This is a genomic window from Chelatococcus sp. KU-N122 (assembly GCF_055391085.1).
This window is the reverse complement of sequence record NZ_AP043981.1, coordinates 3,250,306-3,307,109: the sequence shown is the minus strand read 5'-3', so window position 1 is coordinate 3,307,109 and position 56,804 is coordinate 3,250,306. Positions and strand designations below refer to the sequence as shown.

Genomic DNA, 56,804 nt, shown 5'->3' with positions numbered 1-56,804 from the left:
CCACGCCCGCGTCTCGCCGGGGCGGATCACCGCGTGCGCGGCGAAGATGCCGGCGAGCTCGTAGGGCGAGTTGCTGACCACCATCTCGTCCATCAGCTCGCCGTAGCTGGTGTCGCCGGGCTCGGGGCGGCGGTTGTGCACCACGCTCACCGCCACGGCCGGATCGACGAAGCCGACCTCGCCCGTGGTCATCACCGCGACCGCGTCGGCGACGCCGCCGCCCAGGTTGAGATAGGCCTGGCCGTAGCTCTTGCGCACCACGACGGCGAGCTTGGGCACGCTGGCCAGTGCCAGCGCCCGCAGGTTGTTCATGATCGCGCCGGCGACACCGTCGAGCTCGGGCTTGAGGCCGACGAGGAAGCCGGGCGTGTCGGCGAGCAGCACCAGCGGGATGTTGAAGCTGTCGCAGAGCACGATGAACTCGGTCATCTTGTTGCAGGACGGCCCGTCGATGGCGCCGCCCTTGCGCATCGGGTTGCTGGCGATGATGCCGATCGGACGGCCGTCAAGCCGTGCCAGCGACGTCTCGAGCGTGCGGCCGTAGCGCTGCCGGAACGGCATCACCGAGCCCGCGTCGGCCAGCAGCTCGACCAGCTTGCGGCCGTCGTAGATCTTGTGGCGCGCGGTCGGGATGAGCGCGTCGACCTCCTCCGGCGCGTGGGCGCGGGCCGGGCCTTCGGCACGCGGCGGCGTCTCGGCGCTGTTCGACGGCAGATAGGACAGGAAGCGGCGCAACGCCGCGATCGCCTCTGCGTCGGTGTCGGTCACCAGATCGGTCTGGCCCGTCACCTCGGCGTGCACGTCGGAGCCGCCGAGCTCCTCGGGCGTCACCTCCTGGCTCAGCGCCACCGAGACGACCTTAGGGCTGGAGACCGAGAACGTGGCGTCGCGGCGCATGACGGAGAAGTCGGACTGAACCGCGTACCAGGTGCCCATGCCGTAGCACGGCCCGAGCACGGCGCTGACCCAGGGCACGTCGCGCTCGCGGTTGTTGGCCGGCAGCAGCCCGATGCGGCCCATGCCGACGGCGCCCTGGATGTCGGGCATGCGCGCGCCGGCCGACTCGATCAGGAAGGCGCAGGGGATGCCGGCGCGCGAGGCGCTGGACTTGAGGAAGGCGAGCTTGCGGATGTTGGTCACCGACGACGACGCGCCGAGCGTCGTCAGGTCGAAGGAGGCGACCGCCACCTCGCGGCCGTCGACCCGGCCGAAGCCGGTGACGATGCCCTCGGCCGGCGTGCGCTCCTTGTCCTCGTCGCGGGCCGAATGGGCGAACTCGCCGATCTCGCTGAAGCTCTCGGGATCGACCAAAGCGTCGATGCGCTCGCGCGCGTTCATGATGCCGCGCTCGCGCCGGGCGGCGAGCTTGGCTTCGCCGCCCATCGCCCGCACCTTGCGTCGCTTGGCGTCGAGCTCGGCCGCCAGATCGGCTGTCGTCTTACCAGTCATTGCTTTCTGTCGTCCCGATCATGCGGCTTGTCGTGTGGCGGAGGGTCTTGTTCTGAAAGCGTCGCGGTTCACCCCCCACCCTTAATCCCTCCCCACAAGGGGGAGGGAGGAGCCTCGCTTTGCATGCGTGGGGCGGCCAGCCGAACGGCCTCCCCCTTGTGGGGAGGCTGTCCCGACCGAAGGGGAGGGACTGGTGGGGGTGAACCACCGCCACGACACCAGCTGACGAGGCCCTCACGCGGCGGTGCCCTGGGTCAGGCGCTCGCGCTTGAGCACGATGCCGGCCTTCTCGCGGTCCCAGGTGTCGGGCGTGACGCCGTCCGACCGCAGGATGTGCTTCTGCACCTTCTCGGTCGGGGTGCGCGGCAGGTCGTCGATGATGCGGAAGTAGCGCGGCACCATGAAATGGGCGAGCCGGGGCCTCAGGAACTCGACCAGCGCCGGCAGGTCGATGCTGTCGCGGCCAGGCGCCAGGCTGACGATCGCCATCACCTCGTCCTCGCCGAACTCGCTCGGCACCGCCACCACGGCGGCGTCGCGGACGTCCTCGTGGGCGACGATCTCCTTCTCCACCTCGAACGACGAGATGTTCTCGCCGCGCCGGCGGATGGCGTCCTTCATGCGGTCGACGAAGTAGAAGTTGCCCCCCTCGTCGCGGCGGAAGGCATCGCCGGTGTGGAACCAGCCGTTGCGCCAGGCCTTGGCCGTCGCCTCCGGGTTCTTGTGGTAGCCGTGGTTGAGGGCAAACGGCATGTCGGCCCGCAGGATCAGCTCGCCCACCACGCCCGGGGCGACCTCGCAATCGTTCCCGTCGACGACCCGGGCCTCGATGCCCTCGCGGGGCTGGCCGCAGGTGCCCGCCGCCGGCGGATTGGGCCCGCAATGCAGCGGCGACGACGTCTCCGTCATGTTGAAGCCGGTGTAGACCTCGACGCCGAAGCGGGCGGTGAACTCCCGGTGCTGATCAGTGAGCGGGATCATCGACACCTTGGTGAGCGGATGCGTGCGGTCGTCGGGAGATGGCGGCTCCTTCAGCAGGAACGGCGTCATGGCGCCGAGGAGGATGGTGTGGCTGATGCCGAACCGGCGGATCGTGGCCCAGAACTCGCCGGTGCGGAACGCCTCGGTCAGGGCGAAGGAGCCGCCGCGCATCAGGGTCGACCAGATCGGCCCGGCGCCGCCCACGTGGAACATGGGCAGCGTCACCAGCGTGCGGTCCTCCGGCTCCAGGACGCCGCGAGGGATGAATGTCGCCCACATCTGCAGCGCCGAAATGAGCACGCCCTTGGACGGGCCGGTGGTGCCGGACGTGTAGATGATCGACAGCGTGTGCCAGGGCTCGATCTCGCGATGCGGCGGCTCGAGCGCGTCGCCGTTGCCGGCCAGCGCCTCCTGCCCCAGCAGCGTGAGGCCGGGCACCTCGCGGGCTCGGCCGCCGACCACCACGACCGTGCGCAGCTCAGCATGGCTCACATCGGCCAGCCGCTCGACGAGCTGCGCGTCGGCGATCATCAGCCTGGCGCCGGCATTGTCGATGACGTGCGCCAGCAGGCCGCCGCGGTAGCCCGTGTTGATCGGCACGTAGACCGCGCCCAGGTAGTTCAGCGCGAACATGACCTCGAGGCAGGCCGGGCCGTTGGGCAGCCAGACCAGCACGAAGTCGCCCTGCTTGGCCCCGAGCCGCTGCAGTGCCTCGGCGCAGTTGCGCACCCGCGTGCGCAAGTCTCCGTAAGTCCATTGGGCGCCGTCGGGAAACACCGCGAAGACGTGGTCGGGAATCTCCCGCGCCCGCCGGTCGATGAGGTCGCGGATGACGACGTCGTCCCGCGGCGGCATGCGCTTGTCGAGCATGAGCGCCCTCCCCTCAGCTCGCGGCGACGCCGACGGTCTCGTACCGTGGCCGTCCGAACAGGTTGGGCTGGAAGCCGTCGAACTTCTTGCTGACGGCGGTGATGCTGACGTCGAACACCAGCGGCACGAACACCGCCTGCTCGAGCGCGATGCGCTGCACCTTGGACAGCCCGACCTTGCGCTGCTCCTGGGTGGCGCCCATGCGCGATTCCGCCAGCGCCGCCTCCATGCCGGGGATCTCCTGGCGGCCGCCGTTGTAGGGCGAAACTTTGCCGAACAGCGTATAGAGCCCCATCGACGGATCCGGCCGCGAGGTGATGGCGGCGACGAACATGTCGACCTGCCGCTGGAAGAAGAAGGCCGCCGAGGCCTCGGGCACGGAGGCCGTCCGCATCTGCGCCTTGATGCCGACCTTGCGCCACATCTCGCTCAGGAGCTCGCCGCGCTTCACCGCCGCCTGGTCGGAATAGGTGATGCCGGTGAAGGTCACTTCCGGGCTGCCGGCTTCCTTGAGCAGCGCCTTCGCCCGCTCGGGATCGTAGGCGAGGATGTCGCCGAGCGAGCCGTCGTGGGCCCAGAATTCCTTAGGGAACAGCGTCGTCGCCGGCTGGCCGAGGCCGGCCATGGTGAGCTTGTTGAAGATGCTGCGGTCGACGGCGAGGTTGAGCGCCTTGCGCACCCGCAGGTCGTTGAACGGCGGCTTGGAGAAATCCAGGTAGATCATGTGCAGGTAGAGCGACGGTGTCGCGTACACCGCGACCTTGTCGGAGCGGTCGAGGATCACCTTCTGCATCGGCGGCACGCCGACGACGATGTCGTTCTCGCCGGCCACCACCGAGCGCACGCCGGTCGCCACCTCGGGGATCACCTTCATCTCGAGCCGGTCGACCTTGGGAAGGCCCTTGTCCCAGTAGGCGAGGTTGCGCTCGTAGACGACAATGGCGTTGTCGTCCCACTTCACGAACTTCCAGGGGCCGGCGCCCACCGGCGCCCGGTCGATGCTGCCGCCGCCTGCCTTGACGGCCGTGGGCGAAGCTATCATCCCGGCCCGGTCGGACAGGATGAGGGGCAGCGACCGATCCTGGGCCTTGAGCTTGATCGTGACCGTCATCGACCCGCTGGCCTCCACCGCCTCCACCGACGAGAGGTCGACCTTGATGTTGGACTTGGCGTCGCCCAGGGCGCGATCGAGGTTGAACTTGACCGCTTCGGCGTCGAGCGGCGTGCCGTCATGGAAGGTGACGCCGGGCCTGAGCTCCAGCACCAGCGTGGTGTCGTCCTTGTAGGTCCAGGACTGGGCGAGCCCCGGCCGGGCCTCCAGCGTCTTGGGATCCCACTGCACCAGCGTGTCGTAGAGCGGATAGAGGAACTGGTGGTCGCCGCCGCTGCGGCCGGTCACCGGGTCGAGCGTGGACGGGTTGACGTTGGCCGAGACCCGCAGCGCGCTGCCCTGCTGGGCCTGGGCGCGGCCGAAGCCCGGCAGGTCGAAGACGAGCAGGCCGGCCCCGGCGAGGCCGGCGCCGATCAGGCGGCGTCGGTCGATGGCGGGGCCGCGGACGCGCGGATCGGTCATGTTTCCCTCCCTGGTCTGGCCGGATGGCCCGGCCATCTTGTCCTGGTGAGCCGGCGCCTCGGCCGCCCGGATGGACGGCGGCCTCGGTTCCGGCTTGGCGTTTCCCATTCCTTGGCCCGCTTATGGATGCGCGGGCTTACGTTGCTGATTGTTATCTTACGCTGGCGTAAGTCGACGGACGGGACTGTAACATCGGCGGCCGACCTGTAAAGAGATTGATACGGCGGCTGCCGGTGTCCCTCAGGCTCCCCCGGACCGCAGCAGCGCCAGGGTCTTGTCGTCGCCGACGCCGCCGCTGAAGCCGTCGAGGGCGCGCGCGAAGCACGTCTGGCCAGCATCGGCCGCCCGGGCGAACAGGGTCATCGACGAGCGGAACTTCATGTCGTCGGGAGAGCCGAAGATCGCGCGGAGGCAGGCGCCCTCGTGGGCCAGCACCGCGTCCGTGCAGCGGACCAGCCGCGGGCCGAGCACGGGATGGGCAAGATAGGCGCGCGCCTCGGCGAGCGAGCCGATGGCGTAGTGCTGCGCCATCGCCGAATAGCCCAGGCCCTCCAGCTGTGGGAAGATGAACCACATCCAGTGGCTGCGCTTGCGGCCGGCCGTCAGCTCGGCCAGCGCCCTGTCGAACACCGGCGCCTGCGCGGCGACGAACCGCTCGAGATCGAAAGGGTCGGCATCCGCCATGCCACTCTCCGTACGGGCGCACGGCACGAAGGGCGAAAATTTGGATCGGGCCGCTGTCGAAATCCGCCCCGTCCGTGCGCCTTGGAATTGTCGGTGCCGCAATCCGCGGCTCCGCCGAAACGAGAAGAGCCCCACACCATGCAATATATGCTGATGCTGTACGAGAACGAGGCGGTCTACGGCGGCCCGGAGAAGAGCGGGCCGGCGCTCAAGGAGGTCGCCGCCCGCCACTGGGATTTCGTCAAGGAGCTGGGCGCAGCGCGCGTCGCCGGCGCCGGGCTGAAGGGGACGGCCTTCGCCACCACCGTGCGCACCGCGGACGGGCGCCAGGCCCTTCACGATGGGCCGTTTGCCGAGACCAAGGAGCAGCTCGGCGGCTTCTACATCATCGAGGCAGCGGATCTCGATGCGGCCATCGCCATCGCGCGGCGCGTGCCGCTGAGCGCCAACGGCGCCGTCGAGGTCCGGCCGCTGATCCCGCCGCCGGCCGATGCGAGCCGATCGAGCTCGATCTAGGGCGATGGGCGGCGAGGGACCCGAGCGCCCGGCGCTGGAGCGCCGGGAGTTGGAGGCTGTTTTCCGCGAGGCGGGCGGCCGCGTCGTCGCCGCCCTCGCCGCCCGCTTCCGCGATCTCGACCTGGCCGAGGAGGCCTTCGCCGAAGCGTGCGTGCGCGCCTTGGAGGCCTGGCCACGGGACGGCACGCCGCGCGATCCCGCCGCCTGGCTCTACCGCGCCGCCGAGCGCCGGGCGCTCGACGCCTTGCGGCGCCAGCGCACGCGTCAACGCCTGGCACCAGAGCCGCCGCCGCCGGAGCCCACCGCGGAGGACGTCATGAGCGACGACGCCCACATGATCCCCGACGAGCGGCTGCGGCTGATCTTCGTCTGCTGCCATCCGGCCGTCGCCGTCGAGGCCCGGGCCGCGCTGACGCTGCGGCTGGTGTGCGGCCTCGCCACGGGCGAGATCGCCCGGGCCTTCCTGCTGCCGGAGCCGACGCTGGCGCAGCGCCTGGTGCGGGCCAAGCGCAAGATCGCGGAGGCCGGCGTGCCCTTCGAGATCCCCGGGCCGGCGGCCTGGCCGGAGCGACTGCACGCCGTGCTGTCCACCCTCGACGTGGCGTACGCCAAGGCGCACGAGGACGCGGCCGGCGCCGGGCCGCACGCCGGCTACGGGGCGGAGATGCTGCACCTGACGCGCCTGCTCGCCGAGATGCTGCCGGGCGAGCCGGAGGCCTTGGCGCTGGCCGCGACCGTCCGCTATGCCGAAGCGCGCCGTCCGGCCCGGCTCGACGACGGCGGCCTCATGGTTCCCCTGGCGGAGCAGGACCCGCGCCAATGGAACCGCGCGCTGATCGCCGAGGCCGATGCCTATCTGGCGCGCGCCGTCGTCCCCAAGCCGGCAGCATCGCGCGTCGTCCAGGCCACCATCCACGGCCTGTGGTGCGGCCGGCGCAGCCTGGCCGAGCCGCCGCCCTGGGCCGGGGTGCTGGCGCTCTACGACCTCCTGCTCAGCCGCCGCGACGATCCGATCGTGCGCTTGAACCGGGCCGTCGCGCTGGCCGAGATCGGCGGGCCGGCCGCGGCGCTCGGCGAGCTCGAGGCGCTGCCGGCGCAGGGCCTCGACCAGTTCCTGCCCTACCACGCCGTGCGCGCCGACCTCCTGCGCCGCCTCGGCCGTCCGGCGGAGGCGCGGGCGGCCTACGCGGCCGCGCTCGCCCTGGAGCCGGGGCCGGCCGAGCGGCTCTGGCTCACCCGGCGGCGGGACGGCTTGAGCAAAGGCTGAGACCGCTGGCGGCGCAGCCGCGCACCTTGCCCCGCTTGCGGGGAGAAGGAGACCACGCCGCTCGACAGCAGCCGGCGGAGCGATCAAAGTCCGCGGCGTAGCCGGGCCCAGCGGAGACAACCATGAGCGATGCCGGTCACGACCATGACCACCACGACGAGGGCGGCGAGCCTGCGCCGATAGCCCTGCGGGTCAAGGCGCTGGAATCGCTCCTCGTCGAGAAGGGCTATGTCGATCCGGCGGCGCTCGACGCCATCATCGAGCTCTATGAGCAGCGGGTCGGGCCGCGCAACGGTGCCCGCGTCGTCGCCAAGGCCTGGAGCGATCCGGCCTACCGCGACTGGCTGCTCGCCGACGGGACCGCCGCCATCCATTCGCTCGGCTACACCGGGCGCCAGGGCGAGCACCTGGTGGCGGTGGCCAACACCCCCGAGGTGCACAACATGGTCGTCTGCACCTTGTGCTCCTGCTACCCCTGGCCGGTGCTCGGCCTGCCGCCGGTCTGGTACAAGTCGGCGCCCTACCGCTCCCGCGCGGTGATCGAGCCGCGCGCGGTGCTCGCCGACTTCGGCGTGGTGCTGTCGCAGGATACGTCGATCCGCGTCTGGGACTCGACCGCGGAGCTGCGCTACCTCGTCGTCCCGCAGCGGCCGGCCGGCACCGACGGCTGGTCGGAGGAGGCCCTGGCCGAGCTGGTGACGCGCGACTCGATGATCGGCACCGGCCTCGCCCGGGATCCCCAGGGAGCCACGCCATGAACGGCGCGCAGGACATGGGCGGCATGATGGGCTTCGGCCCGGTGACGCCCGAGGACGAGGCGGTGCGCTTCCATGCCGCCTGGGAACGGCGGGCCATGGCGCTGACCGTCGCCGCCGGCGGCTCGGGTCTCTGGAACATCGACACGTCGCGCCACATGCGCGAGAGCCTGCATCCGGCCGACTATCTCGCCTCCAGCTATTACGAGATCTGGACCAAGGGGCTGGAGCGGCTGCTCCTCGCGCATGGACTGGTCACCCCGGAGGAGCTGGCGCAAGGCCACGCGCTCGAGGCGCCCCGCCCGATCCCGCGGGTCCTGTCGGCGGAGGCCGCGCTCGCCGCCATGGCCAAGGGCTCGCCCTACGATCGGCCGGTCGGGGCGCCCGCCCGTTTCGGCGTCGGCGACCATGTCCGCTGCCGCGAGATGAACCCCAAGGGCCACACGCGGCTGCCGCGCTACGCCCGCGGCAAGCGCGGCACCGTCGAGATCGTCCACGGCGGCTACGTGCTGCCGGATGCCCACGCCCACGGCCAGGGGGAGAGTCCGCAGTGGCTCTATTGCGTGCGCTTCGCAGCGCGCGAGCTGTGGGGCGGCGACGCCGACCCGACGCTGACGGTGTCCATCGACGCGTGGGAGAGCTACCTGGAGCCGGCGGCGTCCTGAGGCGCCGTCCTCCGGCCCCGCCGGTGGCATAGCGATTGCCTGCATGACTGCGATCATGGTGCAGTGAGCAGCGGCGCTCCGCTGCGGAACGGCCCGGGATGGGATGGCGGAGCAGACGCGCAAAGACGGCGAGGATGTCATCTGGCCGGTGCCGCTCGCGGCACGGCGCGGTTTGGCCCATCCGGCCTTCGCCTGGTCCGGGTTCACCTCCGCCTTTGCCTCCATTTTGATCGGCACCCGCCTGCAAGCCGAGCTCGGCACGCCGGATGCCCTGCTGGCGTCGGTCCTCGGCAGCTGGCTGCTGTTCATCTACTCGGCGGCGATCGGCTTTGCCGCCGGCCGTTGGGGCCTCAATTCGCAGCTGATGCTGACGGCCGTCTTCGGACGTGCCGGCGCGATCCTGCCGGGCGTGCTGCTCGCGGTCTTGGTGGCGGGCTGGTTCGGCTTCCACGTCATGCTGACGACGGCCGTCCTGGCCGATGCCTCCGGCCTCGTCTCCGCGCCGACGGGCTGGCTGCTGCTGTTCGGGCTGCTGTTCGCCGCGCCGGTGGTCTCCGGCCTCAGCCGCGGCTTCAACGTCACGGCCATCGCCTTCCCGGCCATGATCTTCTTCGCCGTGGCCATTGCGGTTCGCGACATCGGCCCGAGCCTCGGCACCGTCTTCGACGGCCCACTGAGCGGTCCGCTCTCGTTCGGCACCGGCGTCTGCGTCGTCTTCGGCATGTTCGTCGTCAGCGGCACCATGACGGGCGACATCGTCCGCTATTGCCGCACGGGCAACGAAGCCATCCACGCCATGGCGATCGGCTTCATCGTCTCCAATGTGCTCTTCCTGATCCTCGGCGTGCTGATCGGCGCCGCCCACGTGCGGCTGGACGAGCTCTTTGCGCGCCGCGATCCGCTCTCGTTGTTCCTGCTGGGCTTGATCGTGCTGTCGCACTGGACCACCTGCGACGCCTGCCTCGCCAATGCGAGCGTGACCTTGAAGAGCGCCTTTCCGCGCCTGTCCTGGGCGCTCGTCTCCGGCGGCGCGGCCGTCCTCGGCCTCATCCTGGCGCTCACCGGCACCATGAACGACGTCTTCGACTGGACGATTGTCCTGAGCGCCGTCGTCCCGCCGATCGGAGGAATCATCGTCGCCGACTATTACGTGGTGCGCGGCCATATCGGCTTTTCCCGCGCCCGCGACGTCCGCTGCAACGCCGCGGCGCTGGTGGCATTGGCGGCGACGGTGGCGATCGCCCTGGCGATCCGCGCCGATTTCATGGGCGACATGACGCCCCTGGTCGGCGCGCCGATCGCCGGCCTGCTCTATCTGGCCCTGGCGACGCTCGCGCCTCATTCGCTCGGCGCCGGCCTCGGACGCGGCTCGCTCGGCGCGGAAGCCCTCGACTGACGATCGGATGGCCGGCGAACGGACAAAATCCCTCTTCTCCCGGGCGTCCGGCGAGGCACGGACGGGGCTGGTCGCCATCATCCTCGTCTCGTCGCTGGCCTTCCTGCTACTGCAGGCGCGCAAGGACATCCTGAGCAATCTCTCGATCCACGAGGCCCGGCTGGCGCTTCAGTTCGCCACCGTCGCGGCCGACCCGCGCATCGCCGAGATGAAGGCCGTGCTCGACGATCCTGGTCGGGCGCGGACCGAGACCTCGTCGGGCCTGGCGCCTCTGACCGGCCAGGCGACGGTCGCGCTCCGGCTCACCGCCGAGCCGCGCGACCCTACGCTCGCGCTGCTCGGCGTCGACCTCGCCCGGCCGGAGGACACGGGCGGCAAGTTCGTCATCCGCAACGGCAAGCTGTTCGCCGGCATGCGCGACAGCTCGGTGGCGGTGATGACCTCGGCGCCGGTCACGGCGCTCACCGTCGGCTTGTGGAGCAGGCTCACCATCGACATCGGCTGCGTCGTCTTCCTGGGCTCGTTGCTACTGCTCGTGCGCGAGAGCCGGTTGAGCGACTATTCGGTCCGCCGCCTGCTCGAGGCGTCACCGGTGCCGCTGCTGCTGATCGACACCGACGGCCGCTCGCAGTTCGCCAACGCGCCCGCCCGCGAGCTGTTTGCGGGCGACGTGGCCGGCTCCCTCGATGGCCTCCGGGCGCAGTTGCGGCGCCACGACGACCTCTTCCACTGGCTCGTCGACATGCAGGGAGCCGACGAGCAGGCCGAGACGCGCGAGTTCGCGACTGCCGATCCCTCGCGCCCGGTCCGCCACATGCTCGTCTCGCGCCAGTCGGTGCGGATCCGCGCGCGCCGCATGATCATCGCCAGCATCGTCGACATCACCGTCCGCCATGAGGCGGAGACCGCGCTCAGGCGGGCGAAGAACGAGGCCGAGGCCCTCGGGCAGATGAAATCCGAGTCGCTGGCGATGATCAGCCACGAGTTGCGCACGCCGGTGAACGGCGTGCTCGGCCTGGCGCAGCTTCTGGCCAAGCAGCCGCTGCCGGATCCGGCCATGCACGTCGTGCGGCGCATGGTGCAGGCCAGCCGCACGCTCGGCGTGATCATCAACGACATCGTCGATCTGGCGCTCATCGAGATCGGCCATCTGCGCCTGGAGCGCGAGCCGTTCGACCCGCGCGAGACGATCACGGCGGCCGTCTCCCTGGCGAGCGCAGCGGCGCCGGAGAAGGGGCTGGCTGCCCGCGTGTCGATGCTGACGCCGCTGCCGCCGCTGGTCTTCGGCGACCCCGCCCGGCTCCAGCAGATCATCGTCAACCTCGTCGGCAACGGCATCAAGTTCACCGAGGCGGGCAGCATCGAGGTGCGCATCGACGCGGCCCCCGCCGGCGACGAGCGCCTCGAGCTCGCCATCGATGTCATCGACAGCGGCATCGGCATCGCGCCCGAGGTCATCCCGCAGCTCTTCCAGCCGTTCTCGCAGGCGGAGACGGGGCGGGACCGCCGCTACGGCGGCACCGGGCTCGGCCTCGCCATCAGCAAGGGACTGGCCGAGGCCATGGGCGGCACCATCTCGGTCGACAGCGAGGTCGGGCGCGGCTCGGCCTTCCGCGTCCGCCTGCCCTTCGGCCTGTCGGCGGACAGCGACGAGGACGACGCGCCGCCCGTGGCGTCGCGGGTGCTCGTCGTCGATGACGTGGCGCTCAACCGCGACGTGGTCGCCGACCTTCTGCGGGCCGACGGCTGCGAGGTGCGCGCCGTCGCCTCGGCCGCCGAAGCGCTCCAGGCGCTGGAGGACGCGCGTTTCGACCTGGTGCTGATGGATATCCGCATGCCCGGCGTCGACGGGCTGGCGGCGACGCGCATGATCCGGGCCGACCGTGGACCGCGCCGGCACCAGGGCCCGATCCTCGGCCTCACCGCCTCCCCATCCCTCTCCGACCGGCCGCTCTACCTGCTGCGGGGCATCGACGGCATCATCGAGAAGCCGGTCGAGGCCGGCAAGCTGCGGGCGGCGCTGCGGCGGCGTCCGGACCCCGACATTGGGATGCCCGAGCCGCGGCGCTTCGCCCATCTGCGCGAAAAGCTCGGCCAGGTTCGCGCCCGCCGCATCATGACGTCGTTCGTCGACGTGGCCGATGACGCCGTCGAGGCTATCGCCGAGGCCTGCTCGCGCCTGGATACCTCCGACATCGCTGACCATGCGCACCGCCTCGCCGGCGCAGCCTCCAACGCGGGCTTCGACGCCCTGGCGGCGGCGGCGGAGGAGCTGGAGACCGTCACCCCCTCCGCGAGCCTAGCCGCCATCTCCGATGCCGCGCTGCGCGTCGTCGAGGCGCATCGACAGGCGCTACGCTTCGCCCGCGCATTCCTCGATCAGGCGGAAGCGCCCGACCAAGTCGTCGAGCCCGCGCCGATCGAATGATCGTAAGTCGAGAGACTATTGTCCAAATAGGTGGATCGCCGGGTCGAACCCATCACCTTCGACAAGTCGATCTTCGTCGTGGGACGCCGCGAGACGGCGACTCAGGCCGAGAACAGATAGCCGACGCCGTGCACCGTCGTGATCAGGCTCGGCTGCTCGGGATTGGCTTCGAGCTTGCGACGCAGCCGGCGCACCAGCGTATCGATGGTGCGATCGAACGGATCCCAACGCCGATGGCTCGCCGCGGCGATCAGGCGCTCGCGCGACATCACCTGGCCGGCATTGCGGACGAAGACGCTGAGCAGGTCGAACTCCGCGGTGGTCAGGCTCACCGGCTGGCCGCCGTCGTCCGTCACCGCTCGGCGGCCCATGTCGATCGTGTAGCGAGCGAAGTGCAGCGTCTGCGTCGGACTGGCGAGGCGGCTGTGACCGACGCGGCGCAGGAGATTGCGCACACGCGGCAGCAATTCGCGCTCGTCGATCGGCTTGGCGATGTAGTCGTCGGCGCCATATTCGAGGCCGAGGATGCGGTCGACCTTGTCGTTGCGCCCGGTGATCAGGATGATGCCGAGCTCGGACTTCTCGCGGAGCGACCGCGTCAGGGTCAGTCCGTCGATGCCGGGCAGGCGGATGTCGAGGAGCACGAGGTCGAGCGGCTCCGCCCGCATCATGCGCTCGAGCCCCATGGCATCCGCGGCGCAGCGCACGTGATAACCTTCCTCTTCCAGGAAACCTGCGAGCGTCTCCCGGATCGAGGCATCGTCGTCGACGATGCCGAGCCGGCAATCTGTCCAGCGCTGCTGCACCCGGCCCGCCTCCTGTTCACAAAATTCTACAAGATTATCCCGCCGGTTCAAGGGCCGGCGCGGACTCGTTCACATGCGGGCGGCAAGCTCAGGGGCAAGCAATGCCGCCCTCGGCCTACGGCGCCGAGGGGGAAGCCGGGGCTAACGCGATGCATGTTGTCTTGTCTGCGGCCAGCGCCGGTCGGGCGCCGGCCCGCCGGGGTCGATGAGCGACGATGGCTTATCGTGCAGTCCTGCAGCGTATCGCCGGCGCGATCCCCAGCCTGATCGGCGTCGTCATCGTCACCTTCCTGCTGTCGCGCGCGCTGCCCGGTGATCCTGCCGCCTATTTCGCCGGGCCTGCCGCCAACGCGGCGTCGGTCCAGCAGGTGCGCGAAAGCCTCGGTCTCGACAAGAGCTGGCCCGAGCAGTTCTGGCGCTACCTGAGCGATCTGGCCCATGGCAGCCTCGGCCACTCGCTGACGACGGGCCAGTCGGTGGTCGCCGACCTCGTCCAGCGCCTGCCCGCCTCCATGGAACTGACGTTCTGCGCCCTCATCTTCGCGATCGTCGTCGCCGTGCCGCTCGGCGTGCTGGCCGCGGCGCGACCGGACTCCCTCGTCGACCACCTGTGCCGCGCGCTGGTGACGATGGGCGCGGCCTTCCCGACATTCTTCGTCGCGCTGCTGTTCGTCTACGTCTTCTACTATGTCCTGGGCTGGGCACCGCAGCCAGTCGGCAGGCTCGATGAGATCTACTATACTTTTCCAAAAGAAGTGACCGGCTTTCTGCTGATCGACACGCTCGTCGCCGGCGATGTCGCCGCCTTCCGCGGCGCGCTCGCCCAGCTCATCCTGCCCTCCGTATCCCTCGGCCTGTTCGCCCTGGCGCCGATCGCCCGGATGACGCGGGCCGCCATGCTGGCCGCGCTCGGCTCCGATTTCGTGCGCACGGCCCGGGCCAACGGCCTGTCCGGCGGCACGGTGCTGTTCACCTACGCCTTCCGCAATGCGCTGCTCGCCGTGGTCAACACCCTGGGCATGGTCTTCTCCTTCCTGCTCGGCTCGAACGTGCTGATCGAGCAGGTGTTCGGCTGGCCGGGCGTCGGCTCCTATGCCGTCGGCGCCGTCATCGCCTCCGACTACGCCAGCGTGCAGGGCTTCGTGCTGCTGATGGCGGTCGCCTACGTGCTGCTCAATCTCGTGGTCGATCTGGTCGCCGGCCTGATCGATCCGCGCGTACGCTTCGGAGGCTAGACCATGGCCGCCGCCACGCTGCGCGATGTGCGCTACGCCTTCGGCGAGAACCCGCTGACCGCCGTCGCCCTCGCCATCTTCCTGCTGCTCGTCGCCTGCGCCGTCGTCGGCCCCGCTCTGGTGCCCTACGACCCGCTGGCCACCAACTCCGACCTCCGCCTCCTGCCGCCGTCCGCCTCCCACTGGTTCGGCACCGATCGGCTGGGCCGCGACATCCTCAGCCGCGTGGTGGTGGCCGCGCGCCTCGACCTCGGCATGGCCGTCTCCGCCGTCACCCTGTCGCTGGTGATCGGCACCGCACTGGGCGCAGTGGCGGGCTACCGCGGCGGCTGGGTCGACAACGTCATCGGCCGCCTGTTCGACACCATCATGGCGTTTCCGCTCTTCGTGCTGGCGATGGGCATCGTCGCGGCGCTCGGCAACTCGGTCGCCAACATCGTCATCGCCACCATCATCATCAACCTGCCCTTCTACGGCCGCTTCGCCCGGGCCGAGGTGAACATCCGCCGCGAGCTCGCCTACGTCGAGGCGGCACGCATGGGCGGGAACGGCGCGGCCATCATCCTCGCCCGCCACCTCGTGCCCAACATCATGCCGCCGATGATGGTGCAAGCGTCGCTCAACATGGGCTGGGCGATCCTGAACGCCGCCGGCCTGTCCTTCATCGGCCTCGGCGTGCGCCCACCGGAAGCCGAGTGGGGCATCATGGTGTCGGAGGGCGCGAGCTTCATCTTCTCCGGCGAATGGTGGACCTTCGTCTTCCCCGGCGCCGCCCTGGTGCTCGCCGTCTTCTGCTTCAACCTGCTCGGCGACGGCCTGCGCGACATGATCGATCCCCGGAGGCGCACATGAGCGCGCCGCCGCTGCTCGACGTGACCGGCCTGACCCTCGACTTCCGCACCCGCGCCGGACGCGTCAAAGCCCTCGACAACGTCTCCTTCAGCGTCCAGCGCGGCGAGATCCTCGGCATCGTCGGCGAGAGCGGCTCCGGCAAGTCGGTGAGCGCCTATGCGGTCATGGACCTGCTCGACGGCAACGCCGAGATCCGGGCCGGCACGATGCGCTTCGGCGGCGCCGATCTCATCGAGCGCGACCGGGCGGCGGTGCGGCGCATGCGCGGCCGCGAGATCTCGATGATCTTCCAGAGCCCGCGCACGGCCTTGAACCCGATCCGCTCGGTCGGGCGGCAGATCGAGGACGTGCTCGTCCGCCACGGCCCAGTGCCACGCCGGCAGGCCAAGGAGAAGGCGATCGCGGCCCTGCGCAAGGTCCGCATTCCCGACCCCGAGCGGCGCTACGACGCCTACCCCTTCGAGCTCTCGGGCGGCATGTGCCAGCGTGTGATGATCGCCATGGCGCTCGCCTGCGAGCCGATGCTGCTGATCGCCGACGAGCCGACGACCGGCCTCGACGTCACCACGCAGGCGGTGATCCTCGATCTGATCCGCGACCTCGTCGACAACGCGCGCATGGCCGCGGTCCTGATCACCCACGATCTGGGTCTGGCCGGCGAATACTGCGACCGGGTCACGGTCATGCATGCCGGCCACGTGGTCGAGACGGCGCCGATGGCCGCCCTGCTCGGCCGGCCGGCCCACCCCTACAGCGCCAAGCTGATCGCCGCCACGCCGTCGTCGGCCGACAGCATCGACGGGCTGGCGAGCATTCCCGGCAACCTGCCGAACCTGCTGCGCGACGACCTGCCCTTCTGCCGCTTCCGCGATCGCTGCGACCGGCGGATCGCGCGCTGCGACGCCGAGCCGACACCGATCGCCGCGGTCGGCGAGGACCATGTCGTACGCTGCTGGAGCCCGCTGTGACGCCGCTGCTCGAAGCCACGGGGCTGAAGCGCTTCTATAAGGTCGGCGCGGGCCGCAAGCGGGGCGTGCTGCATGCGCTCGACGGCGTCGACCTCGCCATCGGCACGGGCGAGAGCGTCGGCTTGGTCGGCGAGTCCGGCTGCGGCAAGTCCACCCTGGCGCGCGTCCTGGCGCGCCTCGTCGAGCCGACCGCCGGAAGCCTTCGCTTCAAGGGTGAGGACATCGCCGCGATCCCGCTGGCGCGCTTCATCACGAACCCGTTGCGGGCTCGTATCCAGATGGTCTTCCAGGACCCGACCGAGAGCCTCAATCCGCATTTCACCGTGGGCGACGCCATCGCCGACCCCATCCGGCGGCTGACGGGGGCGGCGGACAAGGCCGAGCTCGACCGCCGCGTGCGGGCCGCGCTTGCCATGGTCGGCCTGCCGGACGCCCTGATCGGCCGCTACCCGCACCAGCTCTCGGGCGGCCAGAAGGCCCGCGTCGGCATCGCCCGAGCGGTCGCCGTCGAGCCGGAGCTGCTGATCCTGGACGAGCCGACCTCGGCCCTCGATGTCTCCGTGCAGGCGGTGGTGCTGAAGCTGCTCGCCGACCTGCGCGCCCGGCTCGGCATGAGCTACGTCTTCGTCTCGCACGACCTCGACGTGGTGCGCCTGCTCTGCGAGCGCGTCGTCGTCATGTATCTCGGCGAGGTGATCGAGACGGCGCCGACGGAAGCGCTGTTCGCGAGGCCGGCGCATCCCTATACCCGCGCCCTGCTCGCCGCCATCCCCGATCCGCACCGCCGCGGCCAGCACCCGCCGCGGCTCGACGGCAGCCCGCGCAGCCCGATCGATCCCGACCCGGACGTCTGCCAGTTCTACGGCCGCTGCCCCCGGGGGCAGCCGATCTGCGCCCAATCGCGGCCGCCGCTGCGGCCGGTGGGCAACGGGCACCTGGCCGCCTGCCACTTCGCCGGAAATCCCATCTAGAGGACACGACAGACCATGCCGTCAGCCGCCGACAATGCCATCGCCCGCCTTACCGCCGTCGAGATCGCGCAGAAGGTCAAGCGCAAGGAGCTGAGCGCGCTCGAGGTGGCGGAGGCATCGCTTCGCCGCATGGAGACGCTGGAGCCCCACATCTGCGCCTTCAGCGTCCCCACCCCGGAGGTGGCGCGGGCCGCCGCCGGCGAGGTGGATCGCAAGATCGCGGCGGGCGAGGACGCCGGGCCGCTGGCAGGCGTGCCGATCGGCATCAAGGATCTCGTCGCCACCAAGGGCATCGAGACCGCCATGGGCTCCAACCTCTACAAGGGCTGGATCCCCGACGAGGACGACATCGTCGTCGAGCGCCTGAAGGCGGCCGGCGCCGTCATCCTCGGCAAGACCAACGTGCCGGAGTTCGGCTACTCCGGCGTCGGCCACAACCCGCTCGGCCTCACCACCCGCAACCCGTGGAACCTGGCGCTGACGCCGGGCGGCTCGTCCGCCGGCTCGGGCGCTTCGGTCGCCTGCGGCGTCTCGCCCTTCGCCATCGGCTCCGACGGCGGCGGCTCGGTCCGCATTCCGTCCGCCCATTCCGGCCTCTACGGCATGAAGGCCTCGATGGGGCGCGTGCCGCTCTACCCCGGCTGCCGCGACGAACGCTTCCCCGGCGTGTCGAGCTGGGAATCGCTCGAGCACATCGGCCCCATGAGCCGCACGGTCGCCGATTCGGCGCTCATGCTGAGCGTCATCGCGGCGGGCCCGGACATGCGCGACCGCTATTCGCTGCCCGGGCCCGAGTTCGACTGGACCGAGGCGGCCAAGCTCGCCTCCCTCAAAGGATTGCGCGTCGCCTACTCGGCCGACTGGGGCTACGCCGCCGTCGACCCGGAGGTGCGCCGCGTGGTCGGCGAGGCCGTCAAGGTGTTCGAGCGGGATCTCGGCTGCATCGTCGAGGAGGCCAATCCCGGCTGGGAGGACCCCGGCCCCCACTTCTGGACCCTGGTGATGGCGGAATCCGACCTCACCGGCATGCGCAAGATGATCAAGGGCCGGGAAAGCGAAGTCTCGCCGCACCTGGTCGCGTTGATCGAGCAGGATTGGACGGCGGCGCAGATCACCGATGCCAAGACGGTGCGCAAGGCCGTGGTCAACAAGATGTGGCGCTTCATGCAGCGCTACGACGTCCTGCTGACGCCGACGCTCGCCGTCCCCCCGTTCCCGGTTCACATGCAGGGACCGGAGATGATCGAGGGCCGGATGGTGAGCACCGGCGCATGGCTCGCCTTCACCTCGATCATGAACATGACCGGCCAGCCCGCCGCCTCGATTCCCGCCGGCTTCACCAGGGACGGCCTGCCGGTCGGCCTCCAGATCATCGGCCGCCACCTCGACGATCCGATGGTGCTGCGCGCCTCGGCGGCCTTCGAGGCGGCCAGGCCGTGGGCTGACGCCTGGCCGCCGCTGGTCGCCGAGCTGGGGCTCTGAGCCCGATCCGACGTCGTCCAGCCGTTCCCTCAACCAGCGTCGGCGACGTCTTCGCCGACGCTGCCGACTACGCAGATCCACTCTAGCTCTTGAGGAGAATATCGCATGTTCGAGGTCAATCGCAGGCAAGCCTTCGGACTGGTCGGCGGCGCTGCCGCGCTGTCCATGACCGGCGGGTGGCAGGTGGCGCAGGCCGCCACCCCCAAGGACACGCTGATCCTCCTCAACGAGATGGGGCCGAACTCGCTCGACACCATGCTGCCGGCGGCCAACGATCAGAGCCGCATGGTCGCCTGGAGCGTCTACGACCGGCTGGTGACGCACGGCACCAAGACCCTGCCGAACGGGGCGACCGGCTATGACGCGTCGGTCTTCAAGCCCGAGCTCGCCGAGAGCTGGGAGGTGCTGGACGGCGGCAAGACGTTCGTCTTCCACTTGCGCAAGGATGCCAAGTTCCATGACGGCAGCCCTGTCACCGCCGAGGACGTGAAGTGGTCCTTCGACCGCGCCATCGCCGCGGGCGGCTTTCCGGCCGTGCAGATGGCGGCCGGCTCGCTCGTCAGCCCCAACCAGTTCACCGCGGTCGACGACCACACCTTCAAGATCACTTTCGAAAAGGCCAACAAGCTCGCCTTGCCCGACCTCGCCGTGCCGGTGCCCTGCATCGTCAACAAGAAGCTGGTGCTCAAGCACGTCACCGACGCCGATCCCTGGGGCCTCGAATGGACCCAGCGCAACGACGCCGGCGGCGGCGGCTTTGCGGTGGCGAGCTGGAAGCCGGGCGACCAGCTCGTGCTCACGCGCTTCGACGACTGGAAGAGCGGGCCGCTGCCCGAGCTGAAGCGGATCGTGTTCCGCCAGATCGCCTCGCCCGGCACGCGCCGGGCGCTGCTGGAGAAGGGGGACGTGGACCTGTCCGTGGGCCTGCCGCCGAAGGACTACGCCGAGCTCGCCGCGGCCGGGAAGCTCAAGGTCATCGGCACGCCCGTGCAGGGCGATCTGCTCTTCATCGACATGAACGTCCAGATGAAGCCCTTCGACAATCCCAAGGTCCGCCAGGCCATCGCCTATGCGATCCCCTACGCGCAGATCATGGACAGCGCCCTCTACCAGCGCGGCGTGCCGATGTTCGGGGCCGATCCGGCGCCGCAGACCTACCCGCCGACCTGGCCGACCCCGTCGCCGTTCAAGACCGACCTCGACAAGGCCAAGGCGCTGCTGGCCGAGGCGGGGCTCGCCAACGGCTTCGAGACCACCCTGTCGTTCGACCTGAGCCAGGCGACGACGCGCGAGCCGATCGCGGTGCTCGTGCAGGAGTCGCTCGGCAAGATCGGCGTCAAGGTCACGCTCGAGAAGGTACCGGGCGCCAACTGGTTCGCCAACATGGCGTCGAAGAAGATGCCCTTCGTCATCGCCGAATTCTACCCCTGGCTCGACTATCCCGAGTACCACTTCTTCTGGACCTATCACGGCGGCAACAATTCCGTGTTCAACACTTGCAACTACGTCAATCCGAAGCTCGATGCCCTGATCGAAACGGCGCGCTTCACCACCGATGATGCGGAATACAAGAAGACGCTGAGCGAGATGGTCGCCGTCGTCATGGCAGACGTGCCGCGCATTCCGCTGGCCCAGTTGTTCAGCGACGTCGCCATGCAGCCGAACATCCAGAACTACGTCTACTGGTTCCACCAGCACATCGACTACCGCAGCATCAAGAAGGGCTGAACGGGCGCATCTCGTCGCGCCCACCGGCGCCCCCGCCGATGCCGCCATCGGCGGGGACGCATCCTCGCTTGCAGACATTCGAGCGCCTTCGGACTGGAGACGGCCGCGGGCGTGGTTAGGACAGGACATCGAAATGCGTGACGCCCTCGGCGCCTTCGTGCAGCACGTCGACTGCGTGGTGCAGGGGGCGAGGTCCGGCCGCCTCGCGGGCATGACCTTCGCGGCCAAGGATCTGTTCGACGTCGCCGGCTACGTGACCGGCAGCGGCAACCCCGACTGGGAGCGCACCCATGCTCCGGCAAAGCGCCACGCCGTGGCGGTGCAGGCGCTGCTGGACGCCGGCGCCACGCTTGCCGGCAAGACCATCACCGACGAGATCTCGCTCGGTCTCGTCGGGCGCAACCAGTTCTACGGCACCCCGCTCAACCCGAAAGCGCCGGACCGGGTGCCCGGCGGCTCATCCAGCGGCTCGGCCTCGGCGGTCGCCGGCGGCCTGGTCGACACCGCGCTCGGCACCGATTCCGGCGGCTCCGTCCGCACCCCCGCAGCGTTCTGCGGCCTGTTCGGCCTGCGGCCCACCCATGGCCGCATCTCCGTCGCCGGCATGGCGACCCAGTCGCCCAGCTTCGATACCTGCGGCTGGTTTGCCGCCGACGCGGAGACCTTTGCCCGGGTGGGCGAGGTGCTGCTCGGCGCGCCGGTGCCGAACGGCGGTCCGACGCGCATGATCGTCGCCACCGATTGCTTCGCCATCGCCGAGCCGGAGGTGCAGGCGGCGCTCGACCCGGCGGTCAGGACGCTCGGCGGCCTGTTCGCCACGGTGCGGGAAGCGCCGCTCGCCGACGGCGACATCCTCGCCTGGTCGCGCCATCAGTCGCTGCTGCAGCGCGGCGAGTTCTCCAAGACCTTCGCGCCCTGGGTCGAGCGTTGCGTGCCGCGCTTCTCCATCGAGGTCGGCACCAGCCTGGCGCTCGGCGCCCTCCTCACCGAGGACGACCTGGCCGGCCCCAACGCGTTCCGCGCGACGGCGAAAGCGCGCCTCGGCGACCTCCTCGGTGACGACACCGTGCTCTGCCTGCCGACGGCGCCGATCCTGCCACCGCGGCGCGACGAGCCGTTCTCGGCCCTGACGCGCTCGGTCAGCCGCATCATCGAGCTGACCTGCATCGCCGGGCTCACCGGGCATCCGCAGATCAACCTGCCGCTCGCCCATCACGACGGCATCCCGGTGGGCCTGTCGCTGATCGGGCCGAAGGGCTCGGACGAGCGCCTCGTCGCGCTGGCCCGCAGGGTCGAGGGGCTCGCCCGGAGGTGACGGATGGGCGCAGACGGGCTCGACCGCGCGTCGAGCCCGGGAGCACCCGGCAACGGTGGAGCATTTTCAAGCGAAGTGGACGCCGGTTCGCGTGAAGAAAATGCGACAAAACAAATAGATAGAGCACCTCCACGATTCGAAGAACCCGAGGGTCAGCTCCGGATGACCCAGAGCTTGCGGACGGTCTCCAAAACGTTCCACGTCCCCCGGAAGCCGGGACGGAGCACGAACGCGTCACCGGCGCGCAGGGTGCGGGACGGCCCGCCCTCCTCGCTCAGCTCCACCACGCCGGATAAGATCGTGGCAAACTCCCAAGCGCCATCCTTGATGGAAATCCAGGCGCCGGGGGTCGCTTCCCAGACGCCGGCCGTCACCTGCCCCCGCTCATCCCTGTCGAGCTCCCAGGTCCGGAACTCCGGCGCTCCCCCGACCACGCGGTCCGGCGGCGGATGGCTGACGACGGGGGCGGGCAGGCCGTCGAGCCCGAAGACGTTCAACTGCGGAATCATGGCATTCTCTGATGGGGTGCGCAGCAGTCAGCCTGATACGGCCTGCGCGATCCGCGACCGATCGGTGATGAGCACGTATTTCGATTCAAGATATTCCTCGATGCCTTCGGACGAGCCTTCGCGGCCGAGGCCGGACTCCTTGACGCCGCCGAACGGCGCCATCTCGCTCGAGATCAACGTGTCGTTGACGCCCACCATGCCGGTCTCGAGCGCGTCCACGACACGCCACATGCGATTGAGACCTTCCGTGAAGATGTAGGCCGCCAGGCCGTAGGGCGTGTCGTTTGCGGCTGCGATGACCTCCCGTTCGTCGCGGAAGCGCACGAGCGCGGCCACGGGACCGAAGGTCTCCTCGCCGCAGATCAGCATCTGCGAGGTCACGCCCGTCACCACCGTGGGCGCGAAGAAGGTTCCGCCCAGCGCATGCCGACGGCCGCCGACGGCGATCCGCGCGCCCTTGGCCACCGCATCGGCAATGTGGCGCTCGACCTTCCGCACCGCCGGCTCGTTGATGAGCGGCCCCTGGACCACGCCGTCCTCAAAGCCATTCCCCACCTTGAGCGAGCCTACGACCGCCGACAGCCTGGCCGACAGCGCGTCGTAGATGCCGTCCTGCACGAAGATCCGGTTGGGCGAGATGCAAGCCTGTCCGGCGTTGCGAAACTTGCCGGCGATGATGGCGTCGACCGCGATGTCGAGATCCGCGTCGTCGAACACGATGAGCGGCGCATTGCCGCCCAGCTCCATCGAGACCTTTTTGACGGTGCCGGCGCACTGGGCGATGAGCAGCTTGCCGACGGCGGTCGACCCCGTGAAACTGATCTTGCGGACGAGAGGATTGGAGGTCAGCTCTCCCCCGATAGGGGCCGGAGCGCCGGTGACCACGCTGATCACGCCGTCGGGAAATCCCGCCCGCACGGCGAGCTCGGCGAGCGCGAGCGCCGAAAAGGGGGTCAGCTCCGACGGCTTGATGACCACCGGGCATCCAGCAGCAAGGGCTGGAGCGCATTTGCGGGTTATCATCGCGATCGGGAAGTTCCACGGAGTAATCGCTCCGACCACGCCCACGGGCTGGCGCAACACGAGCTTGCGGCCGCCCGGCTTCACGCCGAGCTGCGTCTCGCCGTGGACGCGCTTGGCCTCCTCGGCGAACCATTCGACGAAACTGGCGCCGTATGTCAGCTCTCCGCGCGCCTCCGCCAGCGGCTTGCCCTGCTCCAGGGTGAGGAGACCGGCCAGGTCCTCCCCATGGGCGACGATCAGCTCGAACCATCGCCGGAGCATCGCGCTGCGCTCGCCCGCGGTCAGCGCGCCGAAGGCGCCGCGCGCCGCGTCGGCCGCCGCGATCGCCCGGGCGGTGTCCTCACCGTCCAGGGAGGGGACGGCGCCGATAGTCCGTCCGGTGGAGGGGTCGGTGACCTCGATGACGCGGCCGTCACGGGCATCGATCCAATCGCCCGCGACGAACGCCTGCTGCCGGAACAGGGCCCGGTCCCTGAGGAAGGCCGGGGCGTCCGACGGCATTCTCCTTTCGATGGCGGCCATCCTGTTCGTCTCCTCCGTCTCTGCCGACCGTTCAGGTCTTGTCCTCGGTGCCGGCGGGAGCGAGCCCGGCCAGCAGGCGATGGATCGCCGGCACCTTGCGCCCGGCAATTTCGTCGTCGTCCTTGCGGGCCACGGACGCGCGGACGGTCGAACCCGCGACATACTGGATGGGCTCGGGCGGAAACCTGCGCCCGGACCGGTTGACGAAGGCGTTCTCGGTCCAGCGCTCCTTTCGCTCGAGAGCGAGGCCGGCCAGGATACGGCCACCGATGCGGCTGGGGCCCACGCCGTTGCCGCTCCAGCCGACGCCGTAGATGATGTTCGGCGACTGCCTGAAGGCCCCGATCAGCGGCAAGCCATCGTAGGTCCGGTCGATGGGACCGGACCATCCGTAGGCGATGGGCACGTCCACGAGAGACGGATACACCCGTCTGAAGTTCTGCTCCGTCGTCCCGATTCCTGCGGCGTCGGCATAGACGCCGGGCGTCAGACGGTTGCCGAACGACAGGTTGGCCACGCCCATGCCGTACACCAGACGGCCGCTGCGCGTCGTGCGGTAGTAATTCAGGCGCGACTGCGAGTCGGTGATGGTCTCTCCGCCGGTCCAGCCGATGCTGGCCAGACGGTCGGGAATGGGATCCGTGGCGACGATGGCGCTGGTGACCAGCACCATCGAGCGCGCCAGCTCGTTCAGGTGCGCCGCTGCGATGTTCGACGCCACGATGACCTTGTCCGCGGTGACGAGACGCTCGCCGACCTTGAGTGTCACGCGCCGGCCAGGAGCCACCTGGCGGACTTCGGCATCCTCATAGATTTCGACACCTCTGCGAAGGGCGATGATGGCGAGGCCGTACCCCAGCTTGCCCGGGTGCACCTTGCCGTTGACGGCCTCGAAAGCGCCGCCGATATGTTGGACGGACCCGGACCGCCGGGCGACCTCCGCGCCGTCGACGGTGCGGAAGATGTCGCCCCGCCCGAGCGCCCGGGCTTTCTCGACGACCCCGCTCCATGCCCCGAGGTGCGCTCGGGAGGTCGCGGTCCAGAGCCAGCCGCCGAGGTCGACCTCTGCGTCGACCTGCTCCTGCTCGAGGAAGTCGCGCATCTCGACGACATTCTGCGTCGTCTGGTCGGCGAGCCAGCGTCCGTCGTCCTCGCCTGCGATCTGGACGAGCCGGCCGATTTTCGGCCACCAGCTCATGAGGAAGCCACCGTTCATGCCTGACGCACCGTGTCCGGCGCGCCCCTTCTCCAGAACGGCGACACGCAGCGTGGGCGCCAGCGACTTGAGCCATATCGCCGACCACAGCCCGACGAAGCCGCCGCCGACGATCGCAACATCGACCGACAGGTCCATGTCGAGCTGACCGCCAAGGCGCGGCAAGGATTGGATTTCAGAGAGCCAGAGGGGCTCGCGTTTCATGACACGTCTCGGTTCATAGGCACGAGTTTGAAGAGACCGGCCACACGGGCGGCCGGTCGCAGACGTCAGAATGTCGGCTTCAGCGGGTCAGTCGGGGGCGAAAGACGTCCGCTCCAGCGTCTCGATGTGCTTGGGGCCGTACGTCGGGATGATGTAGGTATCGAAGATCCGCACGCAGTTGTCGGAACAGAATTGGAGCTTGCGCTCGGCCCGCGTCTCGGTCTTGATCTCCCAGGTCACGAGTTGCCCGCAGCACGCGCAGTGCGCCCTTTCGTAGACTTCCTCGGGCCTCATTTTGTCTCTCCTTTTGCGCGGGCAGCTGTCGTGGCGGCCAGGTCGAGCTCGAACGTCGTAGCCGAGATGACCACGCCGAAATGAGTTCTCGCCTGTTCGACGCTGAGCAGTTCGTCCTGCACGTCGGCGACGACGCTGGCTGGATCACGCGTGAACGGATCGCCGTAACCAGCCCCGTTACCGGTAATGACCAGGACCTCGTCGTCGGTCTTCAACGGGACGTTCGAAAACATCCCGGGCGCGACCACGCCGAACTTCTCCACGGCGCTCATCCACCGGTCATCGCCCGGCGATCGAAAAGCGAGGATGTTGGTCGCCGATGGCGCTCCTCCGGCCAGGCCCGGGGCCGGCTGCTCGACACGGCTGATGGTCGAGCTGGCGACCAGCTCCCTGCCATAGACCTTGACCCGCCGGCGCGCGCCGAAGCCGCCCCGATGCTTGCCGGCGCCGCCGCGAAACGGCTCCATCTCGAATTCCAGGTGCGTGATCGGGTAGCGGCTCTCCACGATCTCGATCGGCTGAATGGCGCAATTGCCCAGCTTGGAGAATTGCACGCTGTTGCCGTCGGCATACTTGGAGCCGCCCCAGCCGGTGCCTTCCAGCTGGAGGAAGGCAAACGGCAGCGAGGTACGGTCGTCGACGCCGCCGAAGGCGATCAGGCCCAGGCTGTTGCCGTCCGGCGCCGGCGCCTCGTCGGAGAACTGCGCGAAGGCGCGCAGCAGCATATCGATGACGACCGGCTGGCCTTCCGAGTTGCCCGCCATCGAGGCGTGCGGATAGTCGATGTTGGTGAGCTTTCCGTAAGGCGAGATCACCGTGATACAGCGATAGCAGCCTTCATTGATCGGGATGTCACGGTCAGCCATCTGGAAGACGGCCTCGTAGCCTGCCGACGACGACGAACCGTAGGTCATGGCCATCGACCCGTTGGCCGGATCGTCCGAACCGGTGAAATCGATGATGAGCTCGTCGTCGCGCACCACGAGCTGGGCCTTGAGCTTCCAGCTCCGGTTCGGCGTCACCCCGTCGGATTCGAAGCAATCGTTGATCTCGTAGACGCCGTTCGGCCAGGAGGCGATCTGTCGGCGCATGAGACGCTCGGAGACATTCTTCAGGTCGATACAGGCCTGACGGTAGGCATCGAGCCCGTAGCGATCGATGAGGTCCAGAATGCGCTGCTCGCCACGTCCGAGCGCGCCGACCATCGCCATGAAATCGCCGTAAGAGGATTTCGGCGTGCGGGTGTTGGCCAGCAGCAGCTTGAAGATGTCGTCGACCTGCTTGTTGCGGCGGAAGATCTTGACGGGGGGGACCCGTAGTCCTTCCTGGAAGCAATTCTCGTGAATACCGAAGGCCGCGGGCACGGTGCCGCCGACGTCGACCATATGGGCGATCGACCCCACGTAGCCGACGATGACGCCGTCTCGGAACACCGGCTTGACGAGGATATGCTCCGGGATGTGGTTGTTGGAGCGGTAGGGATCGTTGGTGATGACGACATCACCTTCCTCGAGGTTCTCGATGCCGATCTCATGGAGCAAAAGCTTCACCGCATGCCGCGCGGATCCGAGCATGGCAGGCACGTAGTCCACCTGCGCCAAGAGCTCGACCTTCTCGTCGAAGACGACGACGATGAAGTCTCGCGCCTCGTTGAAGATCGGCGAGAAGCTCGTGCGGATCATCGCCGTGCCCATCTCCTCACACGTCGTGACGAGATAGTTGCGGATGATCTCCAGGAGGAAAGGATCCGTGGCGACGCCGCTGTCGGGCGCATCGTCGAACTTGGTATGGGCGTTCATTTGGCTCCTCCCTTCAGCTCGATCAGCATGTGGCCGTACTCGTCGACGATCGCGACCGCGTTGCGGGCCAGCAGCGTGGTCGTGTCCATCTGTCCGACGATGGCCGGCCCGGTGATCGTGGTCCCTGCCCCGAAGCTGTCCCGGTCATAGAGCGGGATTTCAGTGGGCTCGTCGTCGCCCGGCAGGATCACCGCCGCCGTCCCGATCGGCCGCGCTTCTCCTCCTGCCTTGATCTTCGGAAGCTCGATCGACTGGTGCGCAGCGCGCGCAGCCACGTTCAGGTTCAGAAACTCGATCTCCTCCCTGGGGATGCGATATCCGTAGAGGCGCTCGTGCTCGGCGTGGAAACGCCGAACGATCTCGGCGAAAGCGGCGGCGTTGAGATCGCCCTCGGGCACGGGGATCTCGAGCTCGAAGTTCTGACCGAAATAGCGAAGCTCCATCGTCCGCACGATGGTCGGCGCGACCGTCAGGCCTTCCTTGACGAAGTCCTCACGCGCCTTCTCTTCAAGGTCCTTGAAGACCCTGTCGGCGCGCCCCGCGTCCAGGCCGGACAGCAGCATGCGGCAGGTCTGCCGGTAGTCGAAGCGCGTCTCGCTGATCAGCGCTCCGAGCGCCGAGAAGGCGCCGGGATAGCGCGGCAGCAGGATCCTGCCGATCTGCAGCGCCCGGGCGAGCTCGCAGGCATGCAGCGGGCCGGCGCCGCCGTAGGGCACCAGCGTCGCGGCGCGGGGATCGTGCCCCTGGTCGATGGTCACCAACCGCATCGCCTGGGCCATGTTGTTGACGGCGACGTCGATGATGCCGCGCGCCACCCGCACCACCGACATCCCGAGCTTGTCGGCGAGCGGTTCCAGGGCCTTGTGCGCCAGGCCCGCATCGAGCTTCAGGTAGCCGCCCAAGGGGAAGGCTTCGACCATGCGGCCCAGAACCACGTTGGCATCGGTGATCGTGGCTTCCGTGCCCCCCAGACCGTAGCAGGCCGGCCCCGGCTTCGAGCCAGCGCTCTGCGGGCCGACCTTGAGGATGCCGGCCTCGTCGATCCTGGCGAGCGAGCCGCCGCCCGCGCCGATGGCGCGCACGTCGATCATGTTCACTGCGATGGGGACGCCGTATTCGAGCTCCTCGCGGGTCGTGAAGCCGGGGGTGCAGTTGGGCAGGAAGCCCGCCTCGAAGCTCGTCCCGCCCATATCCGCGATGATGACGTGCTGCTGCCCGGTCAGCCGGCCGATATAGCTGGATGCGATGATGCCGCCTGCCGGGCCCGACTTCACGAGGCGCGCCGGGGTTTCCGCCGCCGCGAGCGCCGTGGCCGCGCCCCCATTCGATTGCATGATCTGCAGCCGGTTGACCCCGGCGCTCAGGCAGCTCTGGTTCAGGCTCTTCAGATAGCTGTTCAGGAGCGGCTTGAGATGGGCGTCGACCACGGTGGTGCTGGTGCGCGTGAACTCGCCCCATTTCGGCAGAACGTCACACGACAGCGAGATCTGGAGGCCCGGCGCCATCTCCTCGATGATCGCGCGCGTCCGCATCTCATGGGCCTGATTCATGAACGAGAACAGGTATGAGACCGCGATCGCGTCGACGCCCTCGTCGAGGAGAAAACGGATCTCGTCACGGAGCTGCGCTTCATCGAGGGGCGTCTCGATGCGTCCGTCGAACAGCACGCGCTCGACCACGCCGCGGCGCAGCCGCCGCGCCACCAGTGCCGGCGTCTTCTGCCAATGCAGGTCGAAGTGATCCCGCCGCGTGACCCGCTGGATGGCGAGCAGGTCCCGGAACCCCTTGGTGGCCAGCAGCCCCACTTTCGCGCCCTTGCGTTCGAGCAGGGCGTTGGTGGCGACGGTCGTGCCGTACACGAGAACGTCGATGGCGTGCACCGGCAGGCCGGCCTTCTGCGAGGCATCTTCGATAGCGGACGCCGGGTCCGACGGCGTCGACAGGGTCTTGCCGACCAGGAGCTCGCCCGTACCGTCAACAAGAGCCACGAAATCGGTGAAGGTTCCGCCGGCGTCGGCTCCCGCTCTCGCTTTTGCAATCATGTTCATGCTTGCCGTTCCACGTTATCGTTGCGTCACCAAACCACGACAATATGCAATTCAACTGCCAAAGTAGGCATCGAGGATGCTGGACTGTGAGAGAATATCAGCTGGCGACCCGGCCATCACGATCCTGCCGTCGTCGACGACATACATGGTGTCGGCAATTTGCGAGGCACGCTCCGGATTTTCTTCGACCAGGAGAATCGACAGGCCTTGAGCTTTCAGCTCGGCGATGGCGTCGTAGATCTGGTCGATGACGATCGGCGCCAGACCGAGGGACGGCTCGTCGATCATCAGCATGCTCGCGCCCGACATCAATGCGCGTCCGAGCCCGACCATTCGGCGCTCGCCGCCCGACAGGGAGGTGGCCAACTGGCTCTGACGCTCGGCAAGCTTGGGAAACAGCGCGAAGACACGCGCGCTCCGCTGCGCGACGTCGGCGGGGGACGCCCGGTAGGCACCCATCAGGAGATTGTCGCGGATGGTCATCCGCGCAAACAGCAGGTCGCCCTGGGGCGCATGCGCAATACCCAGCCTGGCGATCCGATCCGGAGCCAAGCCGGCGATCGGCCTGCCGTCGAAGCTGATGCTGCCCGCTCTGGGCCTGACCAATCCCGAGATCGTCCAGAGCAGCGTCGTCTTGCCGTGGCCGTTGGGGCCGACGACCGCCGCGATCGACCCGCGCGCCACGGACAGCGTGACATCCGAGACGACTTCGCGGCTGCCGTAGCCCGATCGCAGGCCACGAACGTCGAGAATAGCGCCGCTCATGCCGTCAGTCCCGGAGCACTGAGCAGGCGGTCGGCGGTCCGCGCGCCGAGATAGATCTCGACGACCTTCTTGTTGGCCAGCATCTGCGCCGTCGTGCCATCGAAGATCAACGCGCCCTGGTGCATGATCAGCATGCGGTCCGCGAGCTTCAGCAGAAACTTCATGACGTGCTCGATGATGATCAGGGTGACGCCCTGGGATCGCACCTCGTCGACCACCGTTTCGAAGACGGTCATCTCCGGCGGCGTGAGACCGCCCACCGGCTCGTCCATCATCAGCAGCCTGGGACTGGTCACCAGCGCGCCGGCCAGCATCACCAGCTTTCGCTCCAGCACCGGCATGTTGCCGACGATGACATCCGCCTTGTGGGCCATGCCCACCCGATCGAGGGCCTCATAGGCTTGCCGATGGGACGAGCCGTCGAACCAGAGGCCGGGCACACGCCGCTTCACGCGCCCGAAATAGGCGGCCACCCGAACGTTCTCGAGGGCCGTCATCGTCTCGAACGCCGCGTTGAGCTGAAAGGTGCGCGCCAGGCCGCGATGACACAGCCCTTCGGCCGACACCCCGGTCACATCCTCGCCGGCCAGCGTCACCGAACCGGACGTGGATCGCTGGATGCCGGACACCAGGTCGAACATCGTCGTCTTGCCCGCTCCGTTGGGGCCGCCGATGCCGACGGTCTCGCCGGCCGTGACCGCGAACGAGACATCCTGTACGGCGTTGAGCGCTCCGAACGACTTGGAGAGTTTCGAGCACTCGAGCATGGGGGTGGCCAGCGTAGCGCTCATGTCGCGCTCCCCGGTGCCGTGCCTCCGCTCTTGACCGCGGGCTGCGCCGCCGTCCAACGCCCGGTCCGGATCGCCGCGATCAGGCTGGCGATGCCGCCCGCCACCCCGGCCGGGTAGAAGATCACGAACACCAGCGTCACCAGCGCCAGCCCTCCGGTCCGCCACGCGCCAAACGCCTGGAAGATGTTGTCGGCCAACATCAGCGCGGCGCAGCCCAGCAGCGGCCCCCAGGTCGAGCCCCTGCCGCCGACTACCATCATGGAGAGCAGGAAGATCAGCAGGTTCATGTCGAGCAGCGTCGGCCCGACGGTCCGCAAGTAACCTGCATAGATCGCCCCGGCCAAGCCGGTCGCGATGGCGGACAACGCGAAGACGATGATCTGGTACTTGCGGAAATCCACCCCGCGCGAGCGCGCATAGAGCTCGTTGTCGCGGATGGCGCGGAATGCCAGCCCGAAGGGGCCATGAATGACGGCCAGCGCCAGCACAAATCCGCCGAAGAGCACGGCCAGCGCCAGATAGTAGTCGCCCAGCGCCCGATACTTGTAGCCGAGCAGCTTGGCCCAGCCCGGGTCGCCGTAGCCGATCAGGCCGCGGCTGCCGCCGGTGAAATTGTAGCAGATCATGTCGACCTGGCGGAAGCAGCCGACGTCGCTGACGACGAGGGCGGCGATGAGCATGGCCGTCGCCAGGGTCACGATCGCCACATACTCGCCGCGCATGCGGATGGTCACGACCCCGAGCAGCAGATTGAAGAGCACGGCTGCGGGCGACCCGAGCAGCATGGCCACCCAGAACGGCAGGCCGAGGTAGAGGGCGGTCATCGCCGTCGTATAGGCACCGACGGCGAAGGTTGCGACCTGCCCGAGCGTCATGATGCCGGCCACGCCGAACACCAGGTTCCACTGGACCACGATCGAGGCCCAGATGAAGAAGAGGGTGAGCTGCCCGGTCGTGTAGCCCGACAAACCGAACAGCGGCGTGAGGCAGCCGGCAGCGAGCAGGATCACGGCCAGGACGGTGTCGCGGCCGAAGCCGCCCAGCCGGTTGTTGCGCGACGTCATCACAGCCGGGCTCCCGCAGCACGACCAAAGAGGCCGTAGGGGCGAATGGCCAGAATGGCGATGGCGAGCGCGAGCATGGCCGGGAAGCCGTAGCGGGCGCCGAAGGCGAACTGGACCGCCACCTCGCCCAGGCCGAACAGCAGCGCGACCGCGGTGGACGCCCACAGATTGCCCAGACCGGCGACGGTGCAGATGACCAGAGCCTTGATCGTGGGCTGAGCCCCGACCGTCGGGAAGACGGTCGTCATCCCGGTCAGAAGAAGGCCCGACAGGGCCGACAGAATGCCAGCGAGGACCATGATCTGCAGGTAGACGCCGCGAACGTTCACGCCCATGAGCGCGGCGGCCGCGCGCTGCTGCGAGACGGCCCGGATGCTGCGCCCGAGCTCCGTCCGGTTGAGGAGCAGGCTGACCATAAAGGTCATCAGCGCGGCGGCCAGCAGCACCACGAGCGGCTGCGTGCGCAGCGACAGCCCGGCGATCTCGATGGCGCCGTCGAAGCTGAACGGCTGGAGGCGAGGCTCGGCCGAGAAGCCGACGGTCACGATGTTCTCGACCAGCGCCGAGGCGGCGACGGTTGCGATGATGACGTTGATGGGCGCGTTGGGCTTGTCGAAGAGCCACTGGATGACGCCGCCGTAGAGCAGAGCGCCGCAGGCGGCGCCCGTCAGCAGAGCGGCTGCGCCTCCAAGCCACCATGGCAGCCCGAGCAGCGTGCTGATCGCGTAGGCCGCATAGGCCCCCAGCATGAGGATGGCGCCATGGGCCATGTTGAGCATGCCGAGCGATCCCCAGATCATCGACAGGGCGACGGTGCCCATCGCGTACATGGAGCCCACCGCGAGCCCATTCAGAAGCAGATCGGCCATCGGCCCACCCCCTGTCGTCGGCGCGGCGCTACGAGAACCAGGGCGGCAGGATGAACGCGCCGTCGTTGTAGGGCGCCGGGAAGATCAGGTCCTTCTTGCCGCTCGCTTCCTTGATCTGGAACGTGAGGCTCGGCACGCCGAGCGACGGATCCTTCTGGTAGGCGGGATAAGCCTGCGCGCACTGCCACTCCGGATGATACGCCACGGATCCACAGACGCTGCGGTACACGTTTGATTTGAGAATGGCCGCCACCTTGCGGTTCTGGGTGTCGTTGCCCGGCTCTCCGGTACCGCCCGCAAGCGTGGCGGCGATCGCGTAGTGCATGATCTCGGAATAGGCATAGGCGGCCGGATCAATATTCACCGACGGGCCGAATTTGTCGTGGATCTTCTTGGCGAAGACCTTGCCTCGCTCGTCGGGGAGCACGCCGATCATGGTCGACGTCAGCACGCCGGGCGCCGCATCGCGGGCGACGTCGGCAAACGCCTGCAGCAGTGCCCCGTATTGCAGATAGACGAGGCTGTTGGTCGGCTTCGCCGCAAACTGTCGCTGGAAATTCGCAAGATCGCCTGAGAAGAAGTGCGTATTTGCGATGCAGGCCGGCTTCAGCGGCCGGATCTTGTCGAGCACGACGCCCCACTCGGTGGTCGGCACCGGGACGACCTCCTCGAAGGCGACCTCGAAGCCATACTTCGGAGCGTGCTGCTTGATCTGATCGGCGATGACCACGCTGTAGGGCAACGAGCCGATGACCAGCGCGATCTTGTTGTTCTGCGGCTTCCAGACGCCGGAGTCGCGGAATTGCGCCAGCATCACCGGGAGGTTCACGCCGTAGTAGGTCTCGGGCGGGCAGCTCATGAAGCAGCCGAAGTACCGCTTCGGATTGCTCATCACGGTCGTCTGATGCTGGATCGATGTATTGACGTGATTGTAGATAATTCCGGCGTCCGCGATCGGCTCGTATTCCGCATTGTTGGGGCCGATGTTGTAGACGCAGAAGATGCCATGCACGCCGTCGCGATCGATCAGGCGATTTGCAGCCGACACGACTTCTTCGGCGCTCATGTTCTTGGTATCGGCGAAGAACGGCTTCAGCGGTCGGCCGAGAATGCCGCCCATGGCGTTGACTTCTTCCACGGCCAGCTCGACGCCGGCCTTGCCGGACAGCCCGTCGGAGGCCGCGCCACCTGTCAGCGGCAGCATGGATCCGATCGGAATGGGCTCCCCGCCTGCCGCCATGGCGCCGTTGGCCCCTGCAATGACGGAGGGGCCCAATACTACCGCGCCGGCGCCGAACGACATCGCGCCGGAGAGCATTGATCGGCGGCTGTATCGGTTTTCGGCTTCACTTTCGGGCGATGTCTCGTTTTTTTTCGCCATTTACGCTCTCCGATGCGGCGGCTGGCTGACCCCGGAATTTAGACAGGCGAGACAATCCGCTGTCAATAGTGAGATCTCAGTTTGCGATGCAATTGCACGCATCAAAGCGCATCGATAAAATATCGTTTAATATCAAATAGATGATGAAATTCGCGCGGCGCCTATGGGAGCCACTGCGGCGACATTCGGCGCATCCGGGCCAAAATTTCTACAGGAATCGGCACTTCTGGCGCCATTCTTGGCACTACTGAGCGAACTGAGATTACAATTTGTGCGCCGCGAGAATTCTCGGCGTTGCGTCGCTCAAGAGCAGACGGCCGCGAAGCAGAAGCCGCAGCCGTCCTGGTCGAGCTATCGCACTCATCGCCGTTTACCAGTCGAGCGGCGTGTTCTCGTAGTCCACGTAATGGACGCCGCCGCTGCCGGCGCGTGCTGCCAGCGCCGAGGCGATGCCGGCGACGCTGGTCTTCACGTCGAGCGGCGCCTCGTCGCCGCCCATGTCGGTCTTGACCCAGCCCGGCGATATACAGAGATACGTGCGCGCATCGTTCGCCTGCCGCGCCGCGAAGCTTCGCATGAGCGTATTCAGCGACGCCTTGCTCGCTCGATAGACCTCCCAGCCGCCCTCGACGTTGAGGGCGATGCTTCCCAACCGGGACGACATGACTGCAACCGTGCCGGCACGCCTCACGCATGGCAAAAGCTTGGTGATGACCCGCATCGGGCTGAGGGCATTGCTGACCATCACGTGGACGAACTCTCCGTCGTCGACGGAACTTATGGTGTCGTCCGGACCGAGGCTGACGCCAGCATTGACGAAGAGCAGATCCAGGGAGGCGGCGGCCAGGCTCCGGGCGAGTGCGTCCACGGTGTCCGGCCGATTGATGTCGGCATGCCGGACCTGCAGCCTGTTCGTGTAGGTTCGCTCCAGCGCACGGAGAGAGTCGGTCGGGCTGCGCTGGCGGACGGTGGCGATGACGTGCCAGCCTCGCGCAAGGTATTCCTCGACGAGGCCGAGCCCGAGCCCTCTGGAGGCGCCGACGATGAGGACGGTGGGGGCCTGTGCGCGGGGCGTGTGCATCTCGACGTTCGTCATCGCGTGGTTCCCTTTCCAAGCTGCCTCTGGATCTCCTCGCTCTGACGCAGAGCCAGGGCGACGATGGTCAGCGTCGGATTAGCGGAGGCCGACGTCGGAAACACGCTGCCATCCGCGACGAAGACGTTGCCATTCTCGTGCAGCCGCCCCCACGGGTCCACGACGCCATCCGCGGCATCCCGGCTCATGCGGGCCGTGCCCATGTTGTGGGAGGCGGGCCAGGGGGGCGCCTCGTGGCTGCGCACGGCACCGGCCGCCGCGTGAATACCCGTCATGGCCGCGTAGGCGTGCTTCTGCATGGCGAGATCATTGGTGTGCTCCGTGTAATGGATCACCGGAACGGGCATGCCCGCGCGGTCGACCCGGTTCGTGTGCAGCGAGATGCGGTTGTCCGCCTGCGGCAGGTCCTCGCCATGGGCGAAGAGGCCCGCCATGTTGCCGTACCTTTCCATGAACCAGGCATAGTCCTCTCCCCACCAGCCGGGATCGATCGACGAAGCGATGGCCGGAAGAGACAACGACAGCAACTCGATGAAGTAGCCGCCGGCAAAGCCCCTGGACGGGACGTGCCCGGCCGGGTCGCTGATGAGGCCGGGCATCATTTCGCCGCGGTACATGCGCACGGGATGCTCGAAGATCGACCAGACCGAGGCGGTCGCATGGCGCATGTAGTACCGACCCAGATGGCCGGACCCGTTTCCCAGGCCATTCGGAGAGCGGCCGGAGGCGGACGCCAGCAGCAGCCTCGGCGTTTGCACAGCGTTGCCGGCGACGACCACCAGCGCGCAACGCTGGCGCCGGAGTGTCCCGTTAGGACCGACATAGACGACAGCCGTCGCCAGGCCGTCGCCGTCGTGCTCGATCATAACGGCCTGGCTGTTGGGCCTCAGGTCGAGATGACCCGTCGCCAGTGCCCTCGGTATCTCGATATAGTTGGTCGACCACTTGGCCCGCGAGCGATCGCCCTGCAGCGTGAAGCCATCCTGCGGGGAGGCGGGCCGCCCGTCATAGGGCACGGAGTTGATGGCGAGCGATCCGCGGCTGACCTGCCGGAACCCCACCGTCACCGCGCCATGGTGCATGACCTTGAAGTGGTTATTGACCGGATGATCCGGCATCCCGTTGTGGCCGGAAACCCCCATTCGGACCTCGGCACGGTCGTAATAGGGCGCCAGCTCGTCCGGGCCGAACGGCCAGTCGCACAGGGCCGCGCCGTCGATGGCTCCGTAGGTGCTGCGGGCCCGGAACTCATGATCCTGGAAGCGCAGCGCCACGCCCGTCCAGTGGATCGTCGTGCCGCCCACCGCCTTGCAGAGCCACGTGGGGTTGTCGGGCAAGTCCCGCGCGATCCGCCATCCGCCGGCCGCCACTTGTGGATCCTGCCAGGCGAGCATGGCGTAAGCGGCATGCTCGTCCTGGACGAAGTCGGCCGGGCCGATGGCAGCTCCGGCCTCCAGGAGGACGACGTCGATGCCGGCACGGCACAGCTCGCCCGCCACGACACCGCCGGATGCACCGGATCCGATGACGACGACCACCCGATCGTCGACCAACGCAAAGCTCGTCATGACAGCGACCTCACGGGGAAACGGGATCGGGCAGCCAGGTTGCATCGGCGATGCCCTGGCGTTCCTGCTCGCCGCGGCAGCCGAAAACGCCTTCGTAGCCGCAGCCCGCCCAGACGCGTGGATCGTCGTACAGATGATGAATGGAGCGGCCGAGCAGGGTGCGGAAGAAGCTGTCGCCCTCGATCGCCTGAAGAGCCTGCCGGATCTCCGGCGGGGACAGCGACGCCACGGGCCGGCCGAGGCTGCTCTCGAGCGAACGGCAACCGGACGCCAGGAGCTCGACATGCTGCGGTTCGCCGGCAAGCCGCGCGACGACGTTTCGATACACGTCGTCAGCCAGCCAGGCGTGCGGCAGGAGCCCCCTGATCAGGGCCGCCAGCGCGTCGGCGACATCGCCGAGCGGCGTGCTCTCCGGCGCGGCCACGGCGCCGCTTGCGAGGGCCCGCGGATCTTTCTCGGCCCGGACAGGGGACCGCCCGACCGCGACATGCCGATGCACGTGGGTCGCGCGAGGATCCGAACCAAACGATGGCATAACGCCGCCTGTATCTGAGATCTCAGTTATCGCGCCCGACATGCCTTTCCCCTTCGTTGTGACTTCTCGCCTGATGTCGTGAATTGAGGCCCAGGCGCCGGCCCAAGTTCAGCACCGAAGTCATGGCGCGGCGTCCGAGGGGGATACGGTACTTTCCGACTTCCACGATCACAAGAGGTATGCTTAGAGTGAGATCTCAAAAATGGCGATTGCCTCCGGTGCCGAGCCCCCTTGGCGGCGCGTGCCGGCGGCAGGTAGAATCGTGAGCAGATGAACGACAAGTTTGGTCCGTCCGGGACGGTGCAGACTGTTTCGGAGCCCGTGGAAAAATTCATGAAGAGAGCCGAGCCATCGCCCCTAGATCGGCTATTTTCCGCCGATCTTCTGACGCTCGACGGAGAACAGCACCATCCGGACGACAGTCTTGGGGTCAAAATATATCGGAACTTCCGGGAATCACTGCTGTCCGGCGTGCTCGCCGTCGGCGACCTTCTGAATACGCGCCCCCTTGCGGCCGCGCTGGGTGTCAGCACCATGCCGGTCAGGGAGGCGATGTCGCGCCTGGTCGCCGACGGGGGCCTCGAGCCATTGGCCAACCGAGCGTTCCGGGTTCCCGAGATCACCTCGGCCCAGTTTCGTGAACTCTATCTGATGCGGCTGCGCCTCGAGACATTGGCGGCGGAGCATGCTGCCGCACGCGCGACGGCGGCCGATCTCGCCGAGATCGCAAAGTCATTCGACGAGATGGCGCTACGCGCCGCATCCTCTTCCGCGCTCGACTATCTTGCGGCCCACCGGAGATTCCATTTCACGATCTACCGGATTGCTGCCATGCCGCTGCTGTTCAACGCCATCGAGACGCTATGGCTGCGCATGGGCCCGGTCATGAACGCGGGGTTGGGCCTCGCCAATGTCGAGGAGGAGACAGGAGCCCACCGCGATCTGGTCGCGGCGCTTCACCGGGGGGACCCCGGGGCGTCCGCCCGGGCCATCGACGAAGATCTGCGGATGGCGGGGGAACGGACCACGCGTTTCATCGCGGAACGGGAAGAGTTCCACACGGCGAGCCCGCCTGCCAGGCTCAAGCAGGAGCGGGGCAGAAATGCGAGCGGTCGCCGCCCCCTAGCATCGTCGCATTGATCGGCTGGCACAGACGGGAACCCCGATTGGATCCTGCGGCCGCGTGAAATGCTCATAGTCTTTTGAATCTGGAGCGCTTTCTCGCGATTGGGTGGTTCCACCCAATCGCCAAGCGCTCCAGGGCCGCCGTCCTCCAGCTCGACCGGTCAAACGATCAGCATTCCTTCGATCCGGCCTTCGACGCTGGGAGAGGGCTGCCACCCCAGCGGTTCGTTCTCGCCTCTTCGGCCGGAAAAGTCATAAGACAAGCATGTCCGATCGGATGGCATCATCTGACCGGCTCGTTCCAAATCAACGGCTTAGCGCTGCTTTGATCCCCAACAGCCGCTAAACCCGCAGCCAGCGGGCGCTGGCAGCCACGCCGAGCAGCAGCACGGCGATGATCAGCAACGCGGCCGGCAGGCTCATGACGTGGGCCACGAGGCCGATCGCCGCCGGCCCGACGAGGATGCCGGCGTAGCCGAGCGTGGTGATCGCCGGAATGGCGACGCTCTCCGGCATCACCTTCTGGCGCCCGACGGCGGTGAAGAGGATCGGCACGATGTTGGAGCAGCCGGCGCCGAGCAGGGCGTAGCCGGCGAGCGCGGCCTCCCAGGAGGGAACCAGCGTCGCCAGCGCAAGCCCGACGGCGGCGCAGATGGCGCCGGAGACGACGACGTTGATCGGGCCCAGGCGCTGCACCACGGCGTCGCCGGTGAGCCGGCCCGCGGTCATGGTCGTCGCAAACGCCGCGTAGGCGAGCCCCGCCACCGACGGCTCGGCGCCCCGCACCTGGCTCAGGAACACGGCGCTCCAATCCAGCGCCGCCCCTTCGGCCAGGAACATGATGAAGCACAGGATGCCGATGAACAGCACGACGCCATGGGGAATGGCGAACGGCGGCCCACCGCTCTCGCCGCCGGGCAGCAGCCCGGGAATGGCGAAGAGCAGCGCCAGCGCCATCCCGGCGACGACGACGAGGCTCGCCGCGAGCGGCGTGAGACCGACGCCGAGCAGGCCGCTGACGCCGGCCGCGCCGAGAATGCCGCCAAGGCTGAACAGGCCGTGGAAGCCCGACATCATCGGCCGGCCGGCAGCGCGCTCGACGATGACCGCCTGGATGTTGATGGTGCAATCGATCGAGCCGATGCCGGCCCCGAAGACGAACAGCGCCGCGGCAATGAGCGGCGCGCTCGACAGCGTCGCCAGCAGCGGCAGCGTGGCGCAGATGAGGCCGGTCGCGACGATCAGGACCAGCCGGCAGCCGAAGCGGGTGACGAGTGCGCCGGCGAGCGGCATGGCGACGATCGAGCCGACGCCCAGGCAGAGCAGCAGGAGGCCGAGCCCGGCATCGTCGAAGCCGGTCCGCGCCTTGACGAACGGCACCAAGGGCGCCCAGGCGGCGAGGCCGAAGCCGGCGATGAAGAAGGCCAGGCGCGTGGCGAGCTGTTGGGTCTGGCCGAGGCGCGCAGGCGTCGTCGCGGTAAGTGATTGCATGCGCCCCTGATCGCCCATCCGCGCCGCAATGGGAACCCCTGCCGGCCCTGAGCCTGCGGCGCATGCGCCCTGCTGGCGGAAGCGGAGCACTCTCCTGGCACGGGTGGCCGGCGGTGCACTGGCCGTTTTCGCATAGACATCGCCCCGCTCGCCAATAGCATCCGACCGACCGCGTGGAGCGGACATCGCACGACCATGCGGCCGCGGACGATCACGGGACGCGGCAAGCGCGGCCGCACGGACGGCGCGTCGACGAGGCCGGCACGGTCGCGTTCCTTGGTCCTTCCCGGCACCGCCGGGATCGTCGGAGGAGACAAGGATGAAGCCGACGCTCGCCATCAGCCGCCGGGCCCTCCTCTCGAGCCTGGCGTCGAGTGCCGCTGCCGGCTTGTCCACGCTGCCGCTGCCCGCCCTCGCCCAGGCGGCGACGGGCGATCCACTTCCCTCGTGGAACGACGGCCCGGCGAAGCGTGCGATCCTGGATTTCGTCCAGGTCACCACCGACCAGTCGAGCCCGCGCTTCGTGCCGCCGGACGCACGGATCGCCACCTTCGACCAGGACGGCACGCTCTGGGTCGAGCACCCCATGTACACGCAGGTGGTCTACTGCCTCGAGCGCGTGCCTGCAGTGGTCGCCAAGAAGCCGGAGCTCAAGACCATCGGGCCGTTCAAGACCGTGCTGTCCGGCAACCGGGAGGCCATGGCAAGATTGACGATGGCCGACCTGGAGAAGATCCTGGCCGCGACGCTGACCGGGATGTCGGAGGAGACGTTCGACGCCGACGTGAAGGCGTGGATCGCCGGCGCCCGGCATCCGCGCTGGAACCGCCCCTATACCGAGCTCGTCTACCAGCCGATGGGCGAGGTCCTGCGCTATCTGCGCGACAACGGCTACAAGACCTATATCGTCACGGGCGGAGGCCAGGACTTCGTGCGCGTCTACGCCGGCGACGTCTACGGCATTCCACCGGAACAGGTGGTGGGCACCGCGGGCGGCGTCAAATACGGCTACGGCAAGGACGGCAAGCCGGTCCTGACCAAGGAGCCGAAGCTCCTGCTGAACGACAACAACGCCGGCAAGCCCGAAGGCATCCATCTCGTGATCGGGCGCCGCCCCTCTGCGGCCTTCGGCAACTCGACCGGTGATCGCCAGATGCTGGAGTACACCCAGGCGGGCGACGGCGCGCGCCTCGCCATGCTGGTGCTGCACGACGACCCGACGCGGGAATACGCCTACGGCCCCGCCCGCGGCCTGTCGGACACCCGCGTCGGCACCTTCACGCCCGCGCTCGACGATGAAGCCAGGAGCAAGGGCTGGACGGTGATCAGCATGAAGGACGACTGGAAGCGGGTGTTCGCATTCGAATAGCGAGAAGCGTTCGATGGGCCGAGGGCGACCGGCAACGGGACGCGGCGAGCGGCCTCCCCAGCGGACCTGTCAGCTGGCGGAGAGCCGCCGCGTGCCATAGTCGCGGTAGCGCGCCAGCACCGTCTCCATCTCCCCGTCGTCGAGCTGGACGATCGTGCCGCTCTGCTTGGCGATGCAGTACTGGCGCGCCAGCATCTCCAGCTTGATGGTCCTGGCGAGCGCCTCGGGTAGGGTATCGGCGCAGCAGACCATGCCGTGGTTGGCCATCAGGCAGGCGCTGTAGCCCCTGAGAGTCTCGACCACGCCTTGCGCCAGCGCGGTCGTTCCGAACGGCGCGTAGGGCGCACAGGGCACCTCCTTGCCGCCGAACGCGGCGACCATGTAGTGGAAGGCCGGAATCGGCTCGCGCAGGCACGACAGCGCCACGCAATGGTCCGGATGGGCGTGGACGACCGCCTGCCCGAGACCGGCCTTGTAGATCTCGGCGTGGATCGCCCATTCGCTCGACGGCAAGCCGGGGGACAGCGCCTCGCCGTCGAGGCCGGTCCGGACGAAGTCCTCGGGGCGCACGGTGGCGCCGTCGGCGCCGGTCGGGCTGATGAGCATATGATCGCCGCAGCGGACGCTGATGTTGCCGGCGTTGCCGACGCTCAGCCCCGCCTGCTCGATGCGCCGGTAGATGTCGCAGAGCTCGGCGCGCGCTGCCTGTTCCGCCGTCATGTCGCTCAACCTCGATCCTCCCCGCGTCCCATGGTGTCGAGCATGGGCAAGAACATGTCGTCCGGCCCGAGCTTGCCGGATTTCAGGCAGAAGGCCAGCGGCTCCGCCCCCTCCGCCACCGCGTGGGACACGCCGGGCGCCCTGTAGGCGCCGACCGTCAGCCGGGTAATGCCGAGCCGATCGAGGACGGCGCCGGACGTCTCGCCGCCGGCGATCAGGAAGCGGCGGACGCCCGCCTCGCGCAGGGCCTGGGCGACGAGCGACAGGATCGCCTCGGCGCGCTCGGCCGCCGGCCGGAGCCCGAGCTCGGCCTGAATCGCCGCGACCCGCTCGGGGCCGGCCGACGTCGCGATCGCCACCGGACCGTCAGCGAGCCGCGGCAGCGCCCAGGCGACGGCCTGCCTGCAAGCCGTCTCCGGGTCCCCCACCTCGGCCAGGTCGATGTACAGGACGGGATGCGACCGGGCGAAGACGTCGAGCTGGCGCAGCGTCTTGTCGGCGCAGCTGCCGGCCAGCACCACGGCGGCGCCTGACACCGCCGGCAGGCCGCCCGCCCTCGGCGCGGTGTCGACGAGGCCCATGTGGCGCCAGAGCCGCGGGTAGTAGGCGGCGATCGAGGAATTCCCCGTCATCAGCGGCCAGGACACCGTGAGCTCGGCGATCGCCGCCAGGTCGTCGGGGGTGGCGGCGTCGGCGATGGCGAAGGCGGCACCACGCGCCGCCAGCGCCTCGCAATGCACCTCCATGGCCGGGAGGCCGCTGCGGACGATCTGCTGCGGGATCAGGCCGACGGGCGTCGCGGTCTGCTGCTGGAGGACGCGAACGAGATCGGGGTCGGTCATGGGCGTCAGCGGGTCGTGCCGCTTCGGCGATTCCGAGATCAGCCGGTCGTCGGCGAACAGATGCCCCTGGAAGACGCGACGTCCTGCCTCGGGAAACGAGGGACAGAAGGCCGTGAGCCGGCTTCCCGTCAGCTCGCGCAGCACGTCGGCGCACGGCCCGATATTGCCGGCGGGGGTCGAGTCGAACGTGGCGCAGTACTTGAAGAAGATCTGCCTGGCCGACTGGCGCTGCAGCCAGGCGCCGATCCGCGCGAACTCCCGTCGCGCGAGGCCGGCCTCGGCAACGCGGGTGCGCCGGGCCACGACGACCGCCGGAGCTTGCACGGCGGCGCCGGCCTCGGTCACGAACTCGCAGGCGACGCCCTCCGCGCGCAGCATGGCGGCGAGCTCCAGCCCACCCGTCAGATCGTCGGCAATCCCGCCAAAAACCAGCCCCATCTCGGCTTCGCCTCCCACAGGGACGATATTATATATCACGACGATCGTCGGTTCGGCCCAAAGCGGGCCAGCCGCGCACCTCGCCCCGCCTGCGGGGAGAGGTCGGATCGCGTGCAACGCGATCCGGGTGAGGGGGCGTCGGCAGAGCTAGACGGCCGGTCACGCCACGCGGTGAGCCCCCCTCACCCTGCCCTCCCCGCAAGCGGGGCGAGGGGTGCCCGCGCACCGTCGGGCCCGAACTTCTAAATCGCCGTGCAACAACGGCGGGATCCCTAGGATCCGTCACGCAGCGCCTGTGAGGACAGGCGTGACGCGCCGGTGTCGCGGGAGAGGTTGCGCGTATCGCCGCCTGCCTCGAGCAGCTTCACCAGGTTGACGCCACCCTGCAGCATGTCGGTCTGGATGGAGGCACGAACCCCGGCGGCATCGCGGCGCCGCAGGTTCTCGAGCGTGCGCAGATGCTCGTGCGGACCCGGATAGGTCGGCGGCGCGTCCGGGTAGTGGTAGTTCAGCAGCGGGCCGTTGCGCATCCAGATGTCGTCGAGGATGGCGAGCAGCTCGGGCATCTCCGCCGCTTCGTAGAGCCGGTGGTGGAAGCGCCAATTGGCCCGCACGGCGTCCGACCAACGGCCTTCGGCCTCGGCCGCGACGAGCTCCTCGTGGAACGTGGCCATCTCGGCGATGCCGTCCTCGGTGATCCGGGGGGTCGCATTCTCCGCGGCGAGCCCTTCGAGGAAGAGCCGGATCGTGCGCAGCTCGAGGTATTGAGCCAGCGAGATATGGGCGACGATGATCGAGCGCCCGTCGATGAGCTCGAGCGCGCGGGCGCGCACGAGCTGCATCAGGGCCTCGCGCACCGGCGTGTCGGACACCTTCATGGCGGCCGCCAGCTCGCGGATCTTGAAGCGGTCGCCAGGCCAGAAGCGACCTTCCATCAAGGCGAGCCGCAGATTGTTGTAGACGATGCGGGTCAGGCTATCGCGCGCTACGGGCTCCATCGAGCCGAACTGAAGTGCTGCGCGCTCCACCGCCATCACCCTTCGCCACCCATCCTCGAACGCAGGCTACGGCCCTGCTGTACAAGATAAATCCGCCATCCAAAAGCGCCGCCCGCGCGCCCGTTCCGCGCTCGCCACCCGCCGCCCCCCCGGGGCAGGCGGCGCAGGCGAAGTCGGCTTGCCAAGATGGATATATCAAATATTATGTTGAGACGTAAGTGGGGGATCACATTGCGGGCTGTCGACACCTCCAGCCGTTCCGTCGGCATCGACGTACGCGCGATCGTCAAGCGCTTCGGCGCCGTGGCTGCCGTCGACGGGGTGTCGCTGGATGTCCAGCCGGGAGAATTCCTGGCGCTGCTCGGCCCCTCCGGCTCCGGCAAGACCACCATCCTGATGGCCATCGCCGGCTTCGAGTATCCGGACGCCGGCAGCATCATCGTCGGCGGCGAGGACGTGACCTGGCTGCCGCCGAACAAGCGCAACCTCGGCATGGTCTTCCAGAAATACACGCTGTTCCCGCACATGACGGTGCTGGAGAACATCGCCTTTCCGCTCAAGATGCGCGGCGTCGGCCGGGCTGAGCGGGAGGAGCTGGCGCGCGCCGCGCTCGCTACGGTGCGGCTCGATACGTTCGGCGACCGCAAGCCGTCGCAACTGTCCGGCGGCCAGCAGCAGCGCGTCGCCATCGCCCGCGCCATCGTCTACCGGCCGCGCGTGCTGCTGATGGACGAGCCCCTCTCCGCGCTCGACAAGAACCTGCGCGAGGAGATGCAGATCGAGACCAAGCATCTCCAGCGCGAGATCGGCGTCACGGTCGTCTTCGTCACCCACGACCAGACCGAAGCGCTCACCATGGCCGACCGCATCGCCGTGCTCGACCACGGCCGGCTCCAGCAGATCGGCTCGCCGCACGACCTCTACGAGACGCCGCAGACCGCCTTCGTCGCCGGCTTCATCGGCGAGACCAATTTCTGCACGGGCGTCGCCTGCGGCAGCGTCGGGCCGGGCGGCTGCGCCGGCGTCGTGCTCGACGGCGGGCCACTGGTCGAGGCGACGGCGATGCAGGCGCTCGCCGCCGGCGACCGCGTCAAGCTGGCGATCAGGCCGGAGCGGCTGGCCGTCACCGCCGCGGACGGCGCCACGCTCACGGGGCGTGTCGTGGACTCGATCTACGCCGGCAACGCGACCACCCTGACGCTGGAGACGCCGGGCGGCCTTCAGCTCCGCCTGAGGCTCGCGGCCGGCGCCGAGCGCACCGCGCCGGGCCTGGGCGACGTCGTCGGGTTGCGCTGGCAGGCGGCGGACGCCCGCCTCTTCGGAGCGCGCGCGTGAGCCGCCGCCCGAGCGCCTGGCGCCTCGGCGGACGCCACTACAGCGCAGCGGCGAGCCTGCTGCTGGCGAGCCCCTTCCTGCTGCTCGCCTTCGTCACCTTCCTGCTGCCGCTCGGCTCGCTCCTGCATGAGAGCCTGTTCCTGCCGGCCCCGACGCTCGTCCACTACGAACGGGCCCTCGGCGAACCGGTCTATCTCAGGGTCATGCTGCGCACCCTGCGCATCGCCGCCACGGTGACCGTTCTGACCTTGCTGCTCGCCTGGCCGCTGGCCTGGGCGATGTCGCGCGCCCGCGGCGTCAAGCTCGCCATCCTGGTCGCCGCGGTGCTCCTGCCCCTGTGGACGTCGGTCCTGGTGCGGACCTATGCCTGGATCGTGCTGCTGCAGAAGAACGGGGTCATCAACCAGACCCTGCTGTCGCTCGGCGCCGTCAGCGAGCCGCTCAAGCTGCTCTACACCGAGGCGGCGGTCGTTCTCGCCATGAGCCATGTGCTGCTGCCCTTCATGGTGCTGCCGATCTATTCGGCGCTGCGCGGCATCCCCGACGACTACGGGCGGGCGGCGCAGATGCTCGGCGCCTCCGAGTGGGCGACGTTCCGCGAGGTGATCTTCCCGCTGGCGCTGCCGGGCGTCACCTCCGGCTGCCTGATGGTGTTCCTGCTGGCGCTCGGCTTCTTCGTCACCCCGGCGCTGATCGGCGGCCCGCAGCAGATGATGATCGCGACGCTGGTCTCGCAGCAGGTGCGCGAGATGCTGGACTGGTCGTTCGCGGGCGCGCTCGTCGGGCTGATGCTCGCCTTCGTCCTGCTGCTCGCGCTGATCTTCAAGCGCGCCGTGCGGCTCGACCGGTTCGTCGGGGCCTCATGAGTGCGGCCGACCATCGACGTCGGCCGGGCCGGCGCGCAGGCCAGGCGGCGTTGGCGGCGGCGGCCTATGCGGTCACCATCTTTCTACTGCTGCCGACCTTGGTGATCATGCCGATGTCGGTCGGGCCCGAACGCTACATGCGCTTTCCGCCCGACGGCTTCTCGCTGCGCTGGTATGCGGAGTATTTCGGCGATCAGGACTGGATCAACGCCACCCTGTTCAGCCTCGAGGCCGGCGTCATCTCGACGCTCTGCGCCACGGTCATCGGCACCATGCTGGCGCTTGCCCTGGTGCGGGGCAAGCTGCCCGGCAAGGGGCTGATCGAGCTCCTGGTCATCGGGCCGGTGATCGTGCCGCACATCGCACTCGCCGTGGCCATGTTCCTCGTCTTCGAACAATTGCGGCTGACCGGGACCCTCGCCGGCTTCGCCATGGCTCACACGATCCTGGCACTGCCCTTCGTCGTCTTCACCGTGCTCGCGGCGCTCTACCGCTTCGACGCCGACCTGGAACGCGCGGCGCTGTCGTGCGGGGCGGGGCCGCTCAGGACCTTCCGCCATGTCACGCTGCCCATCATCGCGCCCGGCGTGATCTCGGCGGCGCTCTTTGCCTTCATCATCTCCTTCGACGAGGCGGTGGTCTCGTTCTTCATCTCGAACCTCGACCGCAAGACGTTGCCGCGCAAGATGTTCGAGGACATCGACTACAACATCTCGCCGACCCTGGCGGCCGTCGCGACCATGCTGACGCTGCTGACCATTGCAGCCCTGGTCGGCAGCCATGTCGTCAAGAGCCGGATGGAACGACGGCCGGGCAGCACCGGTCCGTGACGCGCATTCCGCGTCCAGAGGAAACCTAGGGGAGCTTCGCGATGAGTCTCGATCACAGCGGACGATGTCTCCACACCAGCCGCCGCCGCTTCCTCGGCGGGGTGCTCGGCGCCGCCACCATGGCCGTCGGCGGCCGCGCAGCCGCCCAGTCCAAGGAGGTCATCATCGCGACCACCGGCGGGTTGATGGAGCGCAGCCTCCAGGAGCATTTCTACAAGCGCTTCGAGGCGGAGACCGGCATCCGGGTCCGTGCCGTGCCGATCGAGCTGCCCGACCAATGGGCGCGCGCCCGCGCCGGCCAGCGCAGCGGCAACATCCCCTTCGACGTCGTCACCGCGACGCCGCCGGATCTGATCCAGCACGCCGACATCCTCCAGCCGATCGACTGCGCCGCCATGCCCGGCATCGTGGCCCACGCGCTGCCGAACGGCTGCTTCCCCAGGGGCATCATCCGCACCGCCGGCGGCATGGCGCTGACCTGGAGCAAGAAGGCTTTCCCCAATGGCGGGCCGCAGTCCTGGGCCGACTTCTTCGACGCCGAGCGATTCCCCGGCCCGCGCTCCCTGCCGGATACGGGCGACCGCGAGTGGTGGGTGCCGCTCGCGGCGCTGCTGGCCGACGGCGTGGCGCCGGACCAGGCGTTCCCCATGGACCTCGACCGCGCCTACAAGAAGCTCGACGCGCTCAAGCCGCAGGTCGCCGCCTGGTGGAAGAGCGGCGACAACGCCATGCAGATCATGCGCGGCGGCGACGCGGTCATGATCATGGTCTACTCGAGCCGCGCCGTGCCGCTCGCCAAGAGCGGCGAGTTCGACTTCACCTGGAACCAGGCGATCCGCGACGTCGGCAACTGGGCGGTGCTCAAGGGCAGCCCCAACACCGACAACGGCATCAGGTTTCTCGACTTCTTCGTCCAGGACGCCAAGGAGCACCTGGCGTTCAGCGAGAAGGTCTCGTTCGACAGCAACAACCGCGAGGCGGCGAGCCTCGTGCCGCCGGACGAACGCCGCTACCGCCCGTCGTGGCCGGACAATTGGTCGAAGCTGGTCATGGCCGACTACGACTGGATCGCGGCCAACCGCAATGCGCTGCGCGAGCGCTGGGTGAGCTGGCTCACAAAATGACCGCGCCGTCCCCCGTCCTGCCGGCGCGTTCCCTCACGCCGGCCGCTCCGTCGAGGTGCCCGGAATGTTGGTGAACTACGCTGAAGCGGCGCATTGGCCGGTCGACCCGACGCGGCTGGATCTGGTCGAGGAGATGCGCGCCAGGCCGCGCGGGCCGCACAGCGACGACCTGCGCAAGCTGCTCCATCGCATGCGCTGGACCGGCGTCGGCAAACGCCACGTCCTCATCGTGCTCGAGCCGAATCGCCGCTGGATGCTGGCCCGCCTTCCCGGGCGGCGTGGCGCGCCGGTCGAGACCTTCCCCAACCGCATCTTCACCAGCCTCGCCGAGGCCGAATGGGCCGTGTTCGCCATGCGCTGGGAAGCGCTGACCGGCCAGCGGCTCGACGATGGAACGCCTGCACCATGAAAGACACCACATCCGTTCTCGGCTATGCGTGGCCGCTCGTCGTCTCCCCGGGCGAGACGATCGCCTTCCATCTTTCCAGCCCCGCGCTGGTCGAGGCCGAAGCCCGCATCGTGCGCGTGCGCTGCGGCGATCCCGATCCCGAGGGGCCGGGCCTGAAGCTGACGAGCCCCGGCACCCCGATCGACGGACCGGTGGCGCTCCGCCATCAGCCGATCCACCCGGGCTCGGCCGCGGTCATCGCCGATGCGCCGATCCTGCGGACGAGCACCGTCTCGATGGGCTGCTTCGTCTGGCCGACGGCGCCGCTTGCCGGGCCGCAGACCCTGCTGTCGCGCTGGCGCGAGGATCTGGGACAGGGCTGGCGCCTGGGCCTCGACGCCGAAGGCCGCCTCGTCTTCGAGGTCGCGGGCCCAGGGGGGCAAGGCCGGCTGCGCGCCGCGCGGCCGCTCATCGAGCGCGAATGGGTGTTCGTGGCGGCAAGCTATGACGGCGCGACCGGCGCTCTGACGCTCGTTCAGCGCAGCCTCGACGCCCAGGCTGGGCGCGACGTCGGCGGCGCGGTCGGCGAGGCAGGGACAGGCGGCCTCACCTGGCCGGCCGACACGGCGCTCGTCTTCGCCGCCCATGCGCGGGCGGCCGGCGCGGATCCGCTGACCGGCGGCCACTTCGACGGCAAGATCGACCGGCCGCGGCTGTTCGGCGCCGTGGTTCCGGAGGAGGTGCTACGCCGCGCCTGCGAGGCCATCACCCCCTCCCCAGCCGATCCCACGCTGATCGGCGCCTGGGACTTTTCCCAGGGGATGGCGAGCGATGTCGTCCGCGACTGCTCGACCAACCGGCTCGACGGGCGCCTGCGCCAAATGCCCATGCGGGCCATGACGGGCGCCAACTGGGACGGCTCGGTGGTGCAGTGGACGGAGAAGCCTGAGCTCTACGGCGCCATCCACTTTCACAGCGACGACATGGCCGATGCGGGCTGGGCGCCCGATCTCGAGCTCCAGGTCCCCGCCGACTGGCGCAGCGGCTTCTATGCGCTGCGCCTCACCGCCCGCGGCGGCAGCGACGACCCGGTCGAAAGCTATGTCTCGTTCTTCGTGCGCGCGCCGCTCGGCCAGGCGAAGGCGAGGCTGGCGCTGGTCGCCAGCACCGCGACCTTCCAGGCCTACGCCAATAGCGCGCTCAGGCTCGACCAGGTGCACGCCGAGGCGATGCTGGAAGGCGTCATCGCGCTGTCGCGCGACGACGTCTACCTGCAGGAGCACCGCGAGCTCGGGCTCTCCACCTACGACACCCACAGCGACGGCAGCGGCTGGTGCTATTCCACCGCCAAGCGGCCGATCCTGAACATGCGGCCCCTCGGCAATACCTTCAACTACGTCAACGACACCCACATCATCGACTGGCTCGAGCACAACCACGTCGACTACGACGTCATCAGCGATTGCGACATCGACCGGCACGGCGCACAGCTGCTCAGGTCCTATGCCTGCGTCATCAACGGCTCGCATCCAGAGTACTTCAGCCGCAACATGCTGGAGGCCTTCGATGCCTACCAACGCGGCGGCGGGCGGCACATGTACCTGGGCGGCAACGGCTTCTACTGGCGCATCGGCTGGCATCCGAGCGCGCCGCACACCCTGGAAATCCGCCGCGGCATGAGCGGCCTGCGCACGTGGGAGGGCGAGCCCGGCGAGAACGGCCTGTCGTTCACCGGCGAGCCGTCGGGCCTCTGGCGCACGCACGGCCGCCCGCCGCAGCGGCTGGTCGGCGTCGGCTTCGATGCCCAGGTGTTCACACGCTCCTACCCCTATGAATGGCTCGAGGACGCGCGCGACCCGCGCGTCGCCTGGCTCGTGGAGGGCATCGAGCTCGAAGCTCCGCTCGGCGATTTCGGCCTGCGCGGTGGCGGCGCGGCCGGGCTCGAGGTCGATCGCGTCGAGACCACGCTCGGCTCGCCGCCGCACCTGCTACGCCTCGCCACGGCCGACCGGCTCGACTACGGCGGCGTGCCGACGCTGGAGGAGCTCAGGACACTGCACCGGGGCACGATGGGCGACCAGAACGCGCTGGTGCGAGCCGACCTGGCCTTCTTCCCGACGGCCAACGGCGGCGCGGTGTTCTCCACCGGCTCCATCGCCTGGGCCTGCGCGCTGTCGTGCAACGGCTACGACAATTCGGTCAGCCGTGTGACCGGCAACGTCCTGCGCCGTTTCCTCGATCCGGCGCCCTTCGACGGCTTCGAGGCTTGAGGGGGGCGCTGGGGCGGCATTGCTTTGCTCCCGTCGCAGCAAAGGGCGTACGGCAGTGCAGCTGCATACCTCGCCCCGCTTGCGGGGAGAGGGAGCGCGGCGGCTCCGTCAGTGCCAAACCGTCGAAACTTCCGGGCAAAGCTGCTAATCACGAACCTTGCACTTGCCGTCCGATTCAGGCTTGAAGGATTGGCTCGCGGGGAAGTGGCCACGACCTTGAGATAATCCCATCGCCCCTTGGATTCCGACGGCTTCTTGACCTCGGCGAGATACATATCCTTGTACATTCGCCCGTTACGTCCGATGCGGCCGGGCTTGGCAAAGAAGTCCGTCACCTCGTTGCTCTCCATCCAGCGAACAGCGTCGATGCCGGCCGGCCCGGCAGCCTGCACACCCTTCAAGTAGTGCGTTGTGGCCGAGTAGAGGCCGGCCTGGACGTCATTCGGCATCCGCTTCATGCGGTCGAAGTATCGTTTCGACCACGCCCGGCTCGACTCGTCCGCGTCCCAATAAAAAGCCGTGGCAAAGAGACTTCCTTGTGCGGCATCAAGTCCGAGCGCGTCGATATCGGAGAGAAACAGGAGGAGCCCGACGAGGCGCTGGCCACCGCTGACCAAGCCGAACTCCTGCGCCTGCTTGATGGCATTGACCGTGTCGAGCCCGGCGCTCGCGAAGGCGACGATTTTCGCTTTCGACGTCTGTGCCTGCAGAAGGAAAGACGAGAAATCGACGGTCCCCAGCGGCGCCCTGACTGCACCGAGTATCTTGCCGCCGCTCGCCTTAACGACCTCGCTGACCGATTTTTCCAGGGCGTGACCGACCGCATAGTCCGCCGTCACGAAGAACCATGTGTCGCCCCCGTCGGCAATCGTCGCCTTTGCCGTCACATGGGCGATCGAATAGGTGTCGTACACATACTGTATGCCGGTGGGCGAACAGTCCTCGTTCGTCAGGCTCTCGGACGCAGCGGTCCCGTAGATCGCGACGACGCCCTTTTCGCGAGTCAAGGTTTGCACCGCCAGCGCGACGGACGAGGTGGGCATGTCGAGAATCGCGTCGACGCCCTGCTCGTCGATCCAGCGCCGGGCGATTCCTGATCCGACATCCGGCTTGTTCTGATGATCACCATGGAGAACTTCGATCTTGAGATCCCGAACTTGCCCGCCGAAATCCTCCACGGCCATGCGAACGGCTTCCACCGACCCCGGCCCTCCAATATTTGAATAGAAGCCTGACATATCCGTCAGGACGCCCAGCCGCAAAGGCCGGGTCCGCGCTTGAGCGCGTGCACGCGCCGAAAAGCTGAGCGCCCCCACGACGCCGAAGCCTGCTCCGGCCCACATGAGGCTACGTCTTGAAATATTTGTCACTTTGTCCTCCCCTGTCGACGTTGTATTATTCGTTTTCGCGCGGTCGCATGCTTCATCTGATCTGCAGTGAAAGTGTCTGACGGCAACGGCTCAGGTTTTCAAATCGATGGATGGTCGGGTCAAGTGTTCAGACCATGACGGGTGGAGACGGAAACCCTTTATTCTTAACGTCATGGTCGGGCTTGACCCGACCATCCATCTGTTCAAGGACTCAAAACCTCGACGCAGAGCTCCCGGCATGAGATGAAGCAACCGACTTGATGTATTCTTTATAGCGAAGTTAGACTTGCGTCGCCGCAGGCTCTATCGACATTTAGACGCGTTCATCACACGTCTTGCCTGATGACAACCTCGGTCGGGCCGTTCCTGTCGAAGAGCTGGCATCCGCCCTCACGCAGCATGGCGATCAGATGCCTGTCTTGCGGCTTTTCGGATGCGGTCTTGGGTATTTCGGCCACCAACTGCACGACGTTGGGCACGCCCGTCGAGCCCAGCTTCCGCGCGCAATCGGCGAAGATATCGCCTGGCTCGACGAAGCCAGGGCTGACGACGAGCGCGGCAACCACCTGCTTTTCGCCCGGCGTATTGGTGGCCGTCGCCACGCCATAGACGTAGGCATCGACAACGCCCGGCATGTTGGCGATGACGGCCTCGATCTCGCGGGCATCGATGAAATCGCCGTTGCGGCGGATCGACTGCCCGCCCCGATGCGAGAAGAAGAGCCAACCGTCCGCGTCTTTCCAGCCGACATCGCCGGAGCGGAACCAGCCTCCTTTGGTCTTGGCGGCGGATGCCTGCTCGTTGCCGAAGTAGGTGACCGGTGTCACCGAGCCGTCTGCGTTGCGGAAGCAGATTTCGCCAAGCGTACCGGCGGGTGCGATGGTGTCGTCCGGAAGCCGGATCTCGCAGACCAAGCCAGGCTCGGCTTTGCCGATCGAACCGACAGGCCCCGCCGCGGGAGGGTTGAGCGTCAGGCCGCCCTCCGCGGTGCCAAAGAACTCGAAGATGCGGACTCCAAACCGCTCCTCGAATGGCCGCCACATGGCCGCCGGCATGCCCGCGCTGAGCACCAAGCGGATCCGGTGCGCGCGGTCGAATGGTCCTGGCGGCTCGGCGAAGATCGCGGTTGCCATGCCGCCCAGCAGATTGAAGCTCGTGCAGCCATATCGGGTCATGATCTCCCACAGGCGCGACTTGGTGAACTGCCGGCTGATGACCAGCGGCAACCGCATCGCCAAGGCATTGCCGAGCGTGATCAGCTGCGCGTTGGCGTGCGTCAGTGACAGGCCGGTATAGAGGCGGTCGTCGGGCCTGAGCCCAAGCATCGGCCCGAGCGCTGCCACGCCGGCAAAGCGGGCATACGGCGCGAGGATCGCCTTGGGATCGCCGGTGGTGCCCGAGGTGAAGAGGAGCTGCATCGGATCGGCGAGACGGCGCGGTGTCGTCGCCGTCGCTGGTGGCGATGCGTCCACGACCTCGGTGAACGACGTGAAGGGCCCCTCGGCTCCGCCTTCGCCGATCGTCCAGATCCATTCCAGATCAGGCAGGTCGGCGAGCAACGGCCTCAGGTTGTCCACCACCTCCGCCGAGACGATCGCGCCGCGGCAGCGGGCGAAGCGCAGCATGAAGGCCAGCCTGTCGCCGCGGGTGCGGGGGTCGATGGGCACGAACACCGTGCCGGCGATTTCCGAGCCGACCATCGCATCGACGAACTCGGGATGGTTGCGCATGACGATGGCGAAGGCATCGCCCGGCGCCATGCCGGCCGCGGCAAGGGCGCCCGCAATCCGGCGGCCGTTGTCCAACAGCTCGGCGTAGCTCCGCCGCTCCTCGGCGAACGCACCGTCGGGCCGCACCTCGACGAAGGTGAGCACTGGATCCGTGCCGGCGGCCGCGCCGTCGACCACCATCTCGAGCAAGGTTCGAAGCGGTGTGGTCATCGGGCGAGCACCGTCATGGCAAGAGCGGCCGCGTCGGTGCCGATGAATCCGCCCCCGTTCTCCGCGAGCGCGACCTTCGCACCCTCGACCTGGCGGGCCCCCGCGCAGCCCCGCAGTTGCTCGACGAGCTCATGGATCTGACCGAGCCCCGTGGCGCCGATCGGATGCCCCTTGCGCACGAGGCCACCGGACGGATTGACGGGCACGCGGCCCCCGAGCGTGGTAGCGCCACTTGCAAGGAAGGCCGGTCCTTCACCTTGCGGGCAGAGGCCCAGGGCCTCGTAGTAGATCAGCTCAGCCGGTGACGTCGCGTCGTGGAGCTCGACGCAGTCGAGATCGCTGGGGGCGACGCCAGCCTCCTCGTAGGCTTGGGTCGCTACGATGGCCGTGACACTCGGCATGCCAGGCTCGACGTCGAAGCCGCTCGCAAGCAACGCGCTCAGCACGCGGACCGGCCTTGCGATCCCGAGCTCGCGGGCGATCCTGGGTGATACGACGACCGCCGCCGCGGCGCCGTCGCCGATCGGCGAGCACATCGGCAACGTCAGGGGCGGTGAGATCGGGCGCGCCGCGAGCACATCGTCCGGTGTCAGGACCTCGCGGAACTGCGCATTGGGATTGAGGCTGCCGTGGCGCGAGTTCTTGGCGGAGACCATCGCAAAGTCTCGCTGGGTCGCCCCGCTCGACGCCATGTAGTCGCGCGCCATCCGCGCGTAGACATCCATGAATACCGACCGCCTGTCGCGCGGCGCCGCCGCCAGCGCCTCAGCCGACAGGTCCCCGGTCAGATAGGCATCGAGCTGCTCGGGATGCTCGGTATCGGTGCAGCCCGCATAGACGAGCATGGGCCGCTCTTTGTCCGTGTGGTAGAGCTTTTCCATGCCAAAGGCGAGGACGACGTCGTAGGCGCCGAGCGTCACCATGGTGCAGGCTTGCTGGAAGGCGGTCGAAGCGGTGGCGCAGGCGTTCTCGACGTTGACGACCGGGATGCCGCCCAAGCCGAGCTGGCGCAGCACCGCCTGGCCGGCGATGCACACCTGGCCGGTGACGATGCCCGCGCCGGCGTTGCCTGCCCACGCCGCCTGAATGCGAGCGAGCGGCAGGCCGGCGTCGGCGAGAGCGTCCTCTATCGCCTCGTGCGCGAGGCTGGACAGGCTGCGGTCGAGATGCCGACCGAATGGCGTCATGCCGACACCGGCGATGATGGCATTCTGCTTCACAAGGCGCTCCTCGCTGAGAGTACAGTGGGGAAGCGAGCCAGCGCGGACATGGACGACCTCCCTCGCATTCAAACGGCTTTTTTGACCGCTTTTCTCGTGCGTCCTTTCTTGCGCATGCCTTGATCTTGTAGAATATCCGAATCCGCCACTTTTTTGACTTTAACCGCCAACGTTGCTATCGGCACCTGGGAGGACGGATGAAGATCGAGCTGCTCGATACGGTTCGGCTCTCGAACCAAAGCATCCGGATCATGGTGTCGATGCTGCGCGAAGCAGGGATCGATCCGGCCCCCGTGTTCACGCAGGCCGGTGTGGATCCGTCGGTCGCGGAGGCGCTCGAGGCCGAGGTCAGCGGCGCGGACGAATTGCGCTTCCAGCTGGCGTTCGTCGGCGCGACGCGCCACATCCCCGGCCTGTGGATGCGGACCGGCCTTCGCTACCGCATCATGTCCTATGGTCCGTTGGGCCTCGCGGTGCTCGCTGCGGCCAACGTCGCCGAGGGGCTGCGGGTATTTGACGGCTTCCAGGCACTGACGTTCTCGCTGATGCGCTATCAGGTCGAGTACGAGGACGGGCTGCCCGTTGCCCTCCTGGCTCACGATGACGAGGCTCCGGCGGAGTTGCGCGAGTTCCTGCACGAGCGCTCCCTCGGCTCGGCGACGACGTTCCTCAATGACATGCGCCAGCAGCCCCTCCCGCTGGTGCGGATCGAGTCCGTCCTGTCCCACCCGCGCGATTGGCAGCAATGCGAACGCCTGCTGGGCGTGCCCGTGATGTTCGGTGCCGAGAGGACACGGTGGGTCTTTGCGCCGAACGCCGGATCGGCGCCCCTGCCGATGGCGAGCCCGCTGCT

General features: G+C 68.3%; 48 protein-coding genes (2 of these 48 only partly in view). 22 read left to right on the top strand and 26 right to left on the bottom strand.

Translation table 11 applies throughout. From position 1 onward, the window contains the following. The 4 genes from ACZ5PO_RS14805 to ACZ5PO_RS14790 all read right to left on the bottom strand — a co-directional run. Nucleotides 1–1,449, bottom strand: partial view of an acyl-CoA carboxylase subunit beta gene (locus ACZ5PO_RS14805; protein WP_464194703.1) — the 5' portion only. The gene continues 87 nt to the left of window position 1, outside the view; the window shows 1,449 of its 1,536 coding nt (coding positions 1–1,449); its start codon is at nucleotides 1,447–1,449; its stop codon lies off the left edge, out of view. 234 nt (nucleotides 1,450–1,683) lie between these two features. After that, nucleotides 1,684–3,300 carry an AMP-binding protein gene (locus ACZ5PO_RS14800; protein WP_464194701.1) on the bottom strand — a complete coding sequence of 539 codons (1,617 nt, stop codon included), beginning with the start codon at nucleotides 3,298–3,300 and terminating at the stop codon, nucleotides 1,684–1,686. Between the two features lie 13 nt (nucleotides 3,301–3,313). Continuing rightward, nucleotides 3,314–4,873, bottom strand: coding sequence for an ABC transporter substrate-binding protein (locus ACZ5PO_RS14795; RefSeq protein ID WP_464194699.1), 1,560 nt, complete (start codon nucleotides 4,871–4,873; stop codon nucleotides 3,314–3,316). 240 nt (nucleotides 4,874–5,113) lie between these two features. Continuing rightward, nucleotides 5,114–5,557 carry a DUF1810 domain-containing protein gene (locus ACZ5PO_RS14790; protein ID WP_464194697.1) on the bottom strand — a complete coding sequence of 148 codons (444 nt, stop codon included), beginning with the start codon at nucleotides 5,555–5,557 and terminating at the stop codon, nucleotides 5,114–5,116. A gap of 138 nt (nucleotides 5,558–5,695) precedes the next feature. Between ACZ5PO_RS14790 and ACZ5PO_RS14785 the strand changes: the two genes are divergently transcribed. The 6 genes from ACZ5PO_RS14785 (at nucleotide 5,696) to ACZ5PO_RS14760 (ending at nucleotide 12,584) form a co-directional block, all read left to right on the top strand. After that, a complete protein-coding gene (locus tag ACZ5PO_RS14785; RefSeq protein WP_464194695.1) occupies nucleotides 5,696–6,073 on the top strand; it encodes a YciI family protein in 378 nt (125 codons plus the stop codon). Between the two features lie 4 nt (nucleotides 6,074–6,077). Further along, a complete protein-coding gene (locus ACZ5PO_RS14780) occupies nucleotides 6,078–7,340 on the top strand; it encodes an RNA polymerase sigma factor (RefSeq protein ID WP_464194693.1) in 1,263 nt (420 codons plus the stop codon). A gap of 122 nt (nucleotides 7,341–7,462) precedes the next feature. Then, a complete protein-coding gene (gene nthA / locus ACZ5PO_RS14775; protein ID WP_464194691.1) occupies nucleotides 7,463–8,098 on the top strand; it encodes a nitrile hydratase subunit alpha in 636 nt (211 codons plus the stop codon). Beyond that, the gene (nthB, locus tag ACZ5PO_RS14770; protein ID WP_464194689.1) at nucleotides 8,095–8,760 is read left to right on the top strand and encodes a nitrile hydratase subunit beta; all 666 of its coding nucleotides are present in this window, start codon (nucleotides 8,095–8,097) and stop codon (nucleotides 8,758–8,760) included. Before nthA ends, nthB begins: the two co-directional genes overlap by 4 nt. A 103-nt stretch (nucleotides 8,761–8,863) precedes the next feature. Next, entirely contained in the window at nucleotides 8,864–10,156 is a 1,293-nt protein-coding gene (locus ACZ5PO_RS14765) for a purine-cytosine permease family protein (RefSeq protein WP_464194687.1), read from the top strand. A gap of 7 nt (nucleotides 10,157–10,163) precedes the next feature. Beyond that, nucleotides 10,164–12,584, top strand: coding sequence for an ATP-binding protein (locus ACZ5PO_RS14760; protein WP_464194685.1), 2,421 nt, complete (start codon nucleotides 10,164–10,166; stop codon nucleotides 12,582–12,584). Between the two features lie 101 nt (nucleotides 12,585–12,685). Here the strand turns inward: ACZ5PO_RS14760 and ACZ5PO_RS14755 are convergent, their stop codons facing one another. Further along, the gene (locus ACZ5PO_RS14755; RefSeq protein WP_464194683.1) at nucleotides 12,686–13,390 is read right to left on the bottom strand and encodes a response regulator; all 705 of its coding nucleotides are present in this window, start codon (nucleotides 13,388–13,390) and stop codon (nucleotides 12,686–12,688) included. A gap of 215 nt (nucleotides 13,391–13,605) precedes the next feature. On the opposite strand from ACZ5PO_RS14755, the gene ACZ5PO_RS14750 reads away from it, so the two are divergent. The 7 genes from ACZ5PO_RS14750 to ACZ5PO_RS14720 all read left to right on the top strand — a co-directional run bounded on the left by ACZ5PO_RS14750 (nucleotide 13,606) and on the right by ACZ5PO_RS14720 (nucleotide 21,941). Then, the gene (locus tag ACZ5PO_RS14750) at nucleotides 13,606–14,625 is read left to right on the top strand and encodes an ABC transporter permease (RefSeq protein ID WP_464194681.1); all 1,020 of its coding nucleotides are present in this window, start codon (nucleotides 13,606–13,608) and stop codon (nucleotides 14,623–14,625) included. A gap of 3 nt (nucleotides 14,626–14,628) precedes the next feature. After that, nucleotides 14,629–15,477 (top strand): ABC transporter permease, encoded by an 849-nt coding sequence (locus tag ACZ5PO_RS14745; protein ID WP_464194679.1) that lies wholly within the window; start codon nucleotides 14,629–14,631, stop codon nucleotides 15,475–15,477. Further along, the gene (locus ACZ5PO_RS14740) at nucleotides 15,474–16,445 is read left to right on the top strand and encodes an ABC transporter ATP-binding protein (RefSeq protein ID WP_464194677.1); all 972 of its coding nucleotides are present in this window, start codon (nucleotides 15,474–15,476) and stop codon (nucleotides 16,443–16,445) included. The genes ACZ5PO_RS14745 and ACZ5PO_RS14740 overlap by 4 nt, the downstream gene beginning before the upstream one ends. Beyond that, nucleotides 16,442–17,416, top strand: coding sequence for an ABC transporter ATP-binding protein (locus ACZ5PO_RS14735; RefSeq protein ID WP_464194675.1), 975 nt, complete (start codon nucleotides 16,442–16,444; stop codon nucleotides 17,414–17,416). Before ACZ5PO_RS14740 ends, ACZ5PO_RS14735 begins: the two co-directional genes overlap by 4 nt. A 15-nt stretch (nucleotides 17,417–17,431) precedes the next feature. Next, nucleotides 17,432–18,898 (top strand): amidase, encoded by a 1,467-nt coding sequence (locus ACZ5PO_RS14730; RefSeq protein ID WP_464194673.1) that lies wholly within the window; start codon nucleotides 17,432–17,434, stop codon nucleotides 18,896–18,898. Nucleotides 18,899–19,003: 105 nt separating this feature from the next. Further along, nucleotides 19,004–20,626 (top strand): ABC transporter substrate-binding protein, encoded by a 1,623-nt coding sequence (locus tag ACZ5PO_RS14725; protein ID WP_464194671.1) that lies wholly within the window; start codon nucleotides 19,004–19,006, stop codon nucleotides 20,624–20,626. 133 nt (nucleotides 20,627–20,759) lie between these two features. Next, nucleotides 20,760–21,941 (top strand): amidase, encoded by a 1,182-nt coding sequence (locus ACZ5PO_RS14720; protein WP_464194669.1) that lies wholly within the window; start codon nucleotides 20,760–20,762, stop codon nucleotides 21,939–21,941. A 152-nt stretch (nucleotides 21,942–22,093) separates the two neighbouring features. On the opposite strand, the gene ACZ5PO_RS14715 is transcribed toward ACZ5PO_RS14720, so the two are convergent. From ACZ5PO_RS14715 to ACZ5PO_RS14650, 14 genes are all read right to left on the bottom strand, one after another. After that, nucleotides 22,094–22,450, bottom strand: coding sequence for a cupin domain-containing protein (locus ACZ5PO_RS14715; protein WP_464194667.1), 357 nt, complete (start codon nucleotides 22,448–22,450; stop codon nucleotides 22,094–22,096). 27 nt (nucleotides 22,451–22,477) lie between these two features. Beyond that, entirely contained in the window at nucleotides 22,478–23,995 is a 1,518-nt protein-coding gene (locus ACZ5PO_RS14710; RefSeq protein WP_464194665.1) for an NAD-dependent succinate-semialdehyde dehydrogenase, read from the bottom strand. Between the two features lie 31 nt (nucleotides 23,996–24,026). Then, entirely contained in the window at nucleotides 24,027–25,415 is a 1,389-nt protein-coding gene (locus tag ACZ5PO_RS14705; protein WP_464194663.1) for an NAD(P)/FAD-dependent oxidoreductase, read from the bottom strand. A gap of 87 nt (nucleotides 25,416–25,502) precedes the next feature. Continuing rightward, complete coding sequence (locus tag ACZ5PO_RS14700) at nucleotides 25,503–25,709, bottom strand: hypothetical protein (protein WP_464194661.1); 207 nt, start codon at nucleotides 25,707–25,709, stop codon at nucleotides 25,503–25,505. Then, nucleotides 25,706–27,508, bottom strand: coding sequence for a hydantoinase B/oxoprolinase family protein (locus tag ACZ5PO_RS14695; RefSeq protein WP_464194659.1), 1,803 nt, complete (start codon nucleotides 27,506–27,508; stop codon nucleotides 25,706–25,708). The genes ACZ5PO_RS14700 and ACZ5PO_RS14695 overlap by 4 nt, the downstream gene beginning before the upstream one ends. Continuing rightward, complete coding sequence (locus ACZ5PO_RS14690; RefSeq protein ID WP_464194657.1) at nucleotides 27,505–29,556, bottom strand: hydantoinase/oxoprolinase family protein; 2,052 nt, start codon at nucleotides 29,554–29,556, stop codon at nucleotides 27,505–27,507. The genes ACZ5PO_RS14695 and ACZ5PO_RS14690 overlap by 4 nt, the downstream gene beginning before the upstream one ends. 51 nt (nucleotides 29,557–29,607) lie before the next feature. Then, nucleotides 29,608–30,321 (bottom strand): ABC transporter ATP-binding protein, encoded by a 714-nt coding sequence (locus ACZ5PO_RS14685; RefSeq protein ID WP_464194655.1) that lies wholly within the window; start codon nucleotides 30,319–30,321, stop codon nucleotides 29,608–29,610. Further along, entirely contained in the window at nucleotides 30,318–31,112 is a 795-nt protein-coding gene (locus ACZ5PO_RS14680; protein WP_464194653.1) for an ABC transporter ATP-binding protein, read from the bottom strand. Before ACZ5PO_RS14680 ends, ACZ5PO_RS14685 begins: the two co-directional genes overlap by 4 nt. Beyond that, a complete protein-coding gene (locus tag ACZ5PO_RS14675) occupies nucleotides 31,109–32,176 on the bottom strand; it encodes a branched-chain amino acid ABC transporter permease (RefSeq protein ID WP_464194651.1) in 1,068 nt (355 codons plus the stop codon). The genes ACZ5PO_RS14680 and ACZ5PO_RS14675 overlap by 4 nt, the downstream gene beginning before the upstream one ends. Then, nucleotides 32,176–33,045, bottom strand: coding sequence for a branched-chain amino acid ABC transporter permease (locus tag ACZ5PO_RS14670; protein WP_464194649.1), 870 nt, complete (start codon nucleotides 33,043–33,045; stop codon nucleotides 32,176–32,178). Before ACZ5PO_RS14670 ends, ACZ5PO_RS14675 begins: the two co-directional genes overlap by 1 nt. A gap of 28 nt (nucleotides 33,046–33,073) precedes the next feature. Then, complete coding sequence (locus ACZ5PO_RS14665; protein ID WP_464194647.1) at nucleotides 33,074–34,285, bottom strand: ABC transporter substrate-binding protein; 1,212 nt, start codon at nucleotides 34,283–34,285, stop codon at nucleotides 33,074–33,076. Nucleotides 34,286–34,796: 511 nt separating this feature from the next. Next, nucleotides 34,797–35,522 (bottom strand): SDR family NAD(P)-dependent oxidoreductase, encoded by a 726-nt coding sequence (locus ACZ5PO_RS14660; RefSeq protein ID WP_464194645.1) that lies wholly within the window; start codon nucleotides 35,520–35,522, stop codon nucleotides 34,797–34,799. Beyond that, on the bottom strand, nucleotides 35,519–37,090 hold the full coding sequence (locus ACZ5PO_RS14655) for a GMC family oxidoreductase (protein ID WP_464194643.1): 1,572 nt from the start codon (nucleotides 37,088–37,090) through the stop codon (nucleotides 35,519–35,521). Before ACZ5PO_RS14655 ends, ACZ5PO_RS14660 begins: the two co-directional genes overlap by 4 nt. A gap of 10 nt (nucleotides 37,091–37,100) precedes the next feature. Then, nucleotides 37,101–37,514 carry a hypothetical protein gene (locus ACZ5PO_RS14650; protein ID WP_464194641.1) on the bottom strand — a complete coding sequence of 138 codons (414 nt, stop codon included), beginning with the start codon at nucleotides 37,512–37,514 and terminating at the stop codon, nucleotides 37,101–37,103. 381 nt (nucleotides 37,515–37,895) lie between these two features. Here ACZ5PO_RS14650 and ACZ5PO_RS14645 point away from each other — a divergent pair, with 381 nt between their 5' ends. Then, a complete protein-coding gene (locus ACZ5PO_RS14645; protein ID WP_464194639.1) occupies nucleotides 37,896–38,765 on the top strand; it encodes a GntR family transcriptional regulator in 870 nt (289 codons plus the stop codon). Nucleotides 38,766–39,092: 327 nt separating this feature from the next. Here ACZ5PO_RS14645 and ACZ5PO_RS14640 read toward each other — a convergent pair whose 3' ends face one another. After that, on the bottom strand, nucleotides 39,093–40,241 hold the full coding sequence (locus ACZ5PO_RS14640; RefSeq protein ID WP_464194637.1) for an MFS transporter: 1,149 nt from the start codon (nucleotides 40,239–40,241) through the stop codon (nucleotides 39,093–39,095). 319 nt (nucleotides 40,242–40,560) lie between these two features. Between ACZ5PO_RS14640 and ACZ5PO_RS14635 the strand changes: the two genes are divergently transcribed. Next, nucleotides 40,561–41,610 carry an HAD family hydrolase gene (locus tag ACZ5PO_RS14635; protein ID WP_464194635.1) on the top strand — a complete coding sequence of 350 codons (1,050 nt, stop codon included), beginning with the start codon at nucleotides 40,561–40,563 and terminating at the stop codon, nucleotides 41,608–41,610. Between the two features lie 69 nt (nucleotides 41,611–41,679). Here the strand turns inward: ACZ5PO_RS14635 and ACZ5PO_RS14630 are convergent, their stop codons facing one another. The 3 genes from ACZ5PO_RS14630 to ACZ5PO_RS14620 all read right to left on the bottom strand — a co-directional run bounded on the left by ACZ5PO_RS14630 (nucleotide 41,680) and on the right by ACZ5PO_RS14620 (nucleotide 44,644). Further along, a complete protein-coding gene (locus ACZ5PO_RS14630) occupies nucleotides 41,680–42,330 on the bottom strand; it encodes a class II aldolase/adducin family protein (RefSeq protein ID WP_464196842.1) in 651 nt (216 codons plus the stop codon). Between the two features lie 5 nt (nucleotides 42,331–42,335). Beyond that, nucleotides 42,336–43,610, bottom strand: coding sequence for a 3-oxo-tetronate kinase (otnK, locus tag ACZ5PO_RS14625; RefSeq protein ID WP_464194633.1), 1,275 nt, complete (start codon nucleotides 43,608–43,610; stop codon nucleotides 42,336–42,338). A gap of 272 nt (nucleotides 43,611–43,882) precedes the next feature. Continuing rightward, nucleotides 43,883–44,644, bottom strand: a complete 762-nt coding sequence (locus tag ACZ5PO_RS14620) for a GntR family transcriptional regulator (protein ID WP_464194631.1) — start codon at nucleotides 44,642–44,644, stop codon at nucleotides 43,883–43,885. A 168-nt stretch (nucleotides 44,645–44,812) separates the two neighbouring features. Between ACZ5PO_RS14620 and ACZ5PO_RS14615 the strand changes: the two genes are divergently transcribed. The 6 genes from ACZ5PO_RS14615 (at nucleotide 44,813) to ACZ5PO_RS14590 (ending at nucleotide 51,421) form a co-directional block, all read left to right on the top strand. Further along, nucleotides 44,813–45,943 carry an ABC transporter ATP-binding protein gene (locus tag ACZ5PO_RS14615; protein ID WP_464194629.1) on the top strand — a complete coding sequence of 377 codons (1,131 nt, stop codon included), beginning with the start codon at nucleotides 44,813–44,815 and terminating at the stop codon, nucleotides 45,941–45,943. Beyond that, on the top strand, nucleotides 45,940–46,809 hold the full coding sequence (locus ACZ5PO_RS14610; protein ID WP_464194627.1) for an ABC transporter permease: 870 nt from the start codon (nucleotides 45,940–45,942) through the stop codon (nucleotides 46,807–46,809). The genes ACZ5PO_RS14615 and ACZ5PO_RS14610 overlap by 4 nt, the downstream gene beginning before the upstream one ends. After that, the gene (locus tag ACZ5PO_RS14605) at nucleotides 46,806–47,639 is read left to right on the top strand and encodes an ABC transporter permease (RefSeq protein WP_464194625.1); all 834 of its coding nucleotides are present in this window, start codon (nucleotides 46,806–46,808) and stop codon (nucleotides 47,637–47,639) included. Before ACZ5PO_RS14610 ends, ACZ5PO_RS14605 begins: the two co-directional genes overlap by 4 nt. Nucleotides 47,640–47,680: 41 nt before the next feature. After that, a complete protein-coding gene (locus ACZ5PO_RS14600) occupies nucleotides 47,681–48,763 on the top strand; it encodes an extracellular solute-binding protein (RefSeq protein ID WP_464194623.1) in 1,083 nt (360 codons plus the stop codon). Between the two features lie 64 nt (nucleotides 48,764–48,827). Beyond that, nucleotides 48,828–49,172 (top strand): hypothetical protein, encoded by a 345-nt coding sequence (locus ACZ5PO_RS14595; RefSeq protein WP_464194621.1) that lies wholly within the window; start codon nucleotides 48,828–48,830, stop codon nucleotides 49,170–49,172. After that, nucleotides 49,169–51,421 (top strand): N,N-dimethylformamidase beta subunit family domain-containing protein, encoded by a 2,253-nt coding sequence (locus ACZ5PO_RS14590; protein ID WP_464194619.1) that lies wholly within the window; start codon nucleotides 49,169–49,171, stop codon nucleotides 51,419–51,421. Before ACZ5PO_RS14595 ends, ACZ5PO_RS14590 begins: the two co-directional genes overlap by 4 nt. Here ACZ5PO_RS14590 and ACZ5PO_RS14585 read toward each other — a convergent pair. The 3 genes from ACZ5PO_RS14585 to ACZ5PO_RS14575 all read right to left on the bottom strand — a co-directional run bounded on the left by ACZ5PO_RS14585 (nucleotide 51,337) and on the right by ACZ5PO_RS14575 (nucleotide 55,951). Next, on the bottom strand, nucleotides 51,337–52,659 hold the full coding sequence (locus tag ACZ5PO_RS14585; protein WP_464196840.1) for an ABC transporter substrate-binding protein: 1,323 nt from the start codon (nucleotides 52,657–52,659) through the stop codon (nucleotides 51,337–51,339). The genes ACZ5PO_RS14590 and ACZ5PO_RS14585 overlap by 85 nt on opposite strands. A 458-nt stretch (nucleotides 52,660–53,117) precedes the next feature. Further along, complete coding sequence (locus ACZ5PO_RS14580; protein WP_464196838.1) at nucleotides 53,118–54,701, bottom strand: AMP-binding protein; 1,584 nt, start codon at nucleotides 54,699–54,701, stop codon at nucleotides 53,118–53,120. A 26-nt stretch (nucleotides 54,702–54,727) separates the two neighbouring features. Next, nucleotides 54,728–55,951, bottom strand: coding sequence for a thiolase family protein (locus ACZ5PO_RS14575; RefSeq protein WP_464194617.1), 1,224 nt, complete (start codon nucleotides 55,949–55,951; stop codon nucleotides 54,728–54,730). A 197-nt stretch (nucleotides 55,952–56,148) separates the two neighbouring features. Between ACZ5PO_RS14575 and ACZ5PO_RS14570 the strand changes: the two genes are divergently transcribed. Then, nucleotides 56,149–56,804, top strand: the 5' portion of a protein-coding gene (locus ACZ5PO_RS14570; RefSeq protein ID WP_464194615.1) for an AraC family transcriptional regulator. 379 nt of this gene lie beyond the right edge of the window; 656 of the gene's 1,035 nt are visible here — the first part of the coding sequence; it begins with the start codon at nucleotides 56,149–56,151; its stop codon lies off the right edge, out of view.

Excerpts from the sequence above, each read along its gene's own strand:
- ACZ5PO_RS14800 (WP_464194701.1), bottom strand. The coding sequence starts at position 3,300 with ATGCTCGACAAGCGCATGCCGCCGCGGGACGACGTCGTCATCCGCGAC.
- ACZ5PO_RS14795 (WP_464194699.1), bottom strand. The coding sequence starts at position 4,873 with ATGACCGATCCGCGCGTCCGCGGCCCCGCCATCGACCGACGCCGCCTG.
- ACZ5PO_RS14790 (WP_464194697.1), bottom strand. The coding sequence starts at position 5,557 with ATGGCGGATGCCGACCCTTTCGATCTCGAGCGGTTCGTCGCCGCGCAG.
- ACZ5PO_RS14785 (WP_464194695.1), top strand. The coding sequence starts at position 5,696 with ATGCAATATATGCTGATGCTGTACGAGAACGAGGCGGTCTACGGCGGC.
- ACZ5PO_RS14780 (WP_464194693.1), top strand. The coding sequence starts at position 6,078 with ATGGGCGGCGAGGGACCCGAGCGCCCGGCGCTGGAGCGCCGGGAGTTG.
- nthA (WP_464194691.1), top strand. The coding sequence starts at position 7,463 with ATGAGCGATGCCGGTCACGACCATGACCACCACGACGAGGGCGGCGAG.
- nthB (WP_464194689.1), top strand. The coding sequence starts at position 8,095 with ATGAACGGCGCGCAGGACATGGGCGGCATGATGGGCTTCGGCCCGGTG.
- ACZ5PO_RS14765 (WP_464194687.1), top strand. The coding sequence starts at position 8,864 with ATGGCGGAGCAGACGCGCAAAGACGGCGAGGATGTCATCTGGCCGGTG.
- ACZ5PO_RS14760 (WP_464194685.1), top strand. The coding sequence starts at position 10,164 with ATGGCCGGCGAACGGACAAAATCCCTCTTCTCCCGGGCGTCCGGCGAG.
- ACZ5PO_RS14750 (WP_464194681.1), top strand. The coding sequence starts at position 13,606 with ATGGCTTATCGTGCAGTCCTGCAGCGTATCGCCGGCGCGATCCCCAGC.
- ACZ5PO_RS14745 (WP_464194679.1), top strand. The coding sequence starts at position 14,629 with ATGGCCGCCGCCACGCTGCGCGATGTGCGCTACGCCTTCGGCGAGAAC.
- ACZ5PO_RS14740 (WP_464194677.1), top strand. The coding sequence starts at position 15,474 with ATGAGCGCGCCGCCGCTGCTCGACGTGACCGGCCTGACCCTCGACTTC.
- ACZ5PO_RS14730 (WP_464194673.1), top strand. The coding sequence starts at position 17,432 with ATGCCGTCAGCCGCCGACAATGCCATCGCCCGCCTTACCGCCGTCGAG.
- ACZ5PO_RS14725 (WP_464194671.1), top strand. The coding sequence starts at position 19,004 with ATGTTCGAGGTCAATCGCAGGCAAGCCTTCGGACTGGTCGGCGGCGCT.
- ACZ5PO_RS14720 (WP_464194669.1), top strand. The coding sequence starts at position 20,760 with ATGCGTGACGCCCTCGGCGCCTTCGTGCAGCACGTCGACTGCGTGGTG.
- ACZ5PO_RS14715 (WP_464194667.1), bottom strand. The coding sequence starts at position 22,450 with ATGATTCCGCAGTTGAACGTCTTCGGGCTCGACGGCCTGCCCGCCCCC.
- ACZ5PO_RS14710 (WP_464194665.1), bottom strand. The coding sequence starts at position 23,995 with ATGGCCGCCATCGAAAGGAGAATGCCGTCGGACGCCCCGGCCTTCCTC.
- ACZ5PO_RS14705 (WP_464194663.1), bottom strand. The coding sequence starts at position 25,415 with ATGAAACGCGAGCCCCTCTGGCTCTCTGAAATCCAATCCTTGCCGCGC.
- ACZ5PO_RS14700 (WP_464194661.1), bottom strand. The coding sequence starts at position 25,709 with ATGAGGCCCGAGGAAGTCTACGAAAGGGCGCACTGCGCGTGCTGCGGG.
- ACZ5PO_RS14695 (WP_464194659.1), bottom strand. The coding sequence starts at position 27,508 with ATGAACGCCCATACCAAGTTCGACGATGCGCCCGACAGCGGCGTCGCC.
- ACZ5PO_RS14690 (WP_464194657.1), bottom strand. The coding sequence starts at position 29,556 with ATGAACATGATTGCAAAAGCGAGAGCGGGAGCCGACGCCGGCGGAACC.
- ACZ5PO_RS14685 (WP_464194655.1), bottom strand. The coding sequence starts at position 30,321 with ATGAGCGGCGCTATTCTCGACGTTCGTGGCCTGCGATCGGGCTACGGC.
- ACZ5PO_RS14680 (WP_464194653.1), bottom strand. The coding sequence starts at position 31,112 with ATGAGCGCTACGCTGGCCACCCCCATGCTCGAGTGCTCGAAACTCTCC.
- ACZ5PO_RS14675 (WP_464194651.1), bottom strand. The coding sequence starts at position 32,176 with ATGACGTCGCGCAACAACCGGCTGGGCGGCTTCGGCCGCGACACCGTC.
- ACZ5PO_RS14670 (WP_464194649.1), bottom strand. The coding sequence starts at position 33,045 with ATGGCCGATCTGCTTCTGAATGGGCTCGCGGTGGGCTCCATGTACGCG.
- ACZ5PO_RS14665 (WP_464194647.1), bottom strand. The coding sequence starts at position 34,285 with ATGGCGGCAGGCGGGGAGCCCATTCCGATCGGATCCATGCTGCCGCTG.
- ACZ5PO_RS14660 (WP_464194645.1), bottom strand. The coding sequence starts at position 35,522 with ATGACGAACGTCGAGATGCACACGCCCCGCGCACAGGCCCCCACCGTC.
- ACZ5PO_RS14655 (WP_464194643.1), bottom strand. The coding sequence starts at position 37,090 with ATGACGAGCTTTGCGTTGGTCGACGATCGGGTGGTCGTCGTCATCGGA.
- ACZ5PO_RS14645 (WP_464194639.1), top strand. The coding sequence starts at position 37,896 with ATGAACGACAAGTTTGGTCCGTCCGGGACGGTGCAGACTGTTTCGGAG.
- ACZ5PO_RS14640 (WP_464194637.1), bottom strand. The coding sequence starts at position 40,241 with ATGCAATCACTTACCGCGACGACGCCTGCGCGCCTCGGCCAGACCCAA.
- ACZ5PO_RS14635 (WP_464194635.1), top strand. The coding sequence starts at position 40,561 with ATGAAGCCGACGCTCGCCATCAGCCGCCGGGCCCTCCTCTCGAGCCTG.
- ACZ5PO_RS14630 (WP_464196842.1), bottom strand. The coding sequence starts at position 42,330 with ATGACGGCGGAACAGGCAGCGCGCGCCGAGCTCTGCGACATCTACCGG.
- otnK (WP_464194633.1), bottom strand. The coding sequence starts at position 43,610 with ATGGGGCTGGTTTTTGGCGGGATTGCCGACGATCTGACGGGTGGGCTG.
- ACZ5PO_RS14620 (WP_464194631.1), bottom strand. The coding sequence starts at position 44,644 with ATGGCGGTGGAGCGCGCAGCACTTCAGTTCGGCTCGATGGAGCCCGTA.
- ACZ5PO_RS14615 (WP_464194629.1), top strand. The coding sequence starts at position 44,813 with ATGTTGAGACGTAAGTGGGGGATCACATTGCGGGCTGTCGACACCTCC.
- ACZ5PO_RS14605 (WP_464194625.1), top strand. The coding sequence starts at position 46,806 with ATGAGTGCGGCCGACCATCGACGTCGGCCGGGCCGGCGCGCAGGCCAG.
- ACZ5PO_RS14600 (WP_464194623.1), top strand. The coding sequence starts at position 47,681 with ATGAGTCTCGATCACAGCGGACGATGTCTCCACACCAGCCGCCGCCGC.
- ACZ5PO_RS14595 (WP_464194621.1), top strand. The coding sequence starts at position 48,828 with ATGTTGGTGAACTACGCTGAAGCGGCGCATTGGCCGGTCGACCCGACG.
- ACZ5PO_RS14590 (WP_464194619.1), top strand. The coding sequence starts at position 49,169 with ATGAAAGACACCACATCCGTTCTCGGCTATGCGTGGCCGCTCGTCGTC.
- ACZ5PO_RS14585 (WP_464196840.1), bottom strand. The coding sequence starts at position 52,659 with ATGTCAGGCTTCTATTCAAATATTGGAGGGCCGGGGTCGGTGGAAGCC.
- ACZ5PO_RS14580 (WP_464196838.1), bottom strand. The coding sequence starts at position 54,701 with ATGGTGGTCGACGGCGCGGCCGCCGGCACGGATCCAGTGCTCACCTTC.